Consider the following 57,671-nt stretch of genomic DNA (forward strand, 5'->3'; position numbering starts at 1 on the left):
GCAACTGATCCTCCCGGTGTACCAGGTCCGGCTGCCACATCGCATGAACGTAGCGGCGCTTCATCTGTCACATCGCGAACACAAGGTGATCGCCGCCGCACTTTGGGCTGGCAACGGAAACGCTGCCGAGGTCGCAATGCGCCAACACATTTTGAACGCAAAAGAGGGTTTGAAGAAGGCGCTCGCTGGCAAAACGCTGCCGCTTGGCCCCATTTAATGGGAATCTTGCCGTAACCAAACTATTACAATTCAATCGATCAGAGGCTGAGCAAAGGCATAGGATCAGCAACCCCATTTATGCGCCGCAACGGTAGAGTTCACGTCTGACACTCTCAGCGCTGTTTCATTGGCTTTTACGGCGCAGTATCTTCCGGTTGCTGTAGGCCGAGAGGGACCTTTTAGGGTCAGGACCCTAAGGAAGTGAGGAAGCAAAGCCGGCTGCCCGACACTACTCTTTTGACGCGCAAGTGCGCCAGCATGCACAGTGACTTTCCGTAAGAAATTCCGATTAAGACGCCGGCACGACGATATCAAGGAAACGGCAGGAGCAGCGTCGATATCCGAATCTGGAGTAGAAGCTCCTCGTGTTGGAACTAACCCACGCTGAACCCGCCAAGGCATCGGCGCATCGAGTCCGTCTTTCATGTCAGCAGACATCCGAAGGGGATTTGAATTCGTGTACCGCTTGCTTCTCGCGTCATCCGCCACGCTCGCCATCGCCACCGCCGCCTCGGCACAGACTGTCGTGGACACGAAACGGACCTCCGCCGTCCGCACCTCCACGGTCCGCAACGGCACCGCCGACAGCGTCAACATCGTCGCGACGGGCAGCGTGGTGCCGACGAGCGGCACCGCAGTGACGATCGACAGCAACAATGCCGTCACCAATGCCGGCACGATCCAGGTCACCGACGCCAATGGCGGAACCGGTATCCTCGTACAGACGGGGGTGAGCGGGGCGATCACCAACAGCGGCAAGATCATCATCGACGAAGGCTATACTCCGACCGATGTCGACAAGGACGGCGACCTCGACGGCTCGTTTGCGCAAGGCAGTGCCCGCACCGGCATCCGCACCGCGGGGGCGTTCATCGGCAACATCGTCAGTAGCGGCGAGATCGCAATCGAAGGCAACGATTCTGCCGGCATCTATCTGGGTGGACCGCTGACCGGCGCCTTTGGTCACAGCGGTAAAGCCAACGTGCTGGGAGACCGATCTGTAGGCGTGCGGGCCGCGGCGGTGACCGGCAATGTCACACTGGGTGGGGTCATCACCGCCACTGGCCGCGACGCGGTCGGCGCGCGGGTCGACGGCAACATCGGTGGCGCTCTGGTGATCGAGGGCCTAGTTGGCGCGACCGGCTATCGCTCCACTACACTTCCAGCCGATCCATCGAAGCTCGACGCTGACGATCTGTTGCAGGGCGGATCGGCGCTCGTCGTCGCGGGCGACGTCGCAGGCGGCATCGCCCTGTCGGGCGCGACCGACAAGGTGGCGGATATCGTGTCCTATGGCGCGGCGCCGGCGTTCCGGATCGGCGCGGCAGACCGGTCGGTGACCATCGGCTTGATCGCTGCAAGCACCCCTGCGGCGGGGCTGGCGATCAACGGCCGCGTCACGGGCAGTGGTGTCTATAGCGGGGTGGCGGCAACGGGGCTGGCCATCGGCGGACTGGGCGGCGCGGCGACGATCGCCGGCGGTGTCACTGTGGGCGGCACGGTGCAGGCCAACGCCAATGGTGCCGCGGCGACAGGGATCCGTTTCGGCGCAGGCGCGACGACACCGGAATTGCGCGTCAGTGGAGCAGTCAGCGCCACTGGCGGTGGCGCCGCTACGACGCAGTCGGTGGCGGTGCTGGTCGACACTGGCGCCGCGGTGCCGACGATCCGCAACGCGTCCACGATTCGCGCCGGCGCTACCGGTGCCACCGCGGTCGCGATCCTCGACCGCAGCGGCGGCGTCACTCTCGTCGAGAACAGTGGCTCGATCGCCGCGGCCGGTGGGGATGCCGCCCGCTCTGTCGCGATCGACCTTTCGGCCAATACCAGCGGCGCGACCGTCCGCCAGACCGCGCCGACCGCAGGCGCGGCACCAAGCATCACCGGCGCGACGCGCTTCGGAACCGGCGGCGACCGGCTCGACCTCACGGCCGGGTCGGTCAGCGGCGACGTCGCGTTCGGTGCCGGCAGCAACCGCCTCGACATGAGCGGCGTGAGCACCTTCACCGGCACGGCGACCTTCGGCAGCGGCGCCGACGGAATCGCGATCGGCGGCACCGCCCGCTTCAACGGCACGGCGGACTTTGCCGGCGGTGGTGCGGATGCGCTCGCGATCAGCGGCAAGGGCGTGTTCGCGGGGCGACTGGTGAACGCCGGCAATGTCGCGGTGAGCGTCGCGGCCGGCGGCGGCACGTTCGCAGCGAACGGCGCCACCGCGATCGGCTCGCTTGCGCTGGGCGACCAGTCGATCCTGTCGGTGGCGCTCGACAAGGCGAACCCCACCGCCAATCTGATCCAGGTGGTGGGCGCGACGACGATCGGCACAGGCAGCCAGCTGTCGCTGCGCGTCGCTGGCGGCATCGACGTCGCCGGCCGCTACGTCGTGCTGCGATCGGGCACGCTGACCGGCGCGCAGAACCTGACGCTCTCCACCGCCGCGGTGCCGTTCCTCTACAAGGGCGCCATCGTCGCCGGCGCGGCGAACGAGATCGCGGTCGACGTGGTGCGCAAGGCGAAGACGGAGCTTGGCCTGAACGCCGCCGCGACCGGCGCGTTCGATGCAGTCGACACCGCGATCGGCAGCGATGCGAAGCTCGCCGCAGCGATCCGCGGCATCTATGACGGCGCGGCGTTCCGCGCGGCGATCGACCAGATGCTGCCCAACTACTCGGGAGGCCTGTTCGAAAGCGTCACCCTCGCCTCGCGCGCCGCCGCGTCGCAACTCCGCGAACCCGCGGGCGCCTATTCCGAAGAGGGCACCTGGGGCTTCTGGCTCAGCCCGGTCGGCTATGACGCTTCCAAGGCGCAGCGCAGCACGACCAGCTACGACGTCCACGGCTGGGGCCTCAGCAGCGGGCTGGAGCGCAAGACCGCGGCGGGCAACTTCGGCGTCTCTCTCGCCTATTTGAACGGGCGCGACAGCGAGGGGCTGGCGGTCAACCGCATCAAGCACCGCCAGTATGAACTCGCCGGCTTCTGGCGCGGCCATTGGGGCGGCCTCTCGGCGCTCGTCCGCGGGTCGGCGGCGTTCGTCTCGTTCGACGCGGTCCGCCAATTTGATGGTGTGCTCGGCACCGAGACGGTGCAGCGCCGCGCCGACGCCGACTGGAACGGCATGCTCTACTCCGGCTCGGGTGCGGTGTCGTACGAACAGCCCATCGGCCAGTTCAGCCTGCGGCCGGTGCTCGCGGTCGACTATTACCGGCTCAACGAGGATGCCTATCGCGAGACCGGCGGGGGCACCGCCTACGACCTGACGGTGCGCAAGCGCAGCAGCGAAGAACTCGCGCTCACCGCCAGCCTCGCGGCGGGGATCAACTTCGGCGGCGCCAACCGCTACGACCAGTGGAGCCGGATCGAGGTCGAGGGCGGGCGGCGTGAACGCATCGCCGGCGCGCTCGGACGTACGACGGCGAGCTTCGGCAGCGGGCCGGCGTTCACGCTCGCTCCCGAGACGCGCGACAGCGGCTGGACGGGCAAGGTTCGTGCGATCACCGGCACCACCGAAGTGCGCCTGAGCGGCGAAGTCGGTGCCGAACAGCGTCTCGGCGACGTCGCGCTCTCCGCGCGCGCCGCCCTCCAGTTCGCCTTCTAGGCGAAGCACCGTGCGTCACCCCCGCACGCGTGCAGCATCGGAGCTCCACCATCCCTCCAGGTGGAGCTCCTTCTCTCTTCACGACGGTTCGGCTAGACGGCTGACTTCCCGCTCCTTCCAACCGGTTTCCGCCATGCCGCCCCCCGGATCTCCCACAGGGATCGAGGCCGTCTTCCTCGCCAATCGCGACAGGCTGGTCCGCTTCCTCGTCGCGCGCGGCGCGGGGGAGGCGGCGGAGGATCTGGCTCAGGACCTATGGATCAAGGTATCTGGGCGTATGGACGGTCCGATCAGCAATCCGGTCGCCTATCTGTTCCGCGCCGCCGACTTGCTGATGATCGACCGCTATCGCGCGCGGCGGCAGGCGGATCGGCGCGACCACGACTGGAGCGAGGGGCAGGCCGAGGCTGATCCACCCGCCGACCGCGTGATCGCGGGCCGGCAGGAGGCGGCGCGGGTCGCCGCGACGCTTGACGGACTGGGGTCGCGGACAGCGGCGATCTTTCGCCGGGCCCGGATCGACGGGGTGCCGCAGCGGCAGATCGCGGCGGAGCTGGGGATCAGCGTCAGCACGGTCGAAAGCGATCTGCGCATCGCCGCCCGCGCGCTCGCGGACCTGAAGGAGCGGATGCGATGACGGATCGGCATATTGACAACGAGGCGCTCGACTGGGCGATCCGCATGGCAGAGCCGGACGCCGATTGGGACGCGTTCATGCATTGGCTGGAGGCGGATGCGACCCGCTCCGAGCGCTACGATCGCGCAATGGCGATGCTCGACGAGGCGACGGACGCCATAGCGGCCCAGCCTGCGCCAGCCATCTCGGCACAGCCCGCGCAAGCCGCCCTTACGCGGACGCCGCCGATCGCACCCGCTGCCGAACCGAGGGGGCGCTCGTCGCACCGACGCTGGATCGGCGGGGCGATCGCGGCGGCATTGACCGCGGCGGTCGGCCTCGGCGTGTGGACGCAGCAGCCGCAGTCCTACACGATCGCCACCGCGGCGGGCGAACAGCGAACCGTCACGCTCGGCGACGGCAGCAGCGTCGTGCTCGCCGGCGATTCGTCGGTGCGGCTCGACCACCGCAACCCGCGGGTGGCCACGATCGACCGGGGCGAGATGCTGTTCCGGGTCCGGCATGACGCGGACCGCCCGTTTGCGGTTCAGGTCGGCGGGTTGCGGCTGGTCGATCTCGGCACCGTGTTCGACGTGAAGCTGGCGGGCGAGCGCACCCGAGTCGCCGTGGCGGAGGGCGCGGTGATGGTCGATCCCGAGGACGCGGCGCTCCGCCTCGATCCGGGACAGGTGGTCGTCGCCCAGGGCGGCACGCTGGAGCGAGGCGAAACCGCCGTCGCGGACGTCGGCAGCTGGACGGACGGGCGGCTCGCCTATGACGACGCTCCACTCGCCGAAGTTGCAGCGGACCTTTCGCGGCAGATGGGGCGTCGCGTGGTTGCCGGGCCGGGAGTGGCGTCCAGGACGTTCCGGGGCACTCTCAACGTGCCGACCGTCCGCGAACGTCCCGCGCTGCTGGGTACGCTGCTCGACGTGACGGTCCATCAGGACGCGGAGGGATGGACGCTGGAGCCGCGCCGGTGAGAATGACGGGAGGCGCCGTCGCGGCGCTCCTCGTGGCAGCGGCTCCGGCGGCTGCGGAGCCACTGAGGCTGGACCTGCCTGCTGGCAGCGTCGGCCAGCAAGTGATGGCGCTTGGCCGCGCCGCGCGCATCAGCGTCGTGGTTCCGGATGCGCGCCTTTGGGCGCGTCGCGTCCCGACCCTGCGCGGCGCATGGCGTACCGAGGCGGCACTCGCTCTGATCGCGCGACGGGCGAACGCGCGGGTGGAGATCGTCGGGCCGAACAGCTGGCGGCTTGTGCCGCAGCCGATCGCCCGGATGATCGCCAGGCCGTTACGGGGGCCGCTCGCGCCACGATCCCGATCGGGTCCGGACGTCGGCATCGACTCTGGAGCCGACATCGTCGTCACCGCCAGCAAGCGCGACACGACCCGCGATCACTTCGCCGGACAGGTCGCGCGCGTGTCCGGGGGCGAACTCGAATTCGGCGGTGCGGGTGGGACGGAACGGCTCGCGGACCGGCTGACCAGCGTCGCCTCCACCTACCTCGGCGCTGGCCGCAACAAGCTGTTCATCCGCGGCATTGCCGACTCCAGCTTCACCGGCCCCACCCAAGCTACCGTCGGCCAGTATTTCGGCGACCTGCGGCTCAGCTACAACGCCCCCGACCCAGACCTTCGCCTGTCGGACCTGGCCGCAGTCGAAGTGCTGGAGGGGCCGCAGGGCACGCTCTACGGCGCGGGGTCGCTCGGCGGTCTGATCCGGCTCGTGCCCAACGCCCCCGATCCGTCGCGCTTCGGCGGCTCGGCGATCCTTGGCGGCTCTGCGACGACGCACGGTGCGCCGGGCCTCGACACTCAGCTGGTCGCCAACGTTCCCATCCTCACCGACCGGCTCGCCATCCGCCTCGTTGCCAACGCCGCCAGCGAAGGCGGCTACATCGACAAGCCGCTGCTCGAGCGCACCGACGTCAACCGCACTCGCATCCACGGCGGGCGCGCCGCCGCGCATCTCGACATCGCTCCCGGCTGGAGCGTCGAGCTGATCGGCATCGGCCAGCGCATCCGCGGCGCCGACAGCCAATATGCCGACCGTGACGGGCGGCCGCTCAGCCGCTCGGCCCCGGTCACCGAAGGGTTCGCCGCCGACTTCGGCCAGGCGCAGTTCGTCCTCGCCGGTGCATTCGGTGCCGTCCGCTTCCGCTCGACCAGCGGCATCACGTCGCACGACCTGATGGAGCGCTACGACGCGACCGCACCCGACGGCCCGCCGCGGCTGTTCGCGCAGACCAACCGCACGCGGATGCAGGCGAACGAGACGCGCGTCTGGTCGTCGCGCGCCGACGGCTCGGGCTGGCTCGCAGGCTTCAGTCACATCCACAACCGCACCCGCCTGACCCGGCTCTATGGAGCGCCGGACGCGCTGCGACCCACCACCGGCGTCGTCAACGGGATCAGCGAGACGACCGTCTACGGCGAGGGCAGCCTGCGCCTGTTGCCCGGTCTGCTGACCACCGGCGGGCTGCGAGTCACCCGGTCGGTGCTCGACGGCCAGGGCGCGGACGTGACGCAGCGTGTCACGCTGGCGCAGCTTGCGATGACTGCGAGCCACGCGCAGACGATCGTGCTGCCCTCGGCCTCGGCGCTGGTCGACCTGACGCCTCGGGTGCAGCTGTTCCTGCGCTACCAGCAGGGGTTCCGCCCCGGCGGCCTCGCGATCGAGGGCGACTTCGTCCGCCGCTTCCGCAACGATCGGGTTGCGACGATCGAGGCTGGGCTGCGCACGGCGCGGCCCGGTGTTGAATGGTTCGACGGTGCCTTGACGCTGGCACATACCTCGTGGCGCGACATTCAGGCGGACTTCATCGACGGATCAGGCCTCCCGAGTACCGCCAACATTGGTGACGGCCAGCTCTGGACGGTCGAGGCGACGCTTGGCGCGCGTCTTACTTCTGCGGTGCGGATTGAAGGTGCCGCCTCCTACAACGACAGCCGCATCGATGAACCTTCAAACGCCAGGCTATTTGATCTCGTCGGCAGCCCCGCCGCCGATTCGGCAACCGCCCGTGCGCAGTTGCTCGCACGTCTAAGCCAGATCCCGAACATCGCTCGCTTCACCGCTCGTATCGGCGCCGTTTACCGGCAACAGCTCGCCGGCACGAAGGACATCAAGATCGACGGCTGGGTTCGCTACGTCGGATCGTCACGTCTCGGCGTAGGGCCGGTGCTAGGACAGAGCCAGGGCAGCTTCCTCGACACGGGGATCACTGCTCGGCTGGGGCTTGGCAGGCTCGGAGTAACGGCCGGCGTCACCAACCTCGCCGACGTTCGGGGCAATCGCTTCGCACTCGGAACGCCATTCACTACCGGTCGCGATCAGGTGACGCCACTGCGCCCGCGCACGCTTCGGATAGGAATCGACACCAAGTTATGATCGTCCGGCTCCGGATGTGCGGGTGAGGACGACCTTTGACGAGCACGGATGAGCAGTCGCCCTCTGCCTCTAGACGGAGACGTTTCGATATACCCTTGATGCGCGAGCTGCAGACTCGAGAAGCTGCCTGCCTGCGCCTCGTCGCTCAGGATACCTTCTTGTGGATGCATCGTGCTGATCGGCTCCGTCAAACCAAATGCACGAGGTGTCCTGAAGCGCTGAACGGAGTAGGGCGGGGGCATGCCCCGCGCCCGCAAGCCAGCCTCGCCGTTTCGCTGTTTCAACTCCTCGCCGGAGGTGATCCGGCTGGTGGTGCTGATGTACGTGCGCTTTCCGCTGAGCTTGCGGAACGTGGAGGATCTGCTGTTCGAGCGCGGGATCGACATCTGCCACGAGACGGTCAGGCTGTGGTGGAACAGGTTTGGTCCGCTGTTCGCAGGCGACATTCGCCGTCAGCGGGTCAACCGCATGCGGGGGTTCCGCCACTGGCGCTGGCACCTGGACGAGATGTACGTGAAGCTGAACGGCGAGATGGTCTACCTGTGGCGAGCGGTCGACCATGAGGGTGAGGTGTTGGAAAGCTACGTCACCAAGACGCGGGACAAGGCTGCCGCGCTTACTTTCATGAAGAAGGCGCTCAAGCGGCACGGTTCACCCGACGGCATCACCACTGATGGCTTGCGCAGCTACGGTGCCGCAATGAACGAGCTGGGCAATCGCGAGAAGCAGGAGGTGGGGCGCTGGGCCAATAATCGGGTGGAGAACTCGCACCTGCCGTTCCGACGACGAGAGCGAGCGATGCTCAGGTTCAGGCAGATGAAGACGCTGCAGAAGTTCGCCTCCGTTCACGCCAACGTTCACAACCACTTCAGCCTCGAGCGCCACCTCATCGATCGACAAACCTACCGGGAAAGACGCTCCGCCGCCCTGGCGGAGTGGCAGGTGCTCGCCAGCTAAGCTGCTGCTTTTAAAAACCGGACTGCATCTTGTGGAGAGCGGTTCGCACTAGACTGACAGCACCCTAGAACCTCATGCCAGAGATGGCGCGGGCGCATTTCGCTCGAAGACGGCAACAGGTCGCGCCGGAGGTGACCGAGCACCAGCGCGGTGGCGAGGTAGAGAAGCCCGTTGGCGACGAAGAGCCAGGCGAAGAAGAAGTGCCAGCGCCGGCCGGTGGCGAGGTCCTGGCCAGACGGCAGCGTGATCCACGACGGAAAGCCGCGCATGACCAACTCTCCATCCTGGCGAGACACGCCGAGGAGGCCGGTGGTGTCCACGTCGTGTCCGCTCAAGTGCAGCACGCCGCGCTGGCGGTCGCCTTCGCCCGTTGCCTCAATCCGGGCGAGGTAGGGGTCTGCATCCGCCCCAATCTGACCCCAGTGCAAGGACGGATAGGCGTTGAGAATCTGAAGCCCGCTGAGCAGCAGCACCGTAAGGCACAGCACGTTGATCCAGTGCGTGATGCGGGTCACCACGCCATGGCGATAGGTGAGCACGCGCCGCGGTGCAGGGGGACGCACCGGCAGAAGAAGTTGGTCGGGCATCGCGGCCTCTCGAAGGGGAACTGGGGTGGCGCCGGCAACCCCGGAGGGGGGTGGGGGCAGGGCTGCCGGCGCCGTCGCCTCACATCGGCGGGACGACACCATTCTTGCCGACCACAACCTGATGCGCGACAAGCTTGCCGCCGGCCACCTCGGCGCCGACGAAGACCCGTGCACCGGGTTTCAGATCGGCCGAGGTAGCCGGCGCAAAGGTGACCACCGGCGCCGAGGGCGGGATGGTAATGTTCTTCTGGCCGCCGCTGTACGACAGGCTGACGGTCTGGCCGTTCACGCCCTTCACCTTGCTGGTCACGGAGGCGTTGGTCATCGAGCTCTGCGGCTTGAGATCCCAGCCATAGCTGCCTTCGCCGAGGCCCTTGAGCGCCGGCGGGAAGATCAGCACCTCCAAGGCGCGGTCACCCTTTGCATTCTTGGTGGAGGCGATGCCGACGAAGTCGCCAGGCTTGATCGCGGCGACTGATGAGCGCGCGAGACTGGTGATCTTCCAGCCGTCCGCGAGTGCGACATCGACGACTTTGCCCTCGCGCGACTTGACCTTGAGCGAGGTGGCGCTCGCGCTGATCACGGAGCCGCGAACATTGGAACGGCCGGCATTCTGGGCGAACAGGCTGCTGCCCGAGACAGCCACCAGCGCCGCCGCGGCGACGGCACCTGAGCGCATCAGATTGATCTTTGACATGGCATTTCCTTCCGAAACTCCGTGGGGACGGGACCACCCTGTCCCTTCAACTGACCACCTACCTACTAGACGGTAGCTCGTCAAGCGAGTAGAACAGGTTCAGCTAGTCACGTCCGTGCTACCCTGGCCTTCACACCTGAACCGGAGAACCATCTTGCGCATGATTGGCCTGATCGGGGGCATGAGCTGGGAAAGCTCGGCGGAATACTATCGCATCATCAATGAGGAGGTGCGCGGTTGTCTCGGGCCGACAGCCTCGGCGCACTGTCTGCTCTGGTCGTTCGACTTCGCTGAGATCGAGGCCCTCCAGCATGCGGGCGAGTGGGGCATCCTGGCCGAGCGACTTGCTGATGCGGCACAGCGGCTGGAGGCGGCGGGGGCGGAGCTGCTGGTGATCTGCACCAACACCATGCATCGGATGGCTGACGACGTGCAGCGCGCCATCGGCATTCCGCTGCTCCACATCGCCGATCCCACGGCGGAGCGGATCGTCGCTGACGGACTCCGCAAGGTCGGCCTGCTCGGGACGGCGTTCACGATGGAGCAGGACTTCTACAAAGGACGGTTGCGCGAGCGATACGGCATGGATGTGATCGTGCCGAACGTCGAGGACCGTGCGACTGTTCACCGCATCATCTACGAAGAGCTGGTCGCCGGACGCGTCGAGGCGTCCTCGCGCGATGCCTACCGGGAAGTGATCGCGCGCTTGGTCGCCGGCGGTGCCCAGGCGGTAATCCTCGGCTGCACCGAGATCATGCTTCTGGTCGGAAGGGATGACAGTCCGGTGCCGATCTATGACACCACCACGCTGCACGCCATCGCCGCCGTTGATCACGCCCTGAATGGAAGCAGAGCCGGCATAACGCGAGCAATAACAGGAGAAGCACAGCGATGATCGGGGCCGGAGACTATCACCTCTCCCGGGCGAGGGCGGGGCGTCTTGTCACCTTGGCGGGATCGGCCTTGTTCCTGCTCGCCGCCGCGACGCCCGAGACCCGCATCACGGTGACGCTACCACCCACCCTCGCGGCTGACGCGGGCGGCCGATTGCTGGTGTTCGCGGAAGCCGTGACGAACGAGAGCCCGGAGAAGGAGGACGTCGACTTGGGGCGGGCGGCTGGGGCTGTATCGGTCACCGGCAGGGACGTGCGGGAGTTCGGCGCCGAACGGTCGGTCGTGATCGACGTGCGGGATGCTGCCTACCCGAAGAGCTTCGCCGCTCTCCAGCCGGGAACCTACCATGTGCAGGCGGTGCTCGATTGCAACGGCGACTACAACTACGCCGGCCGGGGAGCGGGCGATCTCGTGTCGAAAGTGGTCACAGTCACTTTCCCGCTCACCACGCCGCCCGTTATCCCGCTCGATCATATGGTGCCGCCTGAGCCCGACCAGTTCGACACTGCCGGGCTGCCGCCCGTCGCGGCAGAGCAGATCGCGGCGTCGCGATCGCATCTGCACGAGGAGCGCATCGCATCGCCCTTGCTGACGCGTTTCCACGGTGGGGCACAGGCGATCCGCGCCTGGGTGCTGACGCCGCCGGGCTACGATCCGCATTCGCGGGTGACCTATCCGACGGTCTACACCGCCGGCGGGTTCGGCGCGACGCACCGGCTCAACGGGCAGCAGCTGTCACAACAGTGGCACCTGATGGAAAACGGCGCGCTTCCGCCGATGATCTGGGTCGCGCTGGACTTCTCCTCGCCGACCGGAGCGACCGAATTCGCGGACAGCGCGAACACCGGTCCTTGGGGCGAGGCGCTGGTGGGCGAGGTGATCCCCGCGCTTGAAGCCAGGTACCGGATGGACGCAAAGGCGTCCGGACGCTTCCTGACGGGACACAGCTCGGGCGGTTGGTTCGCGCTGTGGACGATCGTCAGCCATCCGGAGATGTTCGGCGGCAGCTGGGCGACGTCGCCCGATCCAGTGGACTTCCACGAGTTCCTTGGAGCCGATCTCTATGCCCCCGGAGCCAATCTGTTTCGACGCGCCGATGGCACACCGCGCCCGCTCGAGCGAGATCATGATAGGGTAATTGGGACGATTGAGGACGCTGTGAGGCTGGAGCGCGTGCTTGGTCGCGAAGGCGGCCAGCTCCGCTCATTCGAATGGACCTTCTCGCCGCGGGGCGCTGATGGCAGACCCCTCAAGCTCTTCAACAGAGTGACCGGCGGAATCGATCCAGCGGTCGCGGCCTATTGGCGCGACCATTACGACATCGCACATCGGATCGAAGCGGATTGGCCGCGCCTGGCGCACAATCTCGATGGTAAGGTCCACGTAGTCGTCGGCACCGAGGACTCTTACTATCTGGACGGCCCGGTGCACCGGCTGGATGCGGCATTTCGCAAGGTAGGCGGCAAGGCCGAATTCCGTTACGTCGCTGGCGCGACCCACGCGGTGTCGATGCTTTACGCCAGAGATGGTGATCGCAACGCATTGTGGAAGGAGATGACGCGCGGGATGTATGCCGTGGCCCGCCCGACGACCGGGCGCGCGGTGCGATCTGGCGCCGTCGGGGACGCAAAGCCTGCCAGCTGACCTCCACGGTCTGCAAGCTGTCGAGCCGGCCTTCCGAGATCGTTACCTTGTATGCGGTTAACACGCCTTGCTTCGTGACAATGCCTACGTCTCGAGCTTGGATGGCCTAGCGCAGTCTCGAAAGTGTAAGCACATCCAGGCTCGGCAATGAGCCACGAACCGGGCGGTTCTTACAATTGGACTGCCACCATCGAAATCGTTGGGAGCGTATCGACATGAATGACCATAAGGGGGGTGTCGCGGTGCAGGGCCGTGTCATTCCCTTTCCTTCTTCAATCAGCATCGAGGCGCGCGACAATCTGGCTCGGATGGTCGACGAGAACGGCGTTCCGTTGAACGCGCGTTATGCGATGCCACTCCCCAGCGACCACGCAAGCTGGACGAGAATCAAGGCTGCCGCGGATGCGCAGTATTCGGCGACGATAAAGGGGCTCGCAGGCACACTGGAAGCCGGCATCGAGACCGTCCGAAGCGGTGACGCCACCATCCATGTCGCGACACCCGTCTCATCAGTCGAGCCGGAAAGCGCCTACATAGACTTTCACGGTGGCGCCTTGGTGTTCGGAGGCGGCGAGGCGTGTCGCGCGCAGGCCTCCATGCAGGCCAACCAGCATGGGGTGCTCTGCTACGGCGTCGATTACCGGATGCCGCCCGAGCACCCCTACCCGGCCGCGCTCGATGACGCATTGATGGCCTACCGCTATGTTCTGGAGCGCCATGCGCCATCGCGGATCGTCATCGGCGGACGATCCGCGGGCGGCAATCTAGCGGCAGCGGTGCTGTTGCGGGCGAAGGACGAAGGCCTTCCGCTGCCGGCGGGACTGGTTCTGCTCTCCCCTGAGGTCGACCTGACAGAGTCAGGCGACAGCTTTCACGTCAATGAGACGGTGGATGTCGTGCTGCCCGGCTCGCTCATCCGGGCCAACGAACTGTATGCCTGCGGGGCCGACCTGTCGCATCCGTACTTGTCGCCCCTGTTCGGTGATTTGACCGGATTTCCACCTGCCTTTATCCAGTCGGGCACCCGTGACCTGTTCCTGTCCAACGCGGTCCGTTTGCACCGCGCGCTGCGCCGAGCGGAAGTGGAAGCCGAACTACACGTCTTCGAGGCCATGCCGCACGGCGGATTTCTGGGGAACACGCCGGAGGATCGCGAGCTGGCGGCGGAAGTGTCTCGGTTCGTCGCAGCTCGATGGTCGTGACGCACTTCGCCAAAGCTCGATCGGGAGCGGTATGGTTGCAACGAAAGGCGTTGCCCGTCGCGGCCGCGTCGTCATCTGATGCCTGACGAGCAACACCACCGCGACGATGCACCATTAGATCCGGGGGCTCCGTCAAATAAAATGCACCGGCTGGTAAGGAGGGCAGGGTAGGGGCGTGACATGCCCCGTCCGCGCAAGCCTGCATCGCCATTCCGCTACTTCAACTCGTCGCCGGAGGTGATCCGGCTGGTGGTGCTGATGTACGTGCGCTTTCCCCTCTCGCTGCGGAACGTGGAGGATCTGCTGTTCGAGCGCGGGATCGACATCTGCCACGAGACGGTCAGGCTGTGGTGGAACAGGTTTGGTCCGCTGTTCGCAGGCGACATTCGCCGTCAGCGGGTCAGCCGCATGCGGGGCTTTCGCCACTGGCGCTGGCACCTGGACGAGATGTACGTGAAGCTGAACGGCGAGATGGTCTACCTGTGGCGAGCGGTCGACCATGAGGGTGAGGTGTTGGAAAGCTACGTCACCAAGACCCGCGACAAGGCTGCCGCCCTTACTTTTATGAAGAAGGCGCTCAAACGGCACGGTTCACCCGACGGCATCACCACTGATGGCTTGCGCAGCTACGGCGCCGCGATGAACGAGCTGGGCAATCGCGATAAGCAGGAGGTGGGGCGCTGGGCCAACAACCGGGTGGAGAACTCGCACCTGCCGTTCCGACGACGAGAGCGGGCGATGCTAAGGTTCCGGCAGATGAAGACGCTGCAGAAGTTCGCCTCTGTTCACGCCAACGTCCACAACCACTTCAGCCTCGAGCGCCACCTTATCGATCGACAGACCTACCGGGAACGACGCTCCGCCGCACTGGCGGAGTGGCAGGTGCTCGCCAGCTAAGCTGCGACCTTCAAAGACCCGGGTGCATCGTCTGGAGACCAGTTCGCCTTAGACTGACAGCACCCTGGAAACAGATGTTAGTGCAGGCAGGTGAGTCCGATCAGAATCTCCATCCTCCGGGCGATCATAAATTTTCAACGCTCGCTGGAATAAAGTCTGAGCCAGCATCGTCACTGCGTTGATCCTTTTATCGGAGGCATCGATGCCAGCCACCCGCCGCCTATTGCACCTACTTCTTGCCCCAGCATTAGCGTTCGGCGCGGAGACCGCCTTTGCCACGATCGCAGATACAGAGCAGCCATACCTCGTAGAGATGAATGCCGCCATGGACCGGATGATGAAGGCCATGATGGTCAGCCCAACAGGTGATGTTGATGCCGACTTCGTGACCATGATGCAGCCGCATCACCAAGGTGCCATCGATATGGCGGTCGCGGAACTTCGCTACGGCAAGAACGAGCAGCTCAAGCGGATCGCACAGGAGATCATCGTCGATCAGCAGCAGGAGATTGCGGCCATGCGCCTCGCGCTCGGTCAGCCGCTGCCGCCATCGCAAGCTGTCCCGACGCAGCAAGGCTCTACGCCCCATGCCCATAAGGAGCACTGACATGAATCGTTTTATCCCGGTGGCGGCCCTGCTTGCTAGTTCCGCTGGTGCGCAGACGGCTCTCTGGGCAGCGCCCGCTTCGATCGAAGCGCCCGTCGTTGACGACCAGCCTCAGACCACGGCGCGGGCTGATACGGCAGGCTCTCAAAAAGTTCAGGCACCCTGGAGCCGCAAGGACGTGCCGACCAGCGGCCGGGACCGGGTCTACGCGGCTGAGCAGTTCTCAAATACACTGTCTGTCACCGACCCGTCGACCAATACGCTTATTGGCGTGATCAAGCTCGGCGATCCGCAGCCTGGCAACTTCAGTCCGCTCTACAAGGGGCAGGTGCTTGTTCACGGATTGGGTTTCTCGCCCGATGGTAAAACGCTCGCGGTCGTTTCGATCGGCTCTAACTCCGTGACCTGGATCGACACGGCAACGAATGCGGTCAAGCACACCACGTACATCGGTCGCAGCCCCCACGAGGCTTTCTTCACGCCGGACGGCAAGGAAGTCTGGGTGACGGTACGCGGTGAGGATTACATCTCCGTGCTGGACCCGATGACCTATGAAGAGACGGGGCGCATCAAGACGCCTGGTGGGCCCGGCATGACGATCTTCTCGCCGGACGGAAAATACGGCTATGTGTGCTCGTCCTTCAATCCCGAACTCGTCGTGTTTGATGTGGCGACCCACAAGGAAGCGGGCCGTGTCCAGCAGCCCAGCCCCTTCTGCCCGAACATTTCTGCCAGTCCCGATGGCAAGCAGGTCTGGTTTACGCTGAAGGACGTCGGCAAGACCGTAGCCTTCGATGCCAAACCTCCCTTCTCCGTTCTCAAGGTGATCGACACAGGTCCGATCACCAACCACGTCAACTTTGCGGTGACGCCGAAGGGGCAATTTGCCTATGTGACCGTCGGCGGCCTTAACCTCGTGAAGGTTTTCCGCACCAGGGACTTCGCACAAGTTGCAACCGTGCCTGTCGGTAAGCTACCGCACGGCATCTGGCCGTCCGGCGACGGCTCGCGGATCTATGTCGGACTCGAGAACGACGATAAACTCGCGGTTATCGACACGGCAAAAAACCGCGTCACAAGCATGGTGCCAATCGGTCAGGCGCCACAGGCAATCGCCTATGTGCCTAATGCAGTGCCAGATGGTTCGGGCACTGCAAATCTTCAGCCTCTCGGCAAGGCTGGTAACGCCACGCATCTGACACTCGCGCCACGCGGCGATGCGAATGTCAGCCCGACGAGCGTCACCCTGTTCGACCAGGGATTGATCCAGATTCTGCAAGGCTCCGTGACCGGCCTGGCGCCCAAGCACGGCTATGTCCTTGCCCTTTCTGACCATGCCGATGGATCGGGCGCTTTGGAACCGCTTGCCAAGTTCACGACCAATCCTGCAGGTTCGGCCATCGTCAACGTGTCAGGACCAATCCGGCAAATTGTCACGGCTTCGACGCCCGCCGAGAGGCGCTGGCTCGTCGTTGCGGAGAATAACGAGGATATGCCCGGCACTGTGCTTCAGGTGCAGCAGGACTGAGATGGACGAGCGGGCTGCTATGATCGAACCGCTGATCCCCGGCCTGCGTCGCTACGCTCGAGCGTGGCTACGCGACGCCAGTCTGGCGGACGATCTCGTTCAGGACTGCCTCGAGCGCGCGGTCGCTTCCTGGCGCCGGAGACACGGCGATGCGGTGCGTCCGTGGCTCTATGCAATCTTGCACAATCTGCTCGTCGATTACAGCCGGCGTACGGCACGGCGTGGAACGCCCGTTCCCATCGACGCAGCGGATGGACCTGCGCTGTCGATTGCGCCCGAGCAGGCTGCGGGTATCGAGTATAGCGACCTGATGCGCAGCCTTGATACCCTACCTCCTGATCAACGTGCCGCAATCCTGCTCGTGTCGGTCGAGGACCTCTCCTATGCCGATGCGGCTGCCGTTCTGGGCGTGGCGATCGGCACGCTGATGTCGCGATTGTCTCGCGGCCGGGATCGCCTCGCAGCGCAGATCGGCCTTGGTGAGCGGCCGAAGCTGCGGAGGGTGAAATGACGGCCCCCATCGGTGAGGATGACCTCATGGCGTGGGTAGATGGCCGACTGCCTCCTGAGCGAGATCCGCTCGTCGATGCCTACCTTGCTGAGCATCCTGACGTTGCAGGCCGACTTCGTCTGCAAAGGCAGCAAAGAGGCACACTTTCTGTTGCTTTCTCTGCGGTCTCATCCGAACCGATCCCATCTGCCATGCGAGTGGATGCTATTACGGCTCGTCGTCGTAGTGGCCCTCAGTGGTGGCATGCAGCGGCCGCGGCACTCCTGTTGGCCATAGGTTTCGGTGGCGGATGGGGGCTGCGTACCACCACTCTTCCGCCACAGGCGGGAATCGGAGCGCTCGCTCAGGAGGCAACATACAGCTACCGGGTGTATGCCTCCGACATGCAGCGCGGTGCTGAGATCGGACCGGACGACAGACTGCAGTTGATCAGTTGGGCGTCGCAGCGGATTGGCAGCCGCGTTGCCATACCGGACCTCCTGTCAGCCGGCTATCGCTTTGCTGGCGGCCGTCTCGTCGCCACGCCACACGGGCCGGCCGTCATGCTTCTATACGCAGGACCCGCGAACACCCGACTCGCCGTACTCAGCCGTCCAATGGAAATCGACAAGGCTGCGGGAATGACCCCCAGCGAGGAAGGTGACATCAACCGCGTAACTTGGGCTGACCGAGGGATCGGTTACAGTATCGTCGCGCCACGCTCGCCTGAGGATTTACGACCTGTGGCTGAAACCATCCGCCGGCAGATACTTCGTGTGTGAGGACGCGAACTGACCGACCCCAGCCGCCGGGCCAACTTTCTGTCCTTAGCCGGGTCAAGGCTGATGGCATCACAACCAAGCTTCTGCCGGCCGCCTGCGGCTGAGACGACCGGCAGCACCGGAGCATCAGATTTGTGTGTGACCACCGTCAACGAAAAGTTCGATGCCATTAACGAAGCTGGCGTCATCCGATGCGAGGAACAGCACCGCCCTGGCGATCTCGTCTGGCTGACCGACACGACCAGCTGGTATCTGCGTGGCCAAAAAATCCTTGATGCCTTGCGCTTGATCGCCGTTGCCGAAAACTTCGTTCAAGCCGGCAGTTTCGGTCGGCCCAGGGCTGACCACGTTCACGCGGATACGACGATCCTTAAGATCGAGAATCCAGTTGCGAGCGAAGTTGCGCACGGCGGCCTTGCTCGCCCCGTATACGCTAAAGGCCGGAGTGCCAGATGCGCCAGCGGTCGAACCCGTTAGGACGATCGACGCGCCGTCTTTCAGCAGTGGCAATGCCTTTTGAACCGTAAAGAGTACGCCCTTTACGTTGGTGTCGAAAGTTGTGTCGAACTGCTCTTCAGTGATCTGGCCGAGCGGGAGCATGGTCCCACCCCCTGCGTTGGCGAAGATCACATCAATTTGAGCATGCTGCTGCTGAACCGCGTCGTAGAGGCGGTCAATGTCGACGAGTTTCGTCATGTCCCCCTGCACCCCAGTGACACGCCCGCCGATCTGCTTCACCGCGGCATCGAGCACGTCTTGGCGGCGGCCGGTGACGAACACGCGAGCACCTTCGCCAGAGAAGGCTTTGGCAGCCGCCAGCCCGATGCCGCTCGTCCCGCCAGTGACTACCACCACCTTGTTGTTGAACCGGTCCGTCATTGTCTGTCTCCTTCATCGTGGCGGCGCAGCGCCGTTGCCCCGCTTAAATGCGGTCGGAACGATCGTGCTTGTAGCTGACAAATTCGGCACGTACCGTTCCACTGGGGGAACGCTGATGCGAACAGACCTGAATGATCTGGCATACTTCGCCGAAGTGGTATCGCACGGCGGGTTTGCGGCAGCGGGGCGCGCCTTGCACGAGCCCAAGTCCAAGCTCAGCCGTCGCGTCGCGGGCTTGGAGGAACGGCTCGGCCTGCGACTGATCGAACGGTCGAGTCGTCGCTTCCGCGTCACCGAAACTGGCCAAGCCTTCTACGAACGCTGCCGTGCGATGCTGGCGGAGGCCGAACAGGCTGAGGCTCTTGTTATGCAGGCGCAAGCCGAGCCGCACGGCCGCATCCGGTTCAGCTGTCCGACCGGCATGATCGAGCCAGTCTCTGGGATTGTTGCCATGTTCCTCGCCAGATATCCCAAGGTTCGTCTTCAGCTCGTCGCTACCGACCGCGCCGTCGATCTTATCGAGGAGCGGATCGATCTGGCGCTGCGCGTCCGGTCATCGCTGAACAGCGATGCCGCACTCACGATGCGTTCGCTTGGCACCTCTACGCGCATACTGGTGGCGAGCCCGCAGATCGCCAGCCAAGTGACGGAGTTGGAAAAGATGAACACCCTGCCGTTGCTGGCCACCAACGACGAGGCGGATGAGGTAGAGTGGCATCTGGAGACAGAAGATGGCCGCCGCCATACGCTGCGGGCTATTCCCCGCCTCGGCTGCGCTGATCTGACGGCCGTGCGGCGAGCAGCTGTTTTCGGTTTGGGTGTTGCGATTTTGCCCGATCGGGTGTGCCGCAACGCGATCGCGGACGGTAGCTTAGTGCACGTTCTTCCGGAGTGGCGCGGTCTGCAAGGGGTCGTCCACCTAGTCTTTACGACCCGGCGTGGATTGGCTCCTGCGGTGCGAGCTCTGATCGATCACCTAGCAACGCACTTTCCGCGCCATGCTCTTGCAAGTCGGTGACGCTAAGCCGAAAGTGGGCCGGGTAGCTTTTCAAAAGTGGAAGGCGCCAGGAACTGCGTTCCAAAAGTTCTTTATGCTTTCTTTCAACTGACCTTAGTTCGCGATGATCGGTCAGCCGAGGCCAATCCATCGCTTAGGCCCTTTGAGCGGGCGCGCGCCACTGATGGCCACGCGCGACCTATGTCAAACGCGACGACCTGATGAGCATTGGCGGTGGCGGCAACAAGCTCCGAAGCTCGCTACGATACTTTCATCACGACGGGGGCGCGGCAATCGTTTCATGCGCGCTTGAGCGCAGCTGCCGCGGCACCAGCGGAGATCGCCCGCGAGATGGTCCTAAACGAAACCGTTTCGCGCGGCGACCCGACGTCTAAATACCGTGTCGAATTTGCGGTCGGTGAAGTGGTGTATGCGTCCGGGACGCAATCGTGTCGACCAATTTACTACGCATTCGATCACCGCCGCTGAGCCTAGACTGGTTCCCTTGCTAATTGATCGGAGGCAACTTTCTGAAGCTGCACTGCTTCTTCAGGCGAGATGCCGATGCTGTCCGCGGCGGCTTCGTCCTTGCCAAAAGACGTCGGATCGATGCCGGTAATGCGCCCGAAGACCACCAGTGCCTCCAGATAGTAGCCGTGAACGCTCGCGTGGTAGTGGTCGTACGTCCATAGATCCATCTGCCCGAAGGCGCGGCCGTCGTACGGGTTCGGATCCGCCACGCCGGTTGTCATCGCTCGGCTCCACGCTTCCCCGACCGGTAGGACGCCCGTGACCCCCGGCGTCCGCGCCTTGGCGGTTTCCGATGCGGCGCGCAGGTCGGCAGCCATCGCGGTCACCGGCTTTCCGTACCAGTGTCCCTTGGACAGATACGTCTCGTCGGCCCGCGTCCACGTCGACATGAGATGGACCTGGACGCCGGGATTGCGCGACCTGAACAGCTCCGTCAGCCTACCGACGTCGCGAACGTAGTTGGTCGGGTCGCCGGGCTGCTCGCGATTGAGCGTGCTCAGCTCCTGAAGGACAACGACGTCCCACGCCCGATCGAAGAGCTGGCGCCTCTGCGAATAGTGGAACCCCAGCGTCTTGCCCCCCTGCGTCTCGAGGCTGACGGCGTAGTTGAGGCCCTTCTGTCTCGCCAGGGTGGCAAAGAGCGACGGGACGCCGCCATAGCCTGCACCATTGAGGTCGGTGACGTACTCCGGGTGCCAGTTGCGCACGCCGGAATGCGCGCCCTGCGTGAAGCTGTTGCCCACGAACAGGATCGTGCGCACCGGCTGCGTCGAGGGCGGCGGGATCTGCCGCGCCGTTTCTGCGGAGGTCGGCGGCGGGGTCCCCGCGACCGCCGGCCGACCGGCGGGAGAGACGGGCGGCGCCCCCTCCTGCGCAGCAGCCGGAGCGGCGGCCAGCAGGAGGAGCGGGAGGATCACATGTGACTTGGGCATTGTTCTCGTCCTCAGAAGCGCTTGCCGACGCTCAGATACCAATAGCGCCCGTATGGAACGTAGAGCGACCCGAGATATCCATCGGCGGTGATCGGCGGCTGCTTGTCGAAGATGTTCCTTGCGCCGATCCGGAAGCGGGTGTCGTCCATGGCACCACCCTTCACCCGGTACTGCGCATAGAGGTTGAAGGTCGTCGTTCCCTTGACCACGAACGGATTGCCGTTGGTATCGAGGAAGTTGGTGTCATTCACGTCGCCGATGTAGTTGGCGAACGCGCCGACCTGCACCTGCGACAGCGACCACGTCAGTGATCCGGTGACGCGCCATTTCGGCCGTCCGCGGTCCTTGATCAGGTTGGTCGCGTCGGTGAGCGGCGTCGCAGCGTTGATCTGACCGGCCGCACGCGCGTCGAACAGCGCCTGTACGCCCGGAGGCGTCTCGCGGCTGAACTTGGTGAGGCGCGCGCCGTTGATGTTGAGGTCGAACTTACCGATAGCCGTACGCACGTTGTAGATGAGAGCAAGATCGACGCCCTGAACCGTCTGGGGCAGCAGGTTCGTGAATTGGTCGTTGATCTGAGTGACAGCGCCCACCGGGGCAAGGCCCGTTCCGGTGAACAGCGGGGTGTCGTCGGCCGTCGCAGCTGCACGCACAACGTTGGGGTTGCTCGAACCCTGAAGGCGCAGGAGATAGTCCAGCACCAGCGCGTTCTGTGGCCCGAACTGGCCGACGATGCCGACCTGCTTGATCGACCAGAAGTCGGCGGTGAGCGTCAGCTTGCCGTACTTGCGCGGAAGGAACTTGGGTTCGAGCACCGTACCCAACGTGTAGTTGGTGCTGTTCTCCGGCTTCAGGTCACGATTACCGCTGACGAAGATCGAGTAGCTGATCCCTCTCGCGCAAGCCGAGTACGTCGCGATGCGACCGGCGCGCAGATCGGCCTCGCACCGGTAGTAGTCGGTGTTCGAGCCGAGACGGGAATACTGGACGGTGTTGACCTGCTCCAGGTTGGGTGCGCGGAAGCCTTTGGAGTAGCTGCCTCGCAGCCTGAGACCGTCCACCAAATCCCATGCGGCCGCGATCTTCGGCTTCGCCACCGATCCGAAGTCGCTGTAATGCTCGTACCTGCCGGCCAGCTGCACATCGATGCGTCGGATAAGCGGAATGCCCATCTCCGGCGACACGACGGGGACGGCAAGCTCCCCGAACGCAGAGAACACGTCGCGACTGCCCTTGGTGCTGGGCGTTGGGCTGACTGCTGCGACGTTGGAAAGGTTCCTTTCACCGGCGACCGCATCGGTGAACGTGATGCTGCCGTTTAGATTGGGATCGCGGATATCCTCCTGCGACTCATGACGAGCCTCGACGCCCAGAGCTATTCCGAGACCACCTGCCGGAAGCGCGATGAGGTTGGCGTTGCTGAGTTTAAAGTCGCCGAGCGTTAGCGTCGTGCGGTCCTTCCGCTTCAGTCGGAAGCGGATAGCATCGATGGTGGATTGGCTTGCCGGTGAACAGTCGCCGATCGACGGCGTCACCGAGCATCCGCCCGAAAAGGGATTGTAGGCGTCCGGAGTGGAGAGTGCGAGACTGCGCTGCAGCGCCGTCATGTTGATCGCATCGGACGTGTCCGTCGCCTCCGCCACCGAATACAGGATGGCGGAGTCGAAGTCGAAGCTGCCGATCTTGCCCTTCACGCCGCCGAGGAACCTCGCCTGCGTGTTGGTGACGTCAACTCTCTGCAGTCCGGCGTCGACGAAGCGGTAGGTCGATAGTCGAACGGGCAGACCGGCTGCGGGCACGTTGGTGAGGCCGGGGATACGGTTCGGGTTAAGCGATCCATCCGCGAAGCGCGTCGGCCCGAACGGGCTCCAGTAGTTCGTGGACGGGATGACGATGGAGTTGAGGTTGATCGTGGCGGGCTGCAGCCGTTGGGTCTCGGCGCGGTAGTAGCCGAGTTCGGTATACAGGGTCAGGCGATCGGAAACGTCATAATGGCCGGTCAGGAAGGTGTTGTACCGGTTGAAAGACGGCGTGACGGTCGTACCCGTACGCGTGTCATAGCGCTCGTTGCGCAGCGTCGTCGCGGTCGCCCGCGTGCCTGTTCCGTAGCAAACATCCTGATTGATCGTGACGACGCAGCCTGGATTGGAAGCCGACTGCGTATGGAAGGCACCGGCCGACGAGGTGAGCGCGGTGGTCCCGCGTCGGATCGTGCCTGGACCACCCACCACCGCCAAGTTCGCCCAAGGAGACTGGGTCGCGCGCCCGTCGGGCGAGAGGCTGCTGGAGAACGCCGGATTGTCGGCGAAGTACGACAGCAGATTGTCCGTTGCGGTATACGGCTGATCGGACGAGCGCTGCGCAGTGCGACGCGTGTAGTCTAGGAAGACGGACACGTTGCCGCGGCCCTCCGCGAAGTCATGGCCGGCGGTGCCGGTCAGCTGCAGCTCCTTGCGGTTCGTACCTTCGGCGAACCCGAAGCGGTAATCCAGCGAGGCGCCGTCGAAGTTCGTCTTGGTGACGGTGTTGACCACGCCTGCGACAGCGTCCGTGCCGTAGATGGCCGCTGCACCATCGCGCAGGATCTCCAGGCGCTCGATACCGGCAACGGGCAGCGAGTTGGCATTGTATCCAAGGACGGGAACGTTGCCGTCGCCCGCCTGGCTCGTCGGATGCTGCACCAGTCGGCGACCGTTCAGGAGAACGAGGGTGTTGCCGACGCCGAGATTGCGCAGGTTGATGGAGTTCACGTCACCGCGGGCCGCGTTGCTGGTCTGCGCGTTGTTCGCCTCGTTGAAGGTGACGTCTCCAGCCTGTGGAATGCTTCGGAAGAGTTCGTCGCCGGAAACCGCCCCGGTGGCGTCGATCTGCGCGGAGTCGATCACCGACACGGGGAGGGCGGCGGTAGCGCTCGCACCCTTGATCTGAGAACCGACGACGACGATGTCGGCATCGGCCTGCGGCGCCCGTTCGGCGGTGCCCGACGTCGTGTCATCCTGCGGCGTCGCGTTCTCCATTCCCGGCACCGCATCGGCGAGCGGCTGCTGCTGCGGTGCGGCCGGAGTGGCCTGCGCCGGCGACGGCGAAGACTGCTGCGCGTGCGCGGACGTCGCGACGATGATCGCCATTGCAGCGGTGCCGGCGCGCAGGACGTGCCTGGTGCATCCCTTGATCATTTCACTCTCCCTGTACTGTGGTTATCGGCGCGGATCCGGCAGCCATGGCCACCGGTCCCCGCTCGTTGAGGGTTGCGTTGAGCAGCGGGAGGTCGAGCTTGCCCTCCCAGCGTGCCACGACGATCGCCGCGACCGCGTTGCCCACGAAGTTGGTGAGGCTGCGGCATTCGCTCATGAAGCGGTCCACACCCAGGATCAGCGCCATCCCGGCGACTGGAACCGAGGGAACGATGGACAATGTGGCGGCGAGCGTGATGAAACCGGCTCCGGTCACGCCGGCAGCCCCCTTCGACGAAAGCATGGCCACCCCGACCAGCAGCAGCTGATCGCCGATCGACAGGTCAACGCCGCATGCCTGCGCTATGAACAGCGCCGCCAGCGTCATGTAGATGTTGGTGCCGTCCAGATTGAACGAATAGCCGGTCGGCACCACCAATCCGACGACGCCGCGTTCGCAGCCGGCCGCCTCGAGCTTGCCGATCAGGTTCGGCAGCGCTGCCTCCGACGAGGAGGTTCCCAGCACGAGAAGCAGTTCGGCCTTGAGATAGACGATGAGGCGGATGACCGAGAAGCCATGGAGGCGCGCCACCACGCCGAGAACGCCGAGAACGAAGATCAACGACGTCAGGTAGAAGGTGGCTACCAGCCCCCCGAGGTTGACCAGGCTTCCCGCTCCATACTTGCCGACGGTGAAGGCGATCGCCCCGAACGCGCCGACTGGTGCGGCCCGCATGAGCAGGCCCACAATCCTGAACACCACCAGGTTGAGCCGCTCGATGACGTCGAGGATCGGCTCGGCCGGCTCCCCGACGAGGCTCAGGGCCACGCCGAACAGGATCGCGACGAACAACGTCTGAAGGATGGATCCGGCAGTCAGGGCCGACACGAGCGTGTCAGGAATGACGGCCATGAGGAAGCCGGTTATCGTCGTCTCGTGCGCCTTGCTCGCATAGTCGGCGACCGCGCCCGCATCGAGCGTCGCAGGATCGACGTTCATGCCCGCGCCCGGCTGCACCACGTTTCCGACGACGAGACCGATGATGAGCGCCAGCGTGGAGAAGAACAGGAAGTAACCGAACGCCTTGGCAGCGACCCGCCCGACCGTGCGGAGCTCACGAAGCCCCGCGATCCCACTCACCAGGGTGAGGAAGATGACCGGTGCGATGACCATCTTGACCAGCTTAATGAAACCGTCGCCGAGCGGCTTCAGCGCTTCGCCGGTCGCAGGCCAGAAATGTCCGACAACCGCCCCCAGAACGATGGCGAGCAGAACCTGCGCGTAGAGATGCTGATACCATCGCCTCGGCGCACCGCCGCGGCTCGCATGGATACCCGGATTCTGGGTTGCGACCTTCATATCCTCCCTTTCGCGCCCCTTGTGAACGAGGCTGCGTCGTGCATGCTAGGAGCGGGAACGAGGGGTGCCAAACATCTAATCTCTCCCCGTAAATAGCTAGAAACTAACGATAATCTTTGGAGAGCGACGATGCGGCACTGCTCTGGGCGTGAAATGCAGGGCAACGGAGGCGCAAAAGTGTGCAACATTCTGCCCAAATGAGAATCGCCCGTCCGGCGTCGCTCATGCTCGCTCTGGGATGCCTCGCGGCCACCGCGACGGCGGTCGGCAGCCGATGGTCGCATACCCGTGCGGACACGGTCGCGGACCGCGCGGCTGCGTCGCTCGCGCGGACGCATCTCGGCCTTCTCACCAGCGAGCTGCAGAAGTTCAGGCTGCTGCCGCTCGTGCTTGCCGAGTACCCGGACGTCTCGGCGGCCTTGCGAAACGACGATCGAAACGCGGCCGGCCGGCTTGATCGGACCCTGGAGCTTCTCGCCGACCGGACGGACGCCGCCGCGATCTACGCCATCGCAGCGGACGGCCGTTCGGTCTCTGCGAGCAACTGGCGCCTTCCAACCACCTTCGTCGGCCAGGACTACGGCTTCCGTCCCTACTTCCGCAACGCGATGAGGCACGGCGGTGCCGAGCTGTTCGCTCTCGGCACCGTTAGTGGGCGACCGGGGCTCTATCTGGCCCGGCGCATCGACGACGGCTCGCGCGCTCTCGGCGTGATCGTGGTCAAGGTCGAGTTCGACCGGCTCGAGGCGATATGGGCCCGCGCACCTGGCTCGACGATCGTGACCGACCAGCGGGGGGTTATACTCATCACCAGCGTACCGCAGTGGCGGTTCAGGCCTACGCGACGTCTCGACGAGAATGCCTTGGAGGACGTGCGCCGCACGCGCCAGTACCGCCTCACCAGCTCATCGAGCGCGCCGGTGACCATCGACGGGCGCAACGCCACGCTCGTGACGGGTACGGATCCGCCCGAGTTCCGGGTCGCTGCAATCGGCGCGCCGCTCGCGGAGGGTCGGCTGATCCACTTCGCACCGCTGGCTCCAGCACTCGCCGCGGCCCGGTCGGTCGCCCTCATCTGGGCGATGGTCGCACTCATCATCGCGGGCATCGTGGGCGGTTTGGCAATCCGGATGGCGGAACGGCGCCGCTTCGCCAAGGAGGCGAGGGAGCGGCTGGAGGAGGAGGTCGTGCGGCGCACCGCCGAGCTGCGCGATGCGAATGCGCGCCTGATCGTGGAATCGAAGGAGCGTGAGGAGGCGGACCGGAGATACCGTTCGGCTCGGGAGGAACTGGCGCAGGCGAACCGTCTCGGCTCATTGGGACAGATCACCGCCGGCGTCGCACATGAGATCAACCAGCCGCTCGCGACGATACGCATGTTCGCGGAGAGCGGAACCAAGCTGCTCGACCGCAATGCGTCGGATGCCGCGAGGGAGAACCTGCAGTCGATCGTCGGACTGACGGAGAGGATCGGGACGATCACGGGAGAGCTGCGCGCCTTCGCGCGGCGCCGCACTCCGGTCAGCGGGACAACCTCACTCGGTGCCGTCGTCGACGGCACGCTGCTCCTCGTCGGCGAACGCGCACGGGGCATCGTCGATGCAAGGCTCACAGGCGAGCAGCGTGGATGGCATGTGGCCGCCGACCGCATCCGTCTCGAACAGGTGCTCGTGAACCTCGTCCAGAATGCGCTTGATGCCGTGGCGGCCGAGGCCGATCCCATCATCGTCATCGAGGTGGAGGATGCCGGATCGAACCGCGTCCGCCTCAGCGTGGCCGACAATGGATCCGGCATCGATCCCGCCCTCGACGACACTCTCTTTACGCCGTTCGCCTCCGCCAAGCCGGACGGTCTCGGACTTGGACTGGCGATTGCGAGGGACATCGTCCGCGAACTCGGTGGCGACCTCGTGCTCGTTCCAGGGCGAGCCAGAGGCGCCGCGTTCACCCTGACATTGGGAAGAGCATGATGACATCGCCCATCGGCCAGACCGTGCTGTTCGTCGAGGACGACGAACCCCTCCGCAGAGCCACCACGCAGGCGCTCGAACTCGCCGGCTTCTCGGTCAGATCGTTCGCCGGGGCGGAACCCGCCTTGGCGGTGATATCCGCGCGGCTGGACGGTGTGGTCGTATCCGACATCCGCATGCCGCGGATGGATGGCCTGCAGCTCCTCAAGGAGGTCCGCGCCATCGATGAGGATCTGCCCGTCATCCTCGTGACGGGACACGGTGACGTACCGATGGCCGTGTCCGCCCTTCACGACGGAGCCTTCGACTTCCTGACGAAGCCTTTCTCCACAGACCACCTGATCTCAGCCATCAACCGTGCGCTGGAGCGGCGTGGCCTGCTCATCGAGAACCGGCGGCTGAAGGCCACGATCGAGTCTAGCGAGGGCGATAGCCCCATGATCGGACAATGCGAGGCGATGATTGAGGTGAAGGACACGATCCGGCAGCTCGCGCATGCGGACGTCGATGTCCTGATCGAAGGCGAGAGCGGCACCGGCAAGGAGCTCGCCGCCCTTATGCTGCACCGGTACGGCCCACGACGCACCCGCCCCTTCGTCGCCGTGAACTGCTCGATTCTTCCGCCCGACACCGCCGCGATCGAACTGTTTGGGCACGCAGCCAACACGATGCCACACACGCGGGCCTCACGGGTTGGCCAGATCGCCACTGCGAACGGCGGAACCCTGCTGCTCGACGACATCGACACTCTGGCGCCTGCCGTTCAGACCGCCCTTCTCAGGGTCATCGAGGAGCGCGAGGTCCAACCAATAGGAGCGGAACGGGCCGATGCCGTGAACCTGCGGGTTGTGGCCACCAGCAGGATAGATCTAGCCGAGGCGGCCGCCGAGGGCCGTTTCCGGGAGGATCTCTACCATCGCCTCGCCGTGACCCGGCTACGCCTACCCGCCGTCCGTGAACGCGAGCAGGATCGCCTCCTCCTGTTCGCCTTCTTCGCGGAGCAGGCGCGCGTGCAGTTTGCGCGCCCGCAATACACCATGACGGACCTCGAGCGCAGCCGCCTGCTCATGCACCAGTGGCCGGGGAACGTCCGCGAACTCCGCAACTATGCCTTTGAACGCGTGTTGGCATTCCAAGGAGCGGCGAGTAGTCTCACGGATGAGCAAGACCTCGCCAGCCGGGTCGCTGAGTTTGAGATTACCGTCATCACGGATGCACTCCGGGCGACCCGCGGCAGCGTCACGCGGGCGATGGACGTCCTGAAGATCCCGCGAAAGACGCTCTACTACAAAATGACGCGCTACGGCATCGACCCTGACGTGTTCCGATCTCAAATGCGCTAGAAAGCCGGCGTCGAAAACTGAGCATCGTTTGAAGATGAATGAATGTCCGAAATCGAGGAGCGGGAAAGGAGCGTGAATGTCTGCTCGTGGGTCAGTCGGTTTAAACCGATAAACAAGCTTTGAGAAATCTCGCTTGTTCGGCGAACGCTGCCTCCGTTTCTGGGCAATCCGCAAAAGCCCAGAAAGCATGCGGCATACCCTCGTAGACGAACAGATCGGCCTTATTGCCTGCTGCGCGCAGGGCTAGATGAAAGCGCACCGTCTGGCTGAGAAGCACGTCGCGCGTGCTCGACATCAACAACGTCGGCGGCAACCCATCCAAGGGTCCATAGATAGGCGACATCAGGGGATCATGTCGGTCGGCCGACCCGACGTACGGCGCCACGACCTCGGTCAACGCCTTGTTCGGAAGCAGCGGGGGCAAATATCCCTCGATATCGCCCGAAAGTGCCATGTCGCCAGACCCGGAGAATATGCCTGCGCCTGCTGGCAGTGGCAGCCCTTCGCTCTTCAGTCGCGCGAGCAACTGCCCGCACAACACTGCGCCGGCCGACGTGCCGAAAATGGCGACTTGGTCAGGCCTGCGCGTCACGATCGCGGCGCGATAGGCGGCTAGGGCATCGTCCACTGCGGCGGGATAAGGCGCCTCGGGCGCGAGCCGGTACAACACCGACGCCACTGGAATGCCCGTGAGGTCGGCAATGGGAATAGACTCGACGATCGAGCCCGAATTCAACGTAAAACCGCCGCCATGGAAGTTTAGGAGCAAGAGGCCTGCCGGATCTGGTGTCATCCCGTCCGGAGTGACCATATGGATCGGCACGCCACCAAGCACGTCCGGTCCGACCGTGACGGCGTGGCGGCCAGCCCTCGCCTGCACAACGGCACTCATCATCGCGTCCGCGAAGGCACGCTGTTGCATTAGGCTCATTTCCGGCTGCGGTTGCGCAATCATTGCGAGTAGCGGAGCGAGTGCGGCCTGAGCAGCTGAACTGACCGTTGGCGCAAGAGGGGGCTGCGGGAAGGCGTCGGCCATGAAATGTCCTGCTCTATCGGTTCGGGCTACTCAACGTCATAGTTTATGGTATCGATGTCAATCTGCACAATGGAGGGGATGGGGCATGGCCGAAGCCGAACCCACGATGAGGGATCTGCCAGCACTACGCGAAGCAATGGCGGCGCAGGGCCGCATACGTCCTGCGGCCGAGGTGGTGGTCGAAAGTCATCAGGCGGATGCCGTGCCGCTGCGGATCTATCGGCCGATTGGCGCGGCAGTGGCAGATCGTCCGCTTCTGGTGTTTCTGCACGGCGGCGGTTGGGTCCTTGGTGATCTGGATACGCATGACGCATGCTGCCGGCAACTTTGCGTGGCGGCGGACTGCGCAATCCTCGCTGTCGGCTATCGCTTGGCGCCCGAGCATCCGTTCCCAGCCGCACTGGACGATGTGATGACGGCATGGCGCTGGACGCGGGCCCAGGCGAAGGTGCTCGGTTTTGATCCGCGCTGCGTCGCGATCGGGGGAGAGAGCGCGGGCGCGAACCTGGCGGCGGCGGTGACGTTCGTCCTGCGCGACGGAGGCGCAGACCAGCCGCTGTTCCAGTTCCTCGTACACCCGCCCACGGACCTGCGCTTGGAGCAGCCGAGTATCGACACTGTGCCTGGGATGAGCCGGTCGTTCCTGGGCGAATGTGTTGCTGCCTATGCCGGAAGGGCGTCGCTCGACGACCCGCGGCTGTCGCCGCTGCGCGCCACTGACCACGCGGGCCTCGCCCCCGCAGTCGTCATCACCGTCGCCAACGATCCGCTACGCGACGACGGCGAACATTACGCTTTGGCATTGGCGCGCGCGGGCTGCGATGTCGGTGTGCAGCGCCTGCCGGACTTGCCGCATGGATTCATGTTCTTGCCCGCGACCCTGCCGGAAATTGCGGCATCGTTCCACTTGCTCGGCGATCGCATCGCGCGATACTTCCAAACGCTGTGACTACCACAATCCCCTCAAAGCCGGGCTCGGCCCCGCGGCCGACGATGGCGACGATCGCCGAGCTGGCCGGCGTGTCGAAGATAACCGTGTCACGCGCGCTGGGCGGCAGTGAACTGGTCCGCCCCGAGCTGCGCGAGCGGATCGCCGGGATCGCGCGCGAGGCGGGCTATCGTATGAACGTCGCGGCCCGGGCGTTGCGGACGCGGCGTAGCCGGACGATCGCGCTGGTGATCGAGCGTCTGGTGGCGGGCGACCGGCCGATCTCCGACCCGCTTATTCTGGCGATCATTGGCGGACTACTAGAAACGCTGACCCCCGCCGGCCAAGCGATGCTCGTGACGTCCAGCGACCATTTTCTGGACAGCCAGGTGGTCGACGCTGACGGGATCGTGATGGTGGGGCAGGGGGCTGGTGGCCAGCGCGCACGGACTGTCGCCGCGCAAGGATTGCCGATTGTCGCCTGGGGCGAGCGCCTGCCGAACAGCGACCTGATCGTGATCGGCAGCGACAACCGGTTGGGAGGTCGGTTGAGCGCGCAACACTTGATCGACACTGGGCGCCGGCAGCTAGTGTTTCTAGGGAACGGCGATCATCCCGAGGTCGCTGCGCGGCTGGAGGGCGTGCGCGATATCGTCGCCACGACGCCAGCGATGATCGCCGCAATCGTACCCTGCGATTTCTCACGGCTCGAAGGCGCGGCGGCCGTGCGTCGCCTGCTTTCGGAGGGTGTCGCCTTCGACGGCATCATCGCCGCCAGCGACTTCATCGCGGCGGGCGCCTGCGACGCGCTGCTGGAGGAGGGACGCCGCGTACCCGACGATGTCGCGGTCATGGGCTTCGACGATATCGCCGTCGCCGCCAACAACCGGCCGCCTCTGACCTCGATCCGTCAAGACTGGTCGCGGGCAGGGCGGCTGCTCGGCGAGACGGTGCTCGCGCTGATCGAGCAACCCGATGCGTTTTCTCCGCCCGAGCGCCTTCCGGTCGAGCTGATCGTCCGCGAGAGCACGGCGCAGGTCGTCTAGCGTTCGCAGAGGTGCGCACTGAAATGCGCAGCCATGAGGGCGAAGGCCTCCTGCGATTCGGGCAGCAGGGTGTCGACGTGATGCGCGTGCCACAGGCCGTCGAACAGGACGAACCGTGCGTCGACATCGGCTGCGAGTAACCGCCGGTGCATGACTGCGACGCTGCTCGCCGCAAAGTCGCGGGTGCCCGTGATGAGCAAAGTCGACGGGAAAGCGGCGAGCATCGTCGGATGGTCGCCGGGGAAGACGAGCGGATCATGTGGATCGCTGCCGTCGAAATAGGGCAGGTCGTGCATACGCTGAATGTCCGCGGCGCCGGGCAGCCCGTTAAGTTGCCCCGCCAGCGCCAGCGTATCTCCGCCGACATCGACACCCGAACCATGCAGCAGCGCGATCGCCTGCGGCACCGGCCGTCCTTCGGCAGCGAGCCGCGCGACGAGTTGCGCGGTCAGATACGCGCCGGCCGAACAACCATAGATGCCGATCGGCTCGTCCGCCTCCGCTAACAACGCGGCATACACAGCGAGTGCGTCGTCGACCGCCGCGGGAAACCGATGTTCGGGTGCGAGGCGATAGTCGACCGCAACAACGCGCATGCCCGTCGTCGCCGCGACCGGCACCGCCTCTAGCACCGCACCGGCACCGGCGCCCCAAAGGAAGGCGCCGCCGTGCAGGCAGATCAGCACACCCTTACACCTCACCCCCGCCGGCGCGACGTCATGCACCGGCACACCGCCGATCGTGCGGGCGACGACTTCCACTGGATAGGAGCGGAGTGCCTCTTCAAGCCGCGCAGAATTGATGGCGTCATAGTGACGGCGGCGACCCTCGATATCCTTCGGCAGCGCGGTCGGCTGACGGACAACCGTATCGAAGTGAATGCGGGCAGCCGGGCTGACCCAACCAGCTAATTCGGGAGGGGGGATCATGCATCATGCCTTTGCTATCGATGACATCATATCGCCGAAAACGGTCTTGCCACTCGTAAACGTCTGACATCGCCATATTGACATCGATACCATTTTGCAAGAATGAGGCTGCATAAGGCCGCGCGCAACGCGGTTCGATTTCGGGGAGGAAGCAGATGAGGTCGCCGTTCTATTGCACCGCAAGCGCTGTGGCATTGGTGATGGCTGTGCCCGCCGCTGCGCAGCAGGTATCGCAACAGGCCGGAGTGCCGGCAGCAGGTGCCGCGTCACCCGCGCCGAATGATGACGTGGCCCCGACAGACGCCGATGCGGCCGTATCGCCCGCTACGGGCCTTGGCGACATCGTGGTTACGGCACGCCGTCGGCAAGAGCGGCTGCAGGACGTGCCGCTATCCGTCACCGCCTTCACGCCCGAAAAGCTCGCCGATGCGCGCATCGTCAACCGCACTGATCTAGCCAATTTCACTCCGTCGCTGATCAGCATCACTGGCGGCTATCCCGGCGAATTCGCGTTCTTCGCACTGCGCGGACAGGGGCCGGCGTTCGGCTCGGTGCCGGGCGTCATCAACTATTTTGCCGAGGTGCCAGCGCTCGTCGGCATAGATGGTCGTGTCGGCACCTTCTACGATCTCGCGAACGTGCAGGTGCTTGCCGGGCCGCAGGGCACGCTGTTCGGCAAGAACGCGACCGGCGGCAACATCCTGTTCGAACCGGCACGGCCGATCAACCGGCAGGAAGGTTACGTTCAGCTCGAATATGGCAACCTGCGCGACGTGCGGGCCGAGTTCGCCGTCAACCTGCCGATCGTCGACGACAAGGTGCTGCTGCGTGTCGCCGGAGAGGTCGGCCGCCGCGACGGCTACACGAAGGATGTCGGACCGTTCTTTCGCGGTAAGGACTACGACAACCTCGCCTATCAGAGCATCCGCGCCAGCCTGACGCTGAGGCCGATCGACGGAGTCGAGCTCTACACCGTCGCGCGCTACCATCATTCCGAAAACAATGGGCCGGGTACGGTGCTGCAGGAGCTCGATCCGTCGCTTGGCGCGCCAGCGGCGCCGGCCGCGCTGTTGCTACCCGGCTTCGGGAGCGCGCTAGCCAATCAGCAGGCCTGGGGCTCGCGCCGCGTCGCCTACGATATCGACGAGTTTGCGCGGACCGACTACTGGCAGGTGATCAACCATGCGACCGTTGCGCTGGGCGATACGCTGACGCTCAAGAACATCGCGAGCTATTCCGAGCTGACCTACCGCTACGCCTACGATTACGACGCTACGCCGCTGTCGATTAGCGGCCAAACCAGCGCGACTGGTGCGCCGACGCAGGCGCCGACGTACTTCACCGAGGAACTGCAGCTGCAGGGGCGCGTGTTGCGCGACGCGGTCAATTTCAGCGTCGGCGGCTATTACGACCGATCGGGTCTGCGCCGAGACCAGGGCCTGTTCGTGATCCAATATCCGCTGACGGCGCTGGTTGGGCCAGTGCCGGCGATCATCAACAATCGCTCACGCAGCCATGCGGTGTTCGGCCAGGCGACGATCGACCTCGGCAAGGCGGGGTTGTTGCGCGGGCTGAGCTTGACCGGCGGCCTGCGGCATACTTGGGACGAGACGTCGAACTATACGCAGATCTTCGTACTGCCGGCTACCAGCGGCTCGGGCAAGTTCGAATACACGAGCTATAACGCGTCGCTCGATTATGCCTTTGCCGATGGCATCCACGCCTATGTGACGGCGCGCGACGCGTACAAGGCGGGTGGCGTCAACGGGCCGGTGCCGGGTAATTCGCCCTTCCGCACCTTTCCGCCCGAAAAGCTGGAGGACGTCGAGGTTGGCCTGAAGAGCCAGCTGCGCATCGCCGGCGTGTCGACGCGGTTCAACGTCGCGGCTTATCGTGGCATCTACACGAACATCCAGCGCACGACGCAGGAGGCGATCGGAGGTACAATCCTCAACGTGACGCGCACCGCCGCGCGCGGGCGAATTCAAGGCGTCGAGGTCACCGCGGGGATCGAGCCGCTCCAAGGCCTCGCACTGAACGGCAGCTATTCCTATACCGACGCGAAATACACCGAGGTCACCGATGCTTCGGCGGGCGCGATCCTCGCGGGCGCGGCGTTCCCCTATACCCCAAAGCATAAGGTGACGCTGGGCGCCAATTACCGCCACGACCTGGGCAGCGCCGGCATGCTCGCGCTGTCGGCGAACTGGGCCTATCAGAGCCGCTTCTCGACCGCGCAGAACAACCTTGCGCGCGTGCCCTATCTGCCCGCCTACGACACGCTGGCAGTGCGGGCGGGCGTGCAGGGGATCGGTGGCAGCAACCTCGACCTGACGCTGTTCATGGCCAATGCGACGAACAACACCTTCGCGACCGGATTGCAGGATCTCTACAACGTCGGCGGCGGGACGGTGACCTACACCTACGGCGAGCCGCGGACCTATGGGGCGCAGCTGCGCTTTCACTGGTAGGCGGGGGTGTCCGTCCTTCTCGCGGAGGTATCGTCCGTCATGCACACCGCGCCCGCCATCGCGTCGCCCGCGGACCTTTATGGTCCGCTGCTGTCGGAGGTGCAGCTCGCGCGTCTGTTCGAGGACGGCAAGACCTTCGTCGACGCGGTGCCGCTGCGCGCGCCGTGCCAAATCCGCGAGGCCTTCGCCGCGCTGCCGCCGGGGGTTGCCACTCTACGCGGCTTCGTCGACGAGAACTTCCGGCTGCCGGCCTCCGCGCGGGTGCATGCGGCGCACGGCGAACGCGACCTGCGGGCTTATCTCCGATCGATCTGGCCCGACCTCTGCCACGAGAATGCGGCGCCGACGGCGGGCTGCTCCCTGCTTCCCGTCGCGGGCGTGCATCCGGTGCCGGGCGGCCGCTTCGCCGAGCTATATTATTGGGACAGCTATTTCACGATCCTGGGGCTGATCCGCGACGGGTTCGAACAGGTCGCCGCCAACACCGTCGAGGCGTTCGCCGACCTGCTCGCGACCTATGGCCGCATTCCAAACGGGACGCGCAGCTATTATCTCAGCCGCTCTCAGCCGCCGCTCTATTACGCGATGCTGGGCCTGGTACCCGATGCGCGGCCGGGGCCGATGCGTCGGCGGCTGGAGGCACTGTTGATCGAACATGCGTTCTGGATGAACGGCGCGGCCGGGCTTGGCCCGGCGGAGAGCGCACATCGGGTCGTGCGGATGCCGGACGGCGCGGTGTTGAACCGCTATTGGGACGATCGCACCAGTCCTCGCGATGAATCCTATTTGGAGGACGTCACCACGGCGGATCGATCGGGACGGCCGCACGCCGATGTCTATCGCGCGCTGCGCGCTGGCGCGGAGAGCGGCTGGGACTTCTCGTCGCGATGGTTTGCTGAAGGCGACAGGCTGGAGAGCATCCGTACGCCCGAGATCGTGCCGGTCGATCTCAACGCCTGCCTGTATGGCATGGAGCGCGCGATCGCGGCACTGGCTGATGCGCTGTGCGAGGATACGATCGCCCGCCGCTTCGACGGCGCCGCGCGGCGGCGCCGCACGGCGATCCATCGCTGGTTGTGGCACGACGCGGGATATTTCTGCGACGTCGACTTCGAGACGGCTGAGCCGCGCCGGCACCTCACCGCCGCGACGCTGATGCCGCTGTTCACCGGCGTCGCGAGCCGGGCGCAGGCCGCGCAGGTGGCGCAGGCCACCACCGCCGGGCTGCTCGCCGACGGCGGCCTTCGCACGACGCTGATCGACAGCGGCGAGCAATGGGATTGGCCAAACGGCTGGGCGCCGTTGCAGTGGATCGCCTTTGCCGGGTTGCGCCGGTACGGCTACCGCCGCCTGGCCGATACGATCGCCGCGCGTTGGGTGGGTACGGTGGATGCCGAATTCCAGCGCAGTGGCTGGATCCACGAGAAATACGATGTCGAGCGTCGAATGGGCGGCGGTGGCGGCGAATACCTGCCGCAGATCGGTTTCGGTTGGACTAACGGGGTCACCGCGACCTTCATCGATCTGTTGGGGATGAGCCGCGCCGGTGCGGAGACCGAGCGGTGATCCGCGCGACGGCCGCCTATCGGAACCGGCTGATGCCCGCCGATCAGGCGGTCGCGCTGATTCCCGACGGTGCCCGTATCTGCATGGCGTTGGGTGTCGCGCAGCCGCCCGCGATCCTGCATGCGCTGGCAATGCGGGCAGAGGCAGGCGGCATCGACGGGGCAAGCCTCTATTACCTGCTGTCGACGTCGCTAGCGGGAAAGACGGTGCTGCAGCGCGGCCTGCGCCACCGGTTGCGGCCAATGAGCCTGTTCCACAGCGCGGTCGAACGCGCGATCGATATGGAGGCGGCGGCGAACGGCGACCCCGACGTCGACCTGATCCCAGTCGCGTTCAGCCGTGTGCCGCGGATGCTGCGCCAGGAGGTGGGCGTCGACACGCTTATCACGCAGGTCGCGCCGCCCGACGAGAACGGCGACTTCAGCCTCGGCACCAACGTCGATTATGCGCATGGCGCGGCGCGGTCCTGCGCGCGGGTGATCGTCGAGGTCAATCGCCACATGCCGCGCACCGGCCGCCACGGCACCATCCCGCTGTCGGCGGTGACCGCCATCGTCGAAAACGACCAACCGCTGCCGGAAATCCCCTCGGCCGCGCGCCGGCCGCAGGACGAGGCGATCGGCGCTATCATCGCCGGCCTGATCGACGACGGCGCCTGTCTGCAGATGGGAATCGGCGCGGTGCCCGAGGCGGTCTGCGCGGCGCTGCATCGGCATCGCCATCTCGGCATCCATTCAGAACTGATGACCCCCGGCCTTGCATCCCTGAGGCAGGCCGGCGTCGTCGACAACAGCCACAAGCGCGATCATCGCGGCAGGACGATCTTCACCTTCGCCATGGGCGACCGGCCGTTCTACGACTTCCTCGACGGCAATCCGGACTTGGAGGCGTACCCCGTCGACTACGTCAACGATGTCGCGGTGATCGCCCGCAACCCGAACATGGTTTCGGTGAACGCGACGCTGGAGGTCGACCTCGACGGCGCATGCAATTCGGAAGGGATGCATGGGCGCCAGTATAGCGCCGCCGGTGGCCAGCTAGACTTCGTCCGCGGCGCCGGTGCATCGCAAGGCGGCAAGTCGATCATCGCCTGCCACGCGACCGCGGCGGCCGGTACGGTCTCGCGGATCGTGCCGCGACTGTCAGGTCCGGTCACCACGCCGCGCAACGATGTCCATTTCGTCGTCACTGAATTCGGCGCCGCCGACCTGCGCGGCAAGTCGCTCGCAGATCGGGCAAAGTCGCTGATTGCGATCGCCCACCCTGGGTTCAGAGACGAGCTGACCGCACAGGTCGACCTTCGCAGGAACACATCATGACCCTGTCGTCCCCGTTGGACATCCTTCCCGAAGAGGTGGCGCCAGCGACAATGCCGCACTCTGGCCTCGCCCAGCGAATCTCCGGTTTGTATCTGGCGGTTTACCTCCACTTCGGCTTCTTCGGCTTCCTTCCCTTGTGGCTTTCCGCGACGGGCGCGACCCCCGGCGAGATCGGGCTGTTGATGGCGATCCCCCTCATGCTGCGATTGGTGACGGTGGCACCTTTTTCGGCCTGGGCGGGGCGGACTGGCCGGGTGCGCAACGCCATCGCGGTCACCGCGCTGGGTTCGGCGGCGCTGATCACGCTGCTGATTGGCCAGCCGAACCATCTGGGGCGCATCCTGATCGTCGTCGCCTTCTCGACCACATGGGATCAGATCCCGGTGCTCACCGACGCCTATGCGGTTATGGCCGTCCGGCGGGTCGGACTCGACTTCGGACGGCTCCGTGTGTGGGGTTCAATTGGCGCGGTTGTATCGAGCGCCGGCGCCGGGTGGGTATTCGGCCTAACGGGAATCGCGGCCCTGCCGTGGCTGGTCGCCGGGCTGCTCATTCTGCCCGCATTGATGACGCTGGCGCTTCCTTCTGACCGGACCGCAATCGATGCAGGCGGGGCCGCACAGGGAAGCTGGCGACAAGTGGTGGGCGACCGGACACTAATGCGCCTGATCATCGCGGCATCGGTGGTGATGGCCAGCCACGGCGTGTTGACCAGCTTCGGCCCCATCCAATGGGCGGGGCACGGCATATCGACCGGCATCATCGGCGTGCTGCAGGCCGTCGCCGTGAGTGCGGAGATCGTCGCCTTCTGGTTCGGATCGAAGCTGTTGGGACGCAGGGATCCCGGCGTGCTGATCTGGTTGGCCGGCTGCGTCTCAATTCTGCGGTGGACGGTGATGGCGGTCGATCCTCCCGCGGCGATCCTGATCGTCGTGCAACTTTTTCAGGGCGTCACCGCGACGGGCGCGATCCTAGGGGCAATGCTGGTGATCGCGAAGCGCGTGCCGCTCGCCTTGAGCGCGGCGGCGCAGGGACTGAACGCTGTGCTGCTCGGCCTGGCACTGGCGGCGACGACCGCGGGTTCCGGCCTGTTATGGCAGCGCGGCGCGCTGATCGCCTATCTCGTCATGGCCGCGCTCGCGGCGCTGGCGGTAGTTCTCGCGTGGCCGCGTTCGCGCGCCGACATCTTGGACCGGAGTTGAAGCGATGCCCTCGAAGATCCGCTACCTGATCCACAAGGCCGTCATGGCTGCCATGGTCGCGGCCGTTGCAAAGGGCGCCGCGACCGCCCAGACGCAGCCCGCCGGCACGAACAACCTGGCCAAGTGGGCGTTGCCCGATACTCTTAGCCCGCAAGGGCGAGCGATGGCGGCGGCAATGGCCGCAGCGCCGGTGCCCGAACCCGCGCCGCCGCTTGAGTTGCAGCGGCGGTTCGTCGCCGATCTTCAGTCTGGAATGGGCGCTGAACTAGCCAAGCGGTACGACGTCCGGATTCAGAATTCGACGATTGCCGGCGTGCCTGTGCGCATCCTTTTTCCTAAGGGCGTGACGACGCTCGGTAGGGAACCCGTCCTGCTCAACCTGCACGGCGGCGGCTTTCAAGCCGATGCCGGATCGCTGACCGAGACAGTTCCGATCGCCGCGCTTACCGGCATTCCGGTCGTCGCTGTGCTGTACCGGCTGGCACCGGAGCATCCGTACCCGGCGGCGCTGAACGACGCTTTAGGGGTATATCAGGCGCTTGAGAAGGATCGCTCGGCGGCGCACATTGGTGTCTACGGGACGTCGGCCGGGGCGGCGCTGAGTGGGCAACTCCTAGCGCGGCTTACCACGATGAAGCGGCCGATGCCGGCCGCGCTGGGCTATTTCTCCGGCAGCGCTGACCTCACTACGAGTGGTGATTCTGAATCCTGGATGCCGCTACCCGGCGGTGCGAGGACGATGACGGAGAGTGTCGCGTCCTACGTCGGCAAGACTCCCGTCTCTGATCCGATCCTGTCGCCGCTGAAGGGCGACGTGTCGCGCTTCCCGCCAACCCTGCTGGTTACGAGCACGCGCGACATCTTGCTCAGCCCAACCTCAATCTTCGCTCGCAAGTTGGCGGAGCAGGAAGTCGACGCGCGGCTCGTCGTATTCGACGGACTGCCGCACGCCTTCTGGGCCTATATGGCAATTCCCGAGACGGACGAGGCTAACGCCCTGATGGCGAAATTCTTGAAATCCCGCGTCGCGAACGCGGAACGCTAAGAATATATCGCGCGGCTGCACCAGCGCAGCGCAGCCGCGAGAATGGCACTATGAACGAATGTCGGAAGTACGGCGGCCGGGGAGAGGCTACGAGCGTCCGCATTTGGGTCAAGCAGCGCGCTCTCTCGAACCAACGACCTACATCAGCTTATCGAGAGTGATTGGCAGATCGCGCACGCGCTTTCCTGTGGCGTTGTAAACGGCATTGGCGACTGCCGCCGCTACGCCGGTGATGCCGATCTCACCGATACCGTGGGCACCCATCGGCGTGTGAGGGTCGGCAATATCGGTCCAGATAACGTCGATTTCAGGCACGTCGAGGTGCACGGGAATGTGATATTCGGCGAGGCTTGGGTTCATGATCCGGCCATTGCGTTCATCGAACTGCGTCTCCTCCATCAGGGCCAGGCCCAGGCCCATGATGATGCCACCGCGAAACTGGCTCTTCGCCGTCTTGGGATTGAGGATGCGACCGCAATCGAACGATCCGAGAATGCGGCTGACCCGTATCTCGCCCGTGACGGCGTTGACATGCACTTCGCAGAAGATCGCGCTGTGCGAATGCATTGACCAGTGCATCAGTTCGAGGGGTTGGGACGCCGCCTCAGTGACGGTGACATTGTCGCGCTGCGCGCGCGCCAGGATCGAAGCATAGCTTTCCCGCCGCGCAGGATCGTCGCGCTTGGCGAGGCCTCCGTTCTCGCTGCCCACCTCGTCCGCCGACAGCCCGGCGAGGGGCGAATCGTTGCCGGCGAGTTTCAGGAGTTCGACGACCAGCGCGTTCTGCGCGGCGATGACGGCGGCACCGATCGCTGCGGTCTGCTGCGATCCGCCTGCCATGATCGCGCCCGGGATCGATGCGTCGCCATAACCGACTTCGATCCGGTCCATCGGCAGAGCCAGTCGCTCTGCCGCGACGATCGCGGTGGTGGTCGACGTCCCCATGCCCATCTCGGCGGCTGCGACCTCGATCTTTGCGCGTACTGTGTTGCCGTCACGCGCAAGGGTGATGCGTGCCTGGGCGCCGGGCATCCGGTAATAGGGATAGGTGCCGGTCGCGCAGCCCATCCCGACCAGCCACTCGCCGTCCCGGCGTTCGCGCGGCACCGCAGGACGATCCGCCCAGCCGAACTGCTCGGCGCCGGAGCGCCATGCGTCGATGATGTGCCGCGAGGAGAAGCTGAGGCCCGATGTCGGGTCCTTGTCCGGCTCGTTGCGGATACGCAGCTCGACCGGATCCATGCGGAGATCGATGGCCAGTTCGTCAATCGCGCATTCCAGCGCGAAGGTGCCGACCGCCTCTCCCGGCGCGCGCATGAAGGTGTTCGCCAGCATATTCATCCTGGCGGTCTCGACCTGCAGGGTGATGTTGGAGCACGCATAGGCCGCACGCGTCCCCAGGATGAACGGTTCGGGCATGTTGTTGTGCGGGGTCATTACCGACAGGCCAGTATGGATGAGCGCGTTGAAGGTGCCATCCACGGTCGCGCCGATCGCGACGCGCTGCTCGGTCAGGGATCGCCCGCCGACGACGCGGTACACGCCTTCGCGCGACAGGGCGATGCGCACTGGTCGCTGCGCCAGCTTTGCGGCGGCGGCGCCGATGATCTGGTGGTCCCACAAGCCCTTGCTGCCGAAACCGCCGCCGACATATGGGGAAGTCAGATGAACCTGGGCGAGATCAAGATCGAAGACCTCGCCTATCGTCTGCGCCTGCGCGGTGACCATTTGGCTTGCGTCGTGGATCACGAGTTCGCCATCGACCCAGGCGATCGTCGCGGCATGCGGTTCGATCGCATTGTGGTTGTGGCGCGGCGTGCGATAGACCTGATCGACGACGTGTGGCGCGGCGGCGAGTGCCGCTTTGGCATCGCCGATCTCGTTGAGCAGCGGCTGGCCCATGAACAGGCCCTGTTCGATGCCGTTGGCCTTCGCGCCCGCCAGGCTGGTCGTCGACGGCTCCGCGTCATAGGTGAAGCTGAGCAGCGACGCGGCATGATCGGCCTGTTCCTGGGTCTCGGCGAGGACGCAGGCGATCGGCTGGCCGTTCCAGTGAATCTGGTCGTCCTGCAGGATCGGCAGGTCGGCAGGGCCCACTGCGGTCGGCGACGAGCCGAACACGCCCGGCTTGTTCATCCGCGGCGCGTTGAGGTGGGTCATCACCAGCACGACACCCGGCGCAACATCCGCGGCCGTGCTGTAAACCGCCGTGATCCGCCCGCGCGGAATCGTCGCATAGGCGAGCGCCGCATACACCATGTCGTCGAAGCGGAATTCCGCCGAGAAGGTCGCCTCGCCCTTGACCTTCAGCGCGCCATCAAGCCGGGACACGGGCGTGCCGATCAGGCCATGCTTGCGCGCGATCAGCGGGTCGGGACGGCCACCGGGAATCCAGCTGTCGGGCGCCAGCGGCACGAGCTTCTCCATTGCCCCCTGGATCAAACCCTGTGCCGCCTGCTTTGCGGTTTCGACGATGCTCATGCCACGTCTCCCTTCGCCAGCTCGATCAACACCGCGGCCAGGGTCCGCGCCGCCAGTTCCGGCTTGAACGCATTGTCGCGAAGCGGCCGCGCGTCGGCGAACTCCGCGGCCGCGGCCGCGCCGAATGCGGCTTCGGTAGCAGGCTTGCCGCGCAGAGCGGTCTCCGCCTTGGTAGCGCGCCAGGGCTTGTGCGCGACGCCACCAAACGCGATCCGGACGTCGCCGATCCGGTCGCCGTCCATCTCCACCGCGGCGGCGACGGAGATCAGCGCAAAGGCGTAGCTCGCCCGGTCACGCACCTTGCGATAGGTAGAGTTGGCCGCGAAGCCGAGCGGCGGCAACGCGATCGCCGTGATGAGCTCGCCCGGCGCAAGCACCGTATCGAGGTCGGGTCGGTCGCCGGGCAAGCGGTGGAGGTCGCCAAACGCGACCGTCCGCGCGCCGTTGCGTCCCTCGATATGCACGGTTGCTTCCAGCGCAGTCAGCGCGACGCACATGTCGGACGGATGCGTCGCCACACACGCATCAGATGCACCCAGAATGGCATGGATGCGGTTGAAGCCCTCGCGGGCGTCGCACCCCGTGCCGGGCGTGCGCTTGTTGCAGCGCGATCCGTCCGTATCGTAGAAATAGGTGCACCGCGTACGCTGTAGCAGATTGCCGCCCACCGTTGCCATGTTGCGGATCTGCCCCGAGGCACCTGCCAGGATCGCGCGCGACAGCACCGGGTAGCGCGTCCGCACCGCGTGGTGCTCGGCCAGCGCGGTATTGCGAACGGCCGCGCCGACCAGCAGGCCGCCGTCCGCCGTCTCAGTGATCGCGTCGGACAAACCGGTTACGTCCACCAGCCGCTTCGGCCGCGCCACGGTCTCGCGCATCAGGTCGACGAGGTTGGTGCCGCCGCCAAGAAAGGCCGTCGCATCGCCTGCGCCGAGTTGCACCGCGTCCGTTACATCGTCGGCGCGCGTGTAGCTGAAGGGCGTCATGCGGTTACCTCCGTGGCGCGGTCCGATGACATCGTCGCCTGGATGGCATCGATGATACCGTTATGCGCGCCGCAACGGCACAGGTTGCCGCTCATCCGTTCCCGAACCTCGTCGCGGGTCAGTACCACTTCGGCGGCGAGATCGGCGCTGACGTGACTGGGGACCCCGCGGCGTGCTTCCGCTGCCATGCCGATCGCCGAACAGATTTGCCCTGGTGTGCAATAGCCGCACTGAAAGCCGTCATGCTCGATAAAGGCAGTCTGCAGAAGATGGAGCGTCCCGGCCTCCTCCAGCCCTTCGATCGTCGTGATCTGGCGGCCGGCGTACTGGACCGCCAGTGCGAGGCAAGACAGGATGCGCTCGCCGTCAACCAGCACCGTACACGCCCCGCATGCGCCCTGGTTGCAGCCCTTTTTCGTGCCCGTAAGATGCAGTGTCTCTCGGAGATGGTCCAGCAGCGATACACGAGGATCAATTGGTCCTGTGACGACGGTTCCGTTGACAATCAATGACACTGGGGATCTCCATCGGCGCACCGCAACAGTGGCAACTTACACCGATGTATGTGTCGTGCCGATGTCTTTTTCACCCAGACGGTCTGCGTGGCTGATAAATGAGCGGTCGTTTCAGCGGCTATTGATAACAACAGGCCGTGCGGCTGGGGCAGCGTCTGACGATCGAGATCCAGGCGACGGTTTCCGATCGCGACCAGCAAAACTGGAACCGATCACTAAGATAAGTTGCGGTCAGGCTGCTGGGAAAGCGTAAGAGCGCAGGCCCTCGAGGATCGAATGCCGCATTGGAAGCCAACCAAGCTCACGTTCGGCGCGCATGCCCGAGACCACCTGATCACACGCAATTGCGTCCGCGAAGCCCCCGAGCGCCTGCCGTGCCTCTTCTAGCGGCCATTCCGTGACCCGCCCCTCGGCACCTGCGCCCTCGCTTGCGGCGCGTGCAATCTCGATCAGCGGGATAGCCGCACCGTGAGCGCCGTTGAAGATCGAAGCTGCCGCTGCCTTATCGAGCGCGAGCAGATACAGGTCGGCGAGATCCTCGACATGCACGCATGTCCAGCGGTTCTGCCCGTTGCCGACGTACCGCGCAGCGCCATGCTCCCGAGCCGAACTGTACATCATCATCGTCGTCCACGCGTGATTGCCGTAGACCCAGGCTGGACGGATAATGATCCCGTGAACGCCATCGGCTGCAGCGCCGAGGATCTCCAATTCAAGCGCCTGGCGGAATCGCACCATTTCCAGCGGATCTAGCGGGCTATCCTCGGTTGCGGGCGTTTCGCCGGTGGCGCCGTACAGGAAACAGCCGCTCGTATAGAGAAAGCGCTTGGACGTGCCGCGCAACGCATCGATGATCGCGCGGGTCGCCGCTTCGTCAGCAACCGCGCTGTTATGGTCGTTTGGCGATGCGGCGTGAACGACTGCATCGACGCCCTGGACGGCGTTGGCGATGCTGGCTGCATTCTCCAGATCGCCGTGAGCCGGCTCATAGCCCTTGTCGGTCAGCGCGGCTGCGCTCGCCTCCGAACGTGCAAGCCCTACCACGTCGTGCCCCGCCGCCGCCAATCGCCGGGCGACCGCGCCGCCGATCAATCCCGTAGCACCCGTTACCAATACACGCATGTCAGCACCTCATCGCTTTTGTGCTGAAACGTAGAGCGGAACAGCGGCCCCGCGTGAAATCGCAAGAGATAATAGGGTGTCATCGGCTCCGCCGATGACGTCATGCCAACGCGGCGATTTCAGCAATGCATTCACGTAGCCAGACCGTGGCGGGATGATCATCCACCCGGCGATGCCACATCATCGCCAGCGGCCAGTCAGACAGCGCGACCGGTGGCTCATGCACGACTACGCCGAAATTGGCCGCGGCGAACCGCCGCGCGACCCGCGAGGCAAGCGTCGCGATCAGATCGGTCTCTGCGACGACGAACGGGGCGACCAGGAACTGCGGCAGGCTCAGTACGACGCGACGTGCCACCCCAAGCGCCGCAAGCTTGCGGTCGACCAGCCCTGTGCGATCCCCCTCGGGGGACACTAGGAGATGGGACGCCGTGGTGAACGCCTCGATGTCGGCTTCTTTTGCAAAGGCCGGATGCCCTGGACGCGCGATGCAGGCGAAACCTTCCCGAAGCAACGGGCGTGTGAGGATGCGCGCCGAGGCGTCGACAGGAACGCTGACTGCAAGACTTACCTCGCCACTGTCGAGGAGGCCGACGACTTCATCTTTGCCAAGAATGCCGCGGACCTGCACATCGAGGCGAGGCGCTTCGACCGCGAGCCGCGCCAGGAGCGGGGGGAGCAACACGAACGCAGCGTAGTCGGTCATCGCGATCGTGACGATGTGATCGGCAGCCGCTGGATCGAAGCCATCGTCTTGCAGGACTGATCGTAGGAGGCGGAGCGAAGAGACAATCGGGCCGGACAAGTCATCAGCACGCGGTGTTGGTTGCATCCCTGTCGGCGACCGCACGAACAGTTCGTCGTTGAATACCTCGCGCAGTCGAGTGAGCGCACCGCTCATGGCCGACTGGCTCAGACCGATACGCTGGCCGGCACGGGTGACGTGGCGCTCCGCATAGAGGGCATCGAATGCCTTCAACAGGTTCAGGTCAAAGCCAGCCACATCCATCGGACGGCCATAGGAGAATGAGACCCGCCAGGAAAGGAATCGACGGGTTCTCGAAGCCTCTCCATTCCTAAGAAATTGTCCGACTGGGGTTTGAGATCCGCCTCCCGACCCGCCTTTGCCGTCGACATGAACGAATCGCGGAAACGGGGGAGCCGAAAAGCACTCCGGAACGTCCAGTGCTGCGTCCTCGTTAGCAAGGTCGCACACCTTCTGCGGTACCGGGATGTTTCCTCGTTTACGCTTATCCTGGTGCAGTCCGGCACCCTTCCCATCGTGATATCGACGATCACCTGGGTCGAACGCCATCTGCGTCTATGACAAAGACCAAGGGACGCACAGGTGCGCACAGGTGCGCACCTGTGCGTCAACATTCAGCCTCCAGCTACGGCCGCAGAGCTTGACGCGGCCAGGCGAGAGGTCGCTCAGATTGGAGAACGCCTCGCTGGAATCGCAGCGGCGCACCTTTCGGCCAAAACATGGAAGGCGCGCCTCCGTCTGGCTCAGGCCGTCATTGCACGAGCACCGCGCAGCTGAATTGCTTGGGCACCTGATCGTCTCGGCAGTTGCGGCCGCGGCGGCGGTGCCGCATGGATCATGTATGATCGACCTGAACACCGCTTCCGCAAACGACTTCGACGCCGTTCCGCAGTTGAAGGGCCACGGCTTCGAGATCGTCCGTTATCGCGAGGAGCGCGGTCGTTTCGATGCGCTCAGGCAGCTTGACGAGGTTCCTGGGCTTACGGGCAAGTGGGACGGGGCAGAAGCCGAGGTCGAGGTGCTCTGAAGCTCAGGCGTAACCCACGACCGCTATGAGCGGGTCACCGCGCGCTCCATCCGCCAGCACCCGGGCCTCCATGTCGCGAAAGCCCGCATCGTCGAGATAATGGCGGACCAGCGAGGCCTGTCCATGCATGTCCAGCGATCTCCAGACCGCCACCGCCTTGGTCGGAAAGCAGCGGTTGGAGAAGCTCACGACGAACGGTGCGCCAGGAGCAAGCGCCCGCCGCACCTCGGCAAACACGTCGTAGGGGCGCTGGAGATACTGTACTCCGACGCAGCACAGCGCACCGCCGAAGGCCCCGCTGTCGAGCGCCAAGGCTGTGTCGCGGTTGAGGTCCTGTACGAACCACCGGTCCAGTCGCGGATTGGCCGCGAGTTCTTCGGCGTTCATGCCATGGCCTACCACCTCGGCATAGCGACGCTCTGCGGGTAGGTGGCTGACCCAACTGGACATCAGGTCGAGGATCCGCCCGTCATCCGGTAGCAAGCTACGGTAACACTGCGTCAGTGCTGCGATCACCGGATCGTCGAGATGGGTGACAAGCCGCGCCGGCGCATAGAAGGCGAGATCGTCTCCGGTATCGTCCTTGTCGAACGCATGAGCCGGGAGTGGTGTACGCTCTTTCATGCCTGGCGGCCTGTCAGCTGCCCACCCGATCGCCGGCGAGATAGTCCATCTTGCCGATCGCCACGCCCTTCATCCGCAGCAGTCCATAGGCCGTCGTTACGTGGAAGAAGAAGTTCGGGAGGCTGAAATCGGTGATCAGGCTCTGGCCGGTGAACGTCATCTGCGTGTTGGGTAGCTTGAGAATAACTTCGGCCGCTTCCCTGCCGTCGAACGCTGTCGGCTCGGCGTTCTCAATGTAGGCGATCGTGCGGGCGATCCGATCGCGCAGCTCGGCGATGCTCTTCTCATCATCCGCCATCGGAAGCGGTTCGGTCTGCGCGACGCGCGTCACGGCCAGCTTGGCCGTATCGCAGGCGATCTGCACCTGCTTGGTCAACGGCAGCATATCCGGTGCCATCCGAGCGCCGAGCAGGTCCTGCTCGCTCACGCCGCTGGTGCCCGCCTTGGCGAGGAGGTGATCCAGATTGCGTAGTGCGCGCGTGAAGATCGGGACGGTGATCTCGTAAAGGCTAGGCATCATCATTTCTCCGGCAGGCTTTCCGAAGCCCCTTCCATGCTTGGACGCAGGTAGTCCGACGCACAAGTCTCACGGCTGATCATGGCCTTCCCAACGATGTGGTCAGGCGGGCAGGGTCAGGAAGGCGATCACCCCGGCAGCGACGGCGAAACTGGCGGCTACAATGGCGGCGATGTGAAACAGGCCGGTGACTTGGGCGGCAGGAACCGCCATGACGGCACCCGCGAGCGCCGTTGCGATCAGTCCGCCGGTGCGCGCGATGGCACTGTTGAAGCCCGATGCGGTGCCGGTATGCCGGTCATCCACCGACGAGAGCACAGCGGTGGTGAGCGGCGCTACCGCCCCTGCCATCCCTAGTGCGATGACTGCCATCCCCGGCAGGACGCTGCTCCAGTAACTCGCCGACGGATCGGCACGGAGGAGCAGGGCGAAACCCGCTCCGGTCACGATCGGCCCCAGCGTCAGCGGCCAACGCGGGCCGATCTTCTCGCTCAACCGACCGGCGAGGCGCGAGGTCGTGCCGATCACGATTGAGAAGGGGAGGAGAGCCAGCCCGGCCTGCGTTGGCGTATAGTGACCGCCGACGATCAGCAGATACGGCAGCAGCACGAGCAGCCCACCCAATGCGCCATACAGCATCAGGGTCAGCAGGGTCAGACCAACGAAGGGACGCGAGGCAAACAAGGTGAGGGGCATCATCGCGCCCTCGCCGCTGCGGTGCTCGTTCCAGAGGAACAGGAGCAGCAGCAGCATACCGCCGCCAAGGCCGGCCCATGTCTGCGGTGAGGCGCTGTGCTGGCCGGACCAGTGGGTCAGCGCCCAAATCAGGCTGCCGAGCGCTGCGGTTGCAAGCATCGCTCCCGGCCAGTCCAGCGGCTGCACCTGCCGTTCGCTTTCCGCGACGTAACGCCACGCGACGACGATCGCGGCGACGGCCACGGGCAGATTGAGGAAGAAAATCGCGCGCCAACCGACCACATCGACCAGCCATCCGCCAAGCGGCGGCCCCACTGCACTGGCGATCGCGCCGGCCGCCGCCCAGGTGCCAACCGCCCGCCCCCGGGCTTCACCCTCGAACGAACTGCCCAGGATGCCTAGGCTGTTCGGCATCAGAATGGCGGCGCCGACTCCTTGCACCGCACGCGACGCGAGCAGGGTTGTCAGGTCGGGGGCCAGCGCGCAGCCCGTCGAGGCAAGCGCGAACACCACGATGCCGGCGATCAGCATGCGCCGACGCCCGAAATGATCCCCCGCCGCACCGCCCATCAGGAGCAGGGCCGACAACGGGAGGAGGTAGGCGTTGATGATCCACGGCAGGTTCGCCGGGCTGCCGCCGAGATCCTGTGCGATCGACGGCAACGCCACGTTCGTCACCGACCCGTCGATGAAGGCGAGGCTTGAGGCCAGCATGGTTGCCGCGATCGTCCAACGTGGATGGAGGATCATTCGCCCTGTCCGCTTAGCGTCGCTCATGAGGAACGCCCATCACAAGGGACGATGGTGTTGGGCATTACCTTCGAATGCACGGGTTAACCGATCACGTTGACACGAAAGCTCGATGTCTGCCATTCCACTGCAGCCTTGCTGAAAGCCGGTGGGCATCTATACGTCCTGGAGTTGGCCAACTGGAGATATCGCCTCGTTCTATGGCCGAGGTCACGCTTTCTAGGCCCTTATCGCTCTACCGGTTTAAAGGCTTTTCGCCGGATGAAGGGGTGGTCGGACCTAACTGCCGCGAACCTGAACGGACGTCCGACGGTAGGAAGTCGCACATGATAATCGGACGTACGGGTCCTGGTCCCCCCGCTCGGCATCGTCACTTGATATCAGCTCTGATGTTCATCCAGCAGCACCCGCAGCCGCTCGGCATCGTCAGCTGTGGCGGGGTTGTAGATGATCATCCCGAGTTCGGGTCTCCCTTCGACGGCAAATGAGGAAAACTCCATCGCCAGCAGCCCCGCGTCGGGATGGTGAATTCGCTTCAACCCCTCGCCATGAGCGATCACGTCGTTGTCCTGCCAGAGTGCCTCGAATTCCGGGCTAAGCCGGGATAACTCCATGACAAGCTTTGTCACCTCGGCGCTGGTGCTGGCGCCAGCGCGCGCTACGTCGGCGCGGAAGGCACCGACGACGAAGCGGGCGATGCTGTCGAAATCCGCATTGCGAGAGCGGACATGGTCGCTGCCGAACATCAGGCGTAGGATGTTACGCCCCTCGCGCGGCAGCTTGCCATAGTCGGTTAGCAGCACCGCAGCCGCGCGGTTCCAGCCGACGACGTCCCACATCGCGGTCTTGATGATCGCCGGGCTGAGAGCCATCCCGTCGAGTACCCGTTGCAGGCGGGAGGTAATGCCGTCGACCGGCTGATACCGTGCCTCCGGCGGCCGTCCGAGGCCCAGCATGTAGATGTGCTCGCGCTCCGGCTCGGTCAGCATCAGGCCCTTGGCGATGCGGTCGAGGACGTCTGCGGACGGCGCGCCGCCTCGGCCCTGCTCGATCCAAGTGTACCAGGTGGGGCTAATGTTAGCGCGGCTCGCCACCTCTTCGCGGCGCAGGCCGGGTGTGCGCCGCCTTCCGCTGGTGAACCCGAACGCTGCCGGGTCCAACCGGGTGCGGCGGTCGCGCAGGTATGTTCCAAGCGGATTGCGAGCGTCGCTGGCCATGATCGATCCTGTTGCAGATTATACCACGATAAGCTCACTACTTTAACAGGTTCAGATTTGCGGAGATACGCTCTTGGTCAACGAGGAGATATCCCATGCGCGTATTCCTGACCGGTGCGACCGGCTTTATCGGTTCCCATGTCATTCCCGAGCTGCTCCATCGCGGCCACGACGTGCTCGGGCTCACCCGCTCCGACGCAGGCGCGCAGCAGCTCGAGGCTGCCGGCGCCGCGGTTCATCGCGGCGACCTGGAACGACCCGAGACGCTCGCGAGCGGAGTCGCTGCCGCCGAAGCGGTCATCCACTGCGCGTTCGACCATGATTTCCAGAACTTCGTGGAGAATACGAGGAAGGACGAACGCAATATCGCCGCGATGGGCGACGCGCTGGTGGGGACCAACAAGCCGATCCTGATAACTTCGGGCATTGGTATCGGTACGCCGCGGGGCGGCGGGCCCGCGACTGAGGATGTCCTCAATCCGCTCCACGCCAATCCGCGCATCGTGACGGAGCTGGCGGCCGCAGCGCTGGTCGCCCGCCGCATCGACGTGCGCACCGTTCGCCTGCCGCAGGTGCACGACACGACCAGGGCCGGCCTGATCACGCCACTGATCGCAGAGGCCCGCCGTGCCGGGGCGGTGGCGTATCTCGGCGAAGGCAAGGCGCGCTGGGCTGCGGCGCATATCAGCGATGTCGCCAGGCTTTACGTGCTGGCTCTCGAAAGGGGCGAGCCGGGCGCGCGATACCATGCCTCGGCCGAGGAGGGCGTTGATGCACGCACGATTGCCGAGGCTATCGGCGAGGGAACCGGATTGCCGATATGTTCGATCGCAAACGGCGACATCGAGCGCTACTTCGGCTGGATGGCGCCGTTCGCTGGCCTTGATATGACGGCGTCGAGTGCCTGGACGCAGGCCCGGCTGGAATGGGAGCCCAACGGGCCCGGTCTGCTCGCGGACCTAGCCGCAATGGATTATTCGGAGCTCGTGAGCGGGTAAACGATCGTCGTTGCACGCCGGCCTGAGCAGGGTCCGGCTGGCCTGCAACGGCGCAACTACCGCCTTCCAGGCCTGCATCGTCCGTTCGCCAGTAACGTGCACGAGCGGCCGTTTTTGGTTAGCGGCTTAAAGCGCTCAACATCCAGTACTGGTCGTTGCCACCGTGCAGATGTCAGTCGACACTTACCTTACCCTGAGCATCCACCCGTTTTGAATAATATTCGGGTGATGGTCAGGTGTGCCCTAGTCGTCACGGGCATCGCCTAATTCATTCAACGGCAGGACGATCATCGAGCTGCCGAGTGATTCCATTGAAGGCAGCTGTACAGCCCTGCGAACGACCGATGTCGTGATCGGTAGCAGCCGAACTCCAGAACATGTCGAGCGGCCATCGTTCGGGGCAGTGGGTGAGCAGGCATCGCAGCGCCAACCGCACTTCGATCGTGTCGACCTTGGCCTTCCCTGATCGCGCAACTGCGGCCCGCAGTATGTGCAGCGACAGGTCGATGATGATCCGCTGATGGCGCGACATGAGTTCAGTGGAAGTCGCGCGACTTCACCCGCACGACATCCTCCGGATCCATACCTGTGCTGTGCGGCGGCCAGTAGCTGTCGCGCGGCCCCGGCTTCCAACCGGCATCGCCGCGGTCGGGTGAGCCGCCATGCCGCGCGCCGTCACCTCGCCCGGTCGCGTGCGGGAAGTCCATCTGCCCGACCTGTGCGAGCAACGGTCCGTGATCGATGATCCGGTCGCAGATGACATGGATTACCTGACCCTCCTTCTGCACACGACCCTTCATCCCAATCATCGCTGCCGACATGACGGTGCGGCGCTGCGCCTCGAAACGGTCGGGCCAGAGGATGCCATTGGCAATCCCTGTCTCGTCTTCGATGGTCAGGAAGAGGATGCCCTTGGCCGATCCTGGCTTCTGGCGAACGAGGATGATCCCGGCCACTTCGACATGGCGTCCGTCCTTGATGTTCGCGAGATCGGCGCATCGCACAATGCCACGGCGTGTCAGGTCCTGCCGCAGGAAGGTGAGTGGGTGGGCACGCAGTGAAAGCTGCAGCGCACGATAGTCTTCCACGACCTCCCGCCCGTCCGACAGCGCACGCAGGCTGACATCCGGCTCCAGCCCCTCCGGGCTGAACAGCGACTCCCGCTCGTCCGCGGCGGCGAAGAGGGGCAGGGGAGCGTCGCCCAGACCCTTGACCTTCCACAATCCCTGACGCCGATCTTCGCCTAGACTATGGAAGGCGTCCGCCTCGGCCAATCTCTCGATTGCCGCACGAGGTACGCCGGCACGGCGCCACACCTCCTCCACCGACCCGAACGGCGCCTCACCGCGTGCCGCTACAATCGCGGCGCCGTGCGCGTTGGCCAGCCCCCGCACCTGCCGAAGCCCCAACCGGACTGCTAGGTACCGTCCGCGGCCCGGCTCCAGCGTGCAGTGCCAGCGGCTGGCGTTGATGCATGCAGGTCGCACCTCGACACCATGATCGCGCGCATCCCGAACAACCTGCGCCGGTGCATAGAACCCCATCGGCTGAGCGTTGAGCAATGCAGCGCAGAACACATCGGGATGATGATGCTTCATCCAGCAGCTGGCGTAGGCGATCTTGGCGAAGCTGGCGGCGTGGCTCTCCGGAAAGCCGTAGGAGCCGAAGCCCTCGATCTGCTTGAAGGTGCGCTCGGCGAACTCACGCGGATAGCCGCGCTCGACCATGCCGCCGACCAGCTTGTCGAAGAAGTGGCTGACGCCGCCCGTGAACTTGAACGTCGCCATGGCCCGCCGGAGCTGGTCCGCCTCGGCGGGCGTGAAGCCGGCACCGACGATCGCGACCTTCATTGCCTGCTCCTGGAAGAGCGGCACGCCGAGTGTCTTCTCGAGGACGGCACGCAGCTCAGGACGAGGATAGTCCGGCTTTTCTCGCCCTTCGCGACGGCGCAGATAGGGGTGGACCATGTCACCCTGGATCGGTCCGGGTCGGACGATCGCCACCTCGATGACGAGGTCGTAGAACTCGCGCGGCTTCATCCGCGGCAGCATCGACATCTGCGCGCGGGATTCGATCTGGAAGGTGCCGAGCGTGTCAGCCTTCTGGATCATGGTGTAGACGTCGGGATCGTCGTCCTGCAGGTCGGCCATGCCGACCCGGATGCCCTTGATCTCCTCCAGCATGTTGAAGGCGCGGTTCATGCAGCCGAGCATGCCGAGGCCGAGCACGTCGACCTTCATGAACTTTAGAGCATCGATGTCATCCTTGTCCCACTCGATGACCTGCCGGTCGACCATCGCGGCGGGTTCGATAGGCACCAGATCGTCAAGCCGGTCGTGCGTCAGCACGAAACCGCCGGGATGCTGCGACAGGTGGCGGGGGGTGCCGATCAGCTTACGAGCGAGGTCCAGCGCCAGCCGCAGCCGGCGGTCCTCCATGTTGAGGTTGAGCTGGGCGACCTGCTTCTCGCCGACGCCCTCCTGGCTCCAGCCCCATACCAGTCCGGCGAGTGCCTTGGTGAGATCCTCGGGCAGACCCAACGCCTTGCCGACCTCACGTACGGCTCCGCGAGCACGGTAGCGGGTCACGACCGCGGTCAGCGCGGCATGGTTGCGGCCGTAGGTGTCGTAGATCCACTGGATGATCTCCTCCCGTCGCTCGTGCTCGAAGTCGACGTCGATGTCGGGCGGCTCACGGCGCTCGCCCGAGATGAAGCGTTCGAACAATAGCTCGTGCTTGATCGGGTCGATCGAGGTGATCCCGAGCATGAAGCAGACACAGCTGTTCGCTGCCGAGCCGCGCCCCTGGCACAGGATGCCGCGGCGCCGGCTCTCGGCGACGATGCTGTTCACGGTCAGGAAGTAAGGCGCGTATTCCAGCTCGGCGATCAGCCGCAGCTCGTGATCGATCTGTGTGCGGTATTGCTGCGGCACGCCGTGAGGGAAGCGGCGTTCAACAGCATCCTGCGTGAGCTGCTCCAGCGCCTGTTGCGCCGTCAGCCCTTCGACCACGCGCTCGTCAGGATATTGGTAGCTCAGCTCGCCAAGATCGAAGGTGCAGCGCCGCGCTATCTCGGCGGTCGCCTGGATCGCGTCGGGGAAGGCTGCGAAGCGGCGCTCCATCTCTTGCGGTGACTTCAAATGTCGGTCGGCATGCCGTTCGCGGCGGTAGCCCAGGGTGTCGACGGTGCACTTTTCGCGGATCGCGGTGACCACGTCCTGTAGCAGGCGCGCCTCTGACGCGTGATAGAGGATGTCGCCAACGGCTACGGTCGCGACATGAGCATCGGCAGCCTGCCGGGCGAGATCGTGCAGACGCATGGCATCGTCAGGCCGACGGCGGAACGCGAGCGCGCAATAGCCGCGGTCGCCAAATACCTCGTGCAAGTCGCCGAGGTCGCTACGCGTGACGTCGCCCGGCAGGTCGGGCAGCAGGATGGCGATCAGCCCTGCGCTCCAGACGACGACATCGTCCCATGCCAGCGCACAGCCGCCCTTGCCGGCGCGGGACTTGCCGAGCGTCAGCAGCCTCGTGAGGCGTGACCAGGCAGGCTTGTCCGTGGGGTAAAGGAGCAACATGCGACCGTCGTCGAGGCGCACTCGCGCGCCTGCGATCATCCGCACGCCGGTCGCCTTCTGTCCCTCCCAGCCCCGCACCAGTCCGGCGACGCTGCCGAGATCGGTCAGGCCTAGTGCGGTGTGACCCAGCAGTGCCGCTGCTGAGAACAGCTCCTCCGGGCTGGAGGCGCCGCGCAGGAAGGAGAAATGGCTGGTGACCTGAAGTTCGACATAGGTCGTCTGGGAAGCCATCAGCCGAACAGCCCGTGCAGATACCAGCTGAGGTCGCCCGTTGCGCCGTCGACACCGTCGCCGCGGCGGAACAGCCAGAAGCGCGCGCCGGTATCGTCCTCGACGCGGAAGTAATCGCGTACTGCCCAGATCTCGCCGTCGCGACGCCACCACTCGCCGTGGATGCGTTCGGGGCCGTCGCCGGCGACCACGGCATGAACCTGCCCACGCCAGGTGAAGCGGCGGGGTGGCGCGTCGGGCAGGAGCGCCAGCACGCCAACGATTGGTTCCGGACGCCGGAGTAGGCGCACCGGCCGACGCCATGCCGGCCAACCGGTCGGTGCGGCGAGCGGCGCATCACGACGAACCGCACGCTCGGGCACGTCGCTCTCGACGGGCGCGGCCGTGAACAGCGCATGGTCACCGACACGGCCGGCGATCTGGTCGACCAGCGTCGCGACATCCGGTGGTGCGTCGTCACCTGCAAGGCTTGCTGCAAGCGCGGTGGCTCCGAGCGGGTCGGTGCGAGTGGCGGCAAGCCGCATCGTCTCGATCCCGTCACCGGGATCGATCTTCTCGATCCTGAGGTGGAAGAGCCGCGCGAGATGCGCCGCATCGCGTGTCGGACGCGAGGTGCCGATGGCGAGGCGCTGCTCGCTGCCGTCGATCCGCTCGAGGATCAGCAGCAGCGTGCGTGCACCTGCTCCCTTCTCCTGAAGAAGCAGGATCATGTCAGTCAGCAGATCGCGGATGACCTGCTCGATGGCTTCTGCGGTGCCGATCGGTTCAAGTAAGCGGCGACGGGCCATCGGTGTCTCTTCGGGTACCACCGGCACGATCGGCTCGGGGACGCGCCCGAGCGCCTCGTCGAGCCGACGCACGCTGGCGAGGCCTAAGCGGCGCGACATGGGGCCGCGGGGCAGGGGCAGGAGGTCGGCGATGCGATCGAGACCAAAGCGCGCGGCAGCGGTCAGCGCCTCCGGCGTCAGGCGCAGCGCGGCGGGTGGCAGGCCGGCGAGTGCCTGCGCTTCGCCCCCGTTCGGGACCATGCTGATGACGGCCCGCCCGAACCGAGCCAGCGCATGCGCCGCTCCCGGCGTTCCTGCGACCGCGACCCGAGCGGTATAACCGAAGCGTCGGCAGAAGCGGATCAGGCGACGGCAGAACCGCTCTTCACCACCGTGGAGATGCGCAGCGCCGGTCAATTCGATCCAGAGCCCGTCCGCACCACTTGGCGATGCGGTCGGTGTCCAGTGTCGCACCGCATGCAGCGCCAGGCCGTCGAGCACCGCCCGGTCCGCAGCGACGTCAGCAGGCCGAATGTCCAGGTCTGGCACCAGAGCACGCG

At 65.2% G+C, this 57,671-nt stretch carries 45 protein-coding genes (2 of these 45 only partly in view); 25 read left to right on the forward strand and 20 right to left on the reverse strand.

The annotated features are described in order from the left end of the window. The 6 genes from NF699_02735 to NF699_02760 form a co-directional block, all read left to right on the forward strand. Positions 1-217, forward strand: the final stretch of a protein-coding gene (locus NF699_02735; GenBank protein USU05635.1) for a GntR family transcriptional regulator. Its footprint begins 464 nt before the window's first position; only the last 217 of its 681 coding nucleotides appear in the window; its start codon lies beyond the left edge, outside the window; it ends in the stop codon at positions 215-217. Positions 218-676: 459 nt separating this feature from the next. Next, on the forward strand, positions 677-3,814 hold the full coding sequence (locus NF699_02740; GenBank protein USU05636.1) for an autotransporter outer membrane beta-barrel domain-containing protein: 3,138 nt from the start codon (positions 677-679) through the stop codon (positions 3,812-3,814). 133 nt (positions 3,815-3,947) lie between these two features. Next, a complete protein-coding gene (locus tag NF699_02745; GenBank protein ID USU05637.1) occupies positions 3,948-4,451 on the forward strand; it encodes an RNA polymerase sigma factor in 504 nt (167 codons plus the stop codon). Further along, the gene (locus NF699_02750; protein USU05638.1) at positions 4,448-5,413 is read left to right on the forward strand and encodes a FecR domain-containing protein; all 966 of its coding nucleotides are present in this window, start codon (positions 4,448-4,450) and stop codon (positions 5,411-5,413) included. The genes NF699_02745 and NF699_02750 overlap by 4 nt, the downstream gene beginning before the upstream one ends. A 2-nt stretch (positions 5,414-5,415) precedes the next feature. Beyond that, positions 5,416-7,824, forward strand: coding sequence for a TonB-dependent receptor (locus tag NF699_02755; GenBank protein USU06969.1), 2,409 nt, complete (start codon positions 5,416-5,418; stop codon positions 7,822-7,824). A gap of 240 nt (positions 7,825-8,064) precedes the next feature. Next, a complete protein-coding gene (locus tag NF699_02760; protein ID USU05639.1) occupies positions 8,065-8,781 on the forward strand; it encodes an IS6 family transposase in 717 nt (238 codons plus the stop codon). On the opposite strand, the gene NF699_02765 is transcribed toward NF699_02760, so the two are convergent. Then, entirely contained in the window at positions 8,778-9,368 is a 591-nt protein-coding gene (locus NF699_02765; protein USU05640.1) for a cytochrome b/b6 domain-containing protein, read from the reverse strand. The two genes, NF699_02760 and NF699_02765, sit on opposite strands and share 4 nt — an antisense overlap. Before the next feature lie 79 nt (positions 9,369-9,447). Beyond that, positions 9,448-10,065: a hypothetical protein gene (locus tag NF699_02770; protein USU05641.1), complete on the reverse strand. Its 618-nt coding sequence runs from the start codon at positions 10,063-10,065 to the stop codon at positions 9,448-9,450. A gap of 154 nt (positions 10,066-10,219) precedes the next feature. Between NF699_02770 and NF699_02775 the strand changes: the two genes are divergently transcribed. From NF699_02775 to NF699_02805, 7 genes are all read left to right on the forward strand, one after another. Then, positions 10,220-10,960, forward strand: a complete 741-nt coding sequence (locus NF699_02775; GenBank protein USU05642.1) for an aspartate/glutamate racemase family protein — start codon at positions 10,220-10,222, stop codon at positions 10,958-10,960. Beyond that, positions 10,957-12,603, forward strand: coding sequence for an alpha/beta hydrolase-fold protein (locus NF699_02780; GenBank protein ID USU05643.1), 1,647 nt, complete (start codon positions 10,957-10,959; stop codon positions 12,601-12,603). The genes NF699_02775 and NF699_02780 overlap by 4 nt, the downstream gene beginning before the upstream one ends. A 215-nt stretch (positions 12,604-12,818) precedes the next feature. Then, positions 12,819-13,805, forward strand: a complete 987-nt coding sequence (locus NF699_02785; protein USU05644.1) for an alpha/beta hydrolase — start codon at positions 12,819-12,821, stop codon at positions 13,803-13,805. Between the two features lie 180 nt (positions 13,806-13,985). Continuing rightward, the gene (locus NF699_02790; GenBank protein USU05645.1) at positions 13,986-14,702 is read left to right on the forward strand and encodes an IS6 family transposase; all 717 of its coding nucleotides are present in this window, start codon (positions 13,986-13,988) and stop codon (positions 14,700-14,702) included. 202 nt (positions 14,703-14,904) lie between these two features. Then, positions 14,905-15,309: a DUF305 domain-containing protein gene (locus NF699_02795; protein USU05646.1), complete on the forward strand. Its 405-nt coding sequence runs from the start codon at positions 14,905-14,907 to the stop codon at positions 15,307-15,309. Between the two features lies 1 nt (position 15,310). Continuing rightward, positions 15,311-16,837, forward strand: coding sequence for a YncE family protein (locus NF699_02800; GenBank protein ID USU05647.1), 1,527 nt, complete (start codon positions 15,311-15,313; stop codon positions 16,835-16,837). A 19-nt stretch (positions 16,838-16,856) separates the two neighbouring features. Beyond that, positions 16,857-17,348 (forward strand): RNA polymerase sigma factor, encoded by a 492-nt coding sequence (locus NF699_02805; protein USU05648.1) that lies wholly within the window; start codon positions 16,857-16,859, stop codon positions 17,346-17,348. 887 nt (positions 17,349-18,235) lie between these two features. Here NF699_02805 and NF699_02810 read toward each other — a convergent pair. Then, a complete protein-coding gene (locus NF699_02810; protein ID USU05649.1) occupies positions 18,236-18,988 on the reverse strand; it encodes an SDR family oxidoreductase in 753 nt (250 codons plus the stop codon). A gap of 115 nt (positions 18,989-19,103) precedes the next feature. Here NF699_02810 and NF699_02815 point away from each other — a divergent pair, with 115 nt between their 5' ends. After that, the gene (locus NF699_02815; GenBank protein ID USU05650.1) at positions 19,104-20,006 is read left to right on the forward strand and encodes a LysR substrate-binding domain-containing protein; all 903 of its coding nucleotides are present in this window, start codon (positions 19,104-19,106) and stop codon (positions 20,004-20,006) included. Between the two features lie 470 nt (positions 20,007-20,476). On the opposite strand, the gene NF699_02820 is transcribed toward NF699_02815, so the two are convergent. Genes NF699_02820 through NF699_02830 form a run of 3 tightly spaced genes read right to left on the reverse strand, consistent with a single transcriptional unit; the run spans position 20,477 to position 25,981 of the window. Further along, on the reverse strand, positions 20,477-21,448 hold the full coding sequence (locus tag NF699_02820) for an SGNH/GDSL hydrolase family protein (protein ID USU05651.1): 972 nt from the start codon (positions 21,446-21,448) through the stop codon (positions 20,477-20,479). Positions 21,449-21,459: 11 nt separating this feature from the next. Further along, positions 21,460-24,624, reverse strand: coding sequence for a TonB-dependent receptor (locus NF699_02825; protein ID USU05652.1), 3,165 nt, complete (start codon positions 24,622-24,624; stop codon positions 21,460-21,462). A 1-nt stretch (position 24,625) separates the two neighbouring features. Further along, a complete protein-coding gene (locus tag NF699_02830) occupies positions 24,626-25,981 on the reverse strand; it encodes a dicarboxylate/amino acid:cation symporter (protein ID USU05653.1) in 1,356 nt (451 codons plus the stop codon). A 197-nt stretch (positions 25,982-26,178) separates the two neighbouring features. Between NF699_02830 and NF699_02835 the strand changes: the two genes are divergently transcribed. Together NF699_02835 and NF699_02840 are read left to right on the forward strand one after the other, a co-directional pair. Continuing rightward, on the forward strand, positions 26,179-27,951 hold the full coding sequence (locus NF699_02835; protein ID USU05654.1) for an ATP-binding protein: 1,773 nt from the start codon (positions 26,179-26,181) through the stop codon (positions 27,949-27,951). Beyond that, on the forward strand, positions 27,951-29,294 hold the full coding sequence (locus NF699_02840; protein ID USU05655.1) for a sigma-54 dependent transcriptional regulator: 1,344 nt from the start codon (positions 27,951-27,953) through the stop codon (positions 29,292-29,294). The genes NF699_02835 and NF699_02840 overlap by 1 nt, the downstream gene beginning before the upstream one ends. A 100-nt stretch (positions 29,295-29,394) precedes the next feature. On the opposite strand, the gene NF699_02845 is transcribed toward NF699_02840, so the two are convergent. After that, on the reverse strand, positions 29,395-30,330 hold the full coding sequence (locus NF699_02845; protein USU05656.1) for an alpha/beta hydrolase: 936 nt from the start codon (positions 30,328-30,330) through the stop codon (positions 29,395-29,397). 85 nt (positions 30,331-30,415) lie between these two features. On the opposite strand from NF699_02845, the gene NF699_02850 reads away from it, so the two are divergent. Continuing rightward, positions 30,416-31,279 (forward strand): alpha/beta hydrolase, encoded by an 864-nt coding sequence (locus NF699_02850; GenBank protein ID USU05657.1) that lies wholly within the window; start codon positions 30,416-30,418, stop codon positions 31,277-31,279. Continuing rightward, positions 31,276-32,304 carry a substrate-binding domain-containing protein gene (locus NF699_02855; protein ID USU05658.1) on the forward strand — a complete coding sequence of 343 codons (1,029 nt, stop codon included), beginning with the start codon at positions 31,276-31,278 and terminating at the stop codon, positions 32,302-32,304. The genes NF699_02850 and NF699_02855 overlap by 4 nt, the downstream gene beginning before the upstream one ends. Here the strand turns inward: NF699_02855 and NF699_02860 are convergent. Beyond that, the gene (locus tag NF699_02860) at positions 32,301-33,233 is read right to left on the reverse strand and encodes an alpha/beta hydrolase (GenBank protein ID USU05659.1); all 933 of its coding nucleotides are present in this window, start codon (positions 33,231-33,233) and stop codon (positions 32,301-32,303) included. The genes NF699_02855 and NF699_02860 overlap by 4 nt on opposite strands. 155 nt (positions 33,234-33,388) lie before the next feature. On the opposite strand from NF699_02860, the gene NF699_02865 reads away from it, so the two are divergent. The 5 genes from NF699_02865 (at position 33,389) to NF699_02885 (ending at position 40,836) form a co-directional block, all read left to right on the forward strand. Further along, a complete protein-coding gene (locus NF699_02865) occupies positions 33,389-35,704 on the forward strand; it encodes a TonB-dependent receptor plug domain-containing protein (GenBank protein ID USU05660.1) in 2,316 nt (771 codons plus the stop codon). A gap of 39 nt (positions 35,705-35,743) precedes the next feature. Further along, positions 35,744-37,270 (forward strand): trehalase, encoded by a 1,527-nt coding sequence (locus NF699_02870; GenBank protein ID USU05661.1) that lies wholly within the window; start codon positions 35,744-35,746, stop codon positions 37,268-37,270. Continuing rightward, complete coding sequence (locus NF699_02875) at positions 37,267-38,589, forward strand: 4-hydroxybutyrate--acetyl-CoA CoA transferase (GenBank protein USU05662.1); 1,323 nt, start codon at positions 37,267-37,269, stop codon at positions 38,587-38,589. Before NF699_02870 ends, NF699_02875 begins: the two co-directional genes overlap by 4 nt. Continuing rightward, entirely contained in the window at positions 38,586-39,791 is a 1,206-nt protein-coding gene (locus NF699_02880; protein ID USU05663.1) for an MFS transporter, read from the forward strand. The genes NF699_02875 and NF699_02880 overlap by 4 nt, the downstream gene beginning before the upstream one ends. Before the next feature lie 253 nt (positions 39,792-40,044). Next, a complete protein-coding gene (locus NF699_02885; protein ID USU06970.1) occupies positions 40,045-40,836 on the forward strand; it encodes an alpha/beta hydrolase in 792 nt (263 codons plus the stop codon). Between the two features lie 138 nt (positions 40,837-40,974). Here NF699_02885 and NF699_02890 read toward each other — a convergent pair whose 3' ends face one another. From NF699_02890 to NF699_02910, 5 genes are all read right to left on the reverse strand, one after another. Further along, on the reverse strand, positions 40,975-43,317 hold the full coding sequence (locus NF699_02890; GenBank protein USU05664.1) for a xanthine dehydrogenase family protein molybdopterin-binding subunit: 2,343 nt from the start codon (positions 43,315-43,317) through the stop codon (positions 40,975-40,977). Next, positions 43,314-44,303, reverse strand: a complete 990-nt coding sequence (locus NF699_02895; GenBank protein ID USU05665.1) for a xanthine dehydrogenase family protein subunit M — start codon at positions 44,301-44,303, stop codon at positions 43,314-43,316. Before NF699_02895 ends, NF699_02890 begins: the two co-directional genes overlap by 4 nt. Further along, the gene (locus NF699_02900) at positions 44,300-44,818 is read right to left on the reverse strand and encodes a 2Fe-2S iron-sulfur cluster-binding protein (GenBank protein USU05666.1); all 519 of its coding nucleotides are present in this window, start codon (positions 44,816-44,818) and stop codon (positions 44,300-44,302) included. The genes NF699_02895 and NF699_02900 overlap by 4 nt, the downstream gene beginning before the upstream one ends. A 231-nt stretch (positions 44,819-45,049) precedes the next feature. Beyond that, positions 45,050-45,940, reverse strand: coding sequence for an NAD-dependent epimerase/dehydratase family protein (locus NF699_02905; GenBank protein USU05667.1), 891 nt, complete (start codon positions 45,938-45,940; stop codon positions 45,050-45,052). Positions 45,941-46,040: 100 nt separating this feature from the next. Beyond that, positions 46,041-46,949: a LysR substrate-binding domain-containing protein gene (locus NF699_02910; protein USU05668.1), complete on the reverse strand. Its 909-nt coding sequence runs from the start codon at positions 46,947-46,949 to the stop codon at positions 46,041-46,043. Between the two features lie 598 nt (positions 46,950-47,547). Between NF699_02910 and NF699_02915 the strand changes: the two genes are divergently transcribed. Continuing rightward, positions 47,548-47,733, forward strand: a complete 186-nt coding sequence (locus NF699_02915; GenBank protein ID USU05669.1) for a helix-hairpin-helix domain-containing protein — start codon at positions 47,548-47,550, stop codon at positions 47,731-47,733. Between the two features lie 3 nt (positions 47,734-47,736). Here the strand turns inward: NF699_02915 and NF699_02920 are convergent, their stop codons facing one another. The 4 genes from NF699_02920 to NF699_02935 form a co-directional block, all read right to left on the reverse strand. Continuing rightward, the gene (locus NF699_02920) at positions 47,737-48,357 is read right to left on the reverse strand and encodes a methyltransferase type 11 (GenBank protein USU05670.1); all 621 of its coding nucleotides are present in this window, start codon (positions 48,355-48,357) and stop codon (positions 47,737-47,739) included. 13 nt (positions 48,358-48,370) lie between these two features. Continuing rightward, on the reverse strand, positions 48,371-48,877 hold the full coding sequence (locus tag NF699_02925; GenBank protein ID USU05671.1) for a DUF1993 domain-containing protein: 507 nt from the start codon (positions 48,875-48,877) through the stop codon (positions 48,371-48,373). Between the two features lie 99 nt (positions 48,878-48,976). Beyond that, on the reverse strand, positions 48,977-50,284 hold the full coding sequence (locus NF699_02930) for an MFS transporter (protein USU05672.1): 1,308 nt from the start codon (positions 50,282-50,284) through the stop codon (positions 48,977-48,979). Positions 50,285-50,700: 416 nt separating this feature from the next. After that, on the reverse strand, positions 50,701-51,537 hold the full coding sequence (locus NF699_02935; GenBank protein ID USU05673.1) for a helix-turn-helix transcriptional regulator: 837 nt from the start codon (positions 51,535-51,537) through the stop codon (positions 50,701-50,703). Between the two features lie 95 nt (positions 51,538-51,632). Here NF699_02935 and NF699_02940 point away from each other — a divergent pair, with 95 nt between their 5' ends. Next, positions 51,633-52,535, forward strand: coding sequence for an SDR family oxidoreductase (locus tag NF699_02940; GenBank protein USU05674.1), 903 nt, complete (start codon positions 51,633-51,635; stop codon positions 52,533-52,535). 268 nt (positions 52,536-52,803) lie between these two features. Here NF699_02940 and NF699_02945 read toward each other — a convergent pair whose 3' ends face one another. The 3 genes in view from NF699_02945 to NF699_02955 are tightly spaced (at most 4 nt apart) and all read right to left on the reverse strand, a layout consistent with a single transcriptional unit that may run on beyond the window. After that, positions 52,804-53,067, reverse strand: coding sequence for a hypothetical protein (locus tag NF699_02945; protein USU05675.1), 264 nt, complete (start codon positions 53,065-53,067; stop codon positions 52,804-52,806). Between the two features lie 4 nt (positions 53,068-53,071). After that, the gene (locus NF699_02950) at positions 53,072-56,344 is read right to left on the reverse strand and encodes an error-prone DNA polymerase (GenBank protein ID USU05676.1); all 3,273 of its coding nucleotides are present in this window, start codon (positions 56,342-56,344) and stop codon (positions 53,072-53,074) included. Further along, a protein-coding gene (locus NF699_02955; protein USU05677.1) for a DNA polymerase Y family protein crosses the window boundary here: on the reverse strand, positions 56,344-57,671 show its 3' portion. 463 nt of this gene lie beyond the right edge of the window; the window shows 1,328 of its 1,791 coding nt (coding positions 464-1,791); its start codon lies off the right edge, out of view; its stop codon occupies positions 56,344-56,346. The genes NF699_02950 and NF699_02955 overlap by 1 nt, the downstream gene beginning before the upstream one ends.

The sequence above is a fragment of the Sphingomonadaceae bacterium OTU29LAMAA1 genome, from assembly GCA_024072375.1.
Lineage (GTDB): Bacteria > Pseudomonadota > Alphaproteobacteria > Sphingomonadales > Sphingomonadaceae > Sphingomonas.

Excerpts from the sequence above, each read along its gene's own strand:
- NF699_02745 (USU05637.1), top strand. The coding sequence starts at position 3,948 with ATGCCGCCCCCCGGATCTCCCACAGGGATCGAGGCCGTCTTCCTCGCC.
- NF699_02750 (USU05638.1), top strand. The coding sequence starts at position 4,448 with ATGACGGATCGGCATATTGACAACGAGGCGCTCGACTGGGCGATCCGC.
- NF699_02755 (USU06969.1), top strand. The coding sequence starts at position 5,416 with ATGACGGGAGGCGCCGTCGCGGCGCTCCTCGTGGCAGCGGCTCCGGCG.
- NF699_02760 (USU05639.1), top strand. The coding sequence starts at position 8,065 with ATGCCCCGCGCCCGCAAGCCAGCCTCGCCGTTTCGCTGTTTCAACTCC.
- NF699_02765 (USU05640.1), bottom strand. The coding sequence starts at position 9,368 with ATGCCCGACCAACTTCTTCTGCCGGTGCGTCCCCCTGCACCGCGGCGC.
- NF699_02770 (USU05641.1), bottom strand. The coding sequence starts at position 10,065 with ATGTCAAAGATCAATCTGATGCGCTCAGGTGCCGTCGCCGCGGCGGCG.
- NF699_02780 (USU05643.1), top strand. The coding sequence starts at position 10,957 with ATGATCGGGGCCGGAGACTATCACCTCTCCCGGGCGAGGGCGGGGCGT.
- NF699_02785 (USU05644.1), top strand. The coding sequence starts at position 12,819 with ATGAATGACCATAAGGGGGGTGTCGCGGTGCAGGGCCGTGTCATTCCC.
- NF699_02790 (USU05645.1), top strand. The coding sequence starts at position 13,986 with ATGCCCCGTCCGCGCAAGCCTGCATCGCCATTCCGCTACTTCAACTCG.
- NF699_02795 (USU05646.1), top strand. The coding sequence starts at position 14,905 with ATGCCAGCCACCCGCCGCCTATTGCACCTACTTCTTGCCCCAGCATTA.
- NF699_02800 (USU05647.1), top strand. The coding sequence starts at position 15,311 with ATGAATCGTTTTATCCCGGTGGCGGCCCTGCTTGCTAGTTCCGCTGGT.
- NF699_02805 (USU05648.1), top strand. The coding sequence starts at position 16,857 with ATGATCGAACCGCTGATCCCCGGCCTGCGTCGCTACGCTCGAGCGTGG.
- NF699_02810 (USU05649.1), bottom strand. The coding sequence starts at position 18,988 with ATGACGGACCGGTTCAACAACAAGGTGGTGGTAGTCACTGGCGGGACG.
- NF699_02815 (USU05650.1), top strand. The coding sequence starts at position 19,104 with ATGCGAACAGACCTGAATGATCTGGCATACTTCGCCGAAGTGGTATCG.
- NF699_02820 (USU05651.1), bottom strand. The coding sequence starts at position 21,448 with ATGCCCAAGTCACATGTGATCCTCCCGCTCCTCCTGCTGGCCGCCGCT.
- NF699_02825 (USU05652.1), bottom strand. The coding sequence starts at position 24,624 with ATGATCAAGGGATGCACCAGGCACGTCCTGCGCGCCGGCACCGCTGCA.
- NF699_02830 (USU05653.1), bottom strand. The coding sequence starts at position 25,981 with ATGAAGGTCGCAACCCAGAATCCGGGTATCCATGCGAGCCGCGGCGGT.
- NF699_02835 (USU05654.1), top strand. The coding sequence starts at position 26,179 with ATGAGAATCGCCCGTCCGGCGTCGCTCATGCTCGCTCTGGGATGCCTC.
- NF699_02840 (USU05655.1), top strand. The coding sequence starts at position 27,951 with ATGACATCGCCCATCGGCCAGACCGTGCTGTTCGTCGAGGACGACGAA.
- NF699_02845 (USU05656.1), bottom strand. The coding sequence starts at position 30,330 with ATGGCCGACGCCTTCCCGCAGCCCCCTCTTGCGCCAACGGTCAGTTCA.
- NF699_02850 (USU05657.1), top strand. The coding sequence starts at position 30,416 with ATGGCCGAAGCCGAACCCACGATGAGGGATCTGCCAGCACTACGCGAA.
- NF699_02860 (USU05659.1), bottom strand. The coding sequence starts at position 33,233 with ATGATCCCCCCTCCCGAATTAGCTGGTTGGGTCAGCCCGGCTGCCCGC.
- NF699_02865 (USU05660.1), top strand. The coding sequence starts at position 33,389 with ATGAGGTCGCCGTTCTATTGCACCGCAAGCGCTGTGGCATTGGTGATG.
- NF699_02870 (USU05661.1), top strand. The coding sequence starts at position 35,744 with ATGCACACCGCGCCCGCCATCGCGTCGCCCGCGGACCTTTATGGTCCG.
- NF699_02880 (USU05663.1), top strand. The coding sequence starts at position 38,586 with ATGACCCTGTCGTCCCCGTTGGACATCCTTCCCGAAGAGGTGGCGCCA.
- NF699_02885 (USU06970.1), top strand. The coding sequence starts at position 40,045 with ATGGGCGCTGAACTAGCCAAGCGGTACGACGTCCGGATTCAGAATTCG.
- NF699_02890 (USU05664.1), bottom strand. The coding sequence starts at position 43,317 with ATGAGCATCGTCGAAACCGCAAAGCAGGCGGCACAGGGTTTGATCCAG.
- NF699_02895 (USU05665.1), bottom strand. The coding sequence starts at position 44,303 with ATGACGCCCTTCAGCTACACGCGCGCCGACGATGTAACGGACGCGGTG.
- NF699_02905 (USU05667.1), bottom strand. The coding sequence starts at position 45,940 with ATGCGTGTATTGGTAACGGGTGCTACGGGATTGATCGGCGGCGCGGTC.
- NF699_02910 (USU05668.1), bottom strand. The coding sequence starts at position 46,949 with ATGGATGTGGCTGGCTTTGACCTGAACCTGTTGAAGGCATTCGATGCC.
- NF699_02915 (USU05669.1), top strand. The coding sequence starts at position 47,548 with ATGATCGACCTGAACACCGCTTCCGCAAACGACTTCGACGCCGTTCCG.
- NF699_02920 (USU05670.1), bottom strand. The coding sequence starts at position 48,357 with ATGAAAGAGCGTACACCACTCCCGGCTCATGCGTTCGACAAGGACGAT.
- NF699_02925 (USU05671.1), bottom strand. The coding sequence starts at position 48,877 with ATGATGCCTAGCCTTTACGAGATCACCGTCCCGATCTTCACGCGCGCA.
- NF699_02930 (USU05672.1), bottom strand. The coding sequence starts at position 50,284 with ATGCTGGCCTCAAGCCTCGCCTTCATCGACGGGTCGGTGACGAACGTG.
- NF699_02935 (USU05673.1), bottom strand. The coding sequence starts at position 51,537 with ATGGCCAGCGACGCTCGCAATCCGCTTGGAACATACCTGCGCGACCGC.
- NF699_02940 (USU05674.1), top strand. The coding sequence starts at position 51,633 with ATGCGCGTATTCCTGACCGGTGCGACCGGCTTTATCGGTTCCCATGTC.
- NF699_02945 (USU05675.1), bottom strand. The coding sequence starts at position 53,067 with ATGTCGCGCCATCAGCGGATCATCATCGACCTGTCGCTGCACATACTG.
- NF699_02950 (USU05676.1), bottom strand. The coding sequence starts at position 56,344 with ATGGCTTCCCAGACGACCTATGTCGAACTTCAGGTCACCAGCCATTTC.